This is a genomic window from Bacillus sp. D386, assembly GCF_006346415.1.
In genome coordinates, this window is the sequence record NZ_VEMV01000007.1 from 1 (window position 1) to 57,671 (window position 57,671).

Consider the following 57,671-nt stretch of genomic DNA (forward strand, 5'->3'; position numbering starts at 1 on the left):
AAGAACCCTGAAAGATGATCAGGTTGATAGGTCCGAGGTGGAAGTGTGGTGACACATGGAGCTGACGGATACTAATCGTTCGAGGACTTAACCAAATGAATCAAGCATACTTGCCAAACGTACATTATCCAGTTTTGAGAGAACGAAAAAAAGATAAAATTTCTTTAAAATTTCTCTTGAAAAATGTCAGAAATACGATATAATAATAAATGTCGCTGACAAAATCGTCTGGTGACGATGGCGAAGAGGCCACACCCGTTCCCATTCCGAACACGGAAGTTAAGCTCTTCAGCGCCGATGGTAGTTGGGACGCGAGTCCCTGTGAGAGTAGGACGTCGCCAGGCAATAAAATGGAGGATTAGCTCAGCTGGGAGAGCATCTGCCTTACAAGCAGAGGGTCGGCGGTTCGATCCCGTCATCCTCCACCATTATAAAATTAAAAATTACCAAAAAATACTTGGTGAAATTATAAAAAACATAAGTTATAATAATTAAGTGTCTTAGAAAAGCATTTAAATCTATTAAGCCGGTGTAGCTCAATTGGTAGAGCAACTGACTTGTAATCAGTAGGTTGGGGGTTCAAGTCCTCTTGCCGGCACCATCAGTACGAGCCATTAGCTCAGTCGGTAGAGCATCTGACTTTTAATCAGAGGGTCGAAGGTTCGAGTCCTTCATGGCTCACCATTTACAAAATGCGGGTGTGGCGGAATTGGCAGACGCACCAGACTTAGGATCTGGCGCCTTACGGCGTGGGGGTTCAAGTCCCTTCACCCGCACTTATATGCGGAAGTAGTTCAGTGGTAGAACACCACCTTGCCAAGGTGGGGGTCGCGGGTTCGAATCCCGTCTTCCGCTCCAATGCCAAGTTATATGCCGGGGTGGCGGAATTGGCAGACGCACAGGACTTAAAATCCTGCGGTAGGTGACTACCGTGCCGGTTCGAGACCGGCCCTCGGCACTAGTTTTTTGCAAAAAAAATGCGCCCGTAGCTCAATTGGATAGAGCGTTTGACTACGGATCAAAAGGTTAGGGGTTCGACTCCTCTCGGGCGCGCCATCTTTTTGCGGGAAGTAGCTCAGCTTGGTAGAGCACTTGGTTTGGGACCAAGGGGTCGCAGGTTCGAATCCTGTCTTCCCGACCATCTAAAACTTATGGGGCCTTAGCTCAGCTGGGAGAGCGCCTGCTTTGCACGCAGGAGGTCAGCGGTTCGATCCCGCTAGGCTCCACCATTATAAACTTTAATAGGATTCAATATTTGGCGGTGTAGCTCAGCTGGCTAGAGCGTACGGTTCATACCCGTAAGGTCGGGGGTTCGATCCCCTCCGCCGCTACCAAATAGGACCTTTAGCTCAGCTGGTTAGAGCAGACGGCTCATAACCGTCCGGTCGTAGGTTCGAGTCCTACAAGGTCCACCACTATATATGGAGGAATACCCAAGTCTGGCTGAAGGGACCGGTCTTGAAAACCGGGAGGCGGGTTAAACCGCGCGGGGGTTCGAATCCCTCTTCCTCCGCCATATATACCTTAAATACCTTGTAGTATATGGAAACAAATTATTATTGTCGCGGGGTGGAGCAGTCTGGTAGCTCGTCGGGCTCATAACCCGAAGGTCGCAGGTTCAAATCCTGTCCCCGCAATAAATGGTCCGGTAGTTCAGTTGGTTAGAATGCCTGCCTGTCACGCAGGAGGTCGCGGGTTCGAGTCCCGTCCGGACCGCCATTTATAAAATGTTAGCTCATCAGTAAGACATTGAGCAGCATCAGAGAAATACAAAGATACAAAACGGCTCAGTAGCTCAGTCGGTAGAGCAAAGGACTGAAAATCCTTGTGTCGGCGGTTCGATTCCGTCCTGAGCCACCATAACTTTAAAAAGACAATGCACGGCGGTTGTGGCGAAGTGGTTAACGCATCGGATTGTGGTTCCGACATTCGTGGGTTCGATTCCCATCAGCCGCCCCATAGAGTGCGGGTGTAGTTTAGTGGTAAAACCTCAGCCTTCCAAGCTGATGATGAGGGTTCGATTCCCTTCACCCGCTCCAAATTTTACTTCGGGCCTATAGCTCAGCTGGTTAGAGCGCACGCCTGATAAGCGTGAGGTCGATGGTTCGAGTCCATTTAGGCCCATATACCATTATTCCGTAGTAGCTCAGTGGTAGAGCACTCGGCTGTTAACCGAGCGGTCGTAGGTTCGAATCCTACCTGCGGAGCCATATTTGGGGAAGTACTCAAGAGGCTGAAGAGGCGCCCCTGCTAAGGGTGTAGGTCGGGTAACCGGCGCGAGGGTTCAAATCCCTCCTTCTCCGCCATTTGGCCCCTTGGTCAAGCGGTTAAGACACCGCCCTTTCACGGCGGTAACACGGGTTCGAATCCCGTAGGGGTCATAAAAACCATGTACATGATGTACATGGTTTTTTTATATATTATTTTAATAAATGAAATCTTAATAATTAAAACATAACTGCCAAAAGAGCTCAGTCCGTCAATACATTGTCTCCTAAACGCCTTATAAGAAGGCAAAGGTAAAATTCTAATAACGGTTAAAGTCTAAAATAGAACGAGAATAAAGCCGAACTGATCATCAAGTACTTTTAAGAGGAATACCAAGTAAAATTTTATGATTTCTTTAGTAAGGATTATATCAACCAAATTGAAAATCTACTTCTACCTGTAATTTGAATAGATGTGTGAGTCAATTCTTGAATTGTTTCCCCATTTGGGAATTGGGGAAATATTGCTATAAGCCCTTCTCATTTTGCCCTATACTAATTTTACTGTTCGAACCTCCACTCCACCTAAATTAAGTATTAAATTCTGCTATTAAATATGCCTCACGATAAACCTTCATATGATCCATATATCAACATAAATAAGCAATTGAAGCTCGCATAGACATCTTCTTATAGTTTTCTGAGAGGGTATCATTTATTTAAGTCTTGCTTTAATCAGTAGATCCGTGAGACAATGGAAAGTAATTGTAAAGGTTTGTATTTAAAAAATTTCACGGATAATGTTCTCTTATAGAGAATATACTAATTCTTAAATCCTCAATCGATTATAAAGAAGCCCTCAGAAGAATTAACTCAACACAATCATCCTTTCCTCGATTGTATTTCCTAAAGTTCTATGTTGAAAGATATATTATATGCCAAAGTATCTAAGTTCCCTTTTTGGTCTTGAATTATGAGAATATTTTGTTTACTATAGATAAATACTATAATAAACAAATAATTTAATATTTTCTTACACAACTTTATTAAGTAAACATTTTAATTAATTAACTCGTTTTTGAGTGGTAGACCACTTCATTGATATTTTTCTCAATATAATGAAATATTTAACATAAAAATAATAGTATTTAAGTTTCTATATACTATATTTTGGATATATTATACTGATACCTGTTAATTTATCTTACTAATTCCAAAAAGTAGTGAAAAAAAGCTTTTTAGAGCTAAATTAACAATTTTTGCATTTGATTTAGTTACAGAATAAGTAGTTTAATTAGTATATTGAGAAAATTCGAGAAAGGGTGATAATATGCCTAATGCTATCCCAACAGACTATCAGGTCCATTTGTTTCATGAAGGCTCTCTTTATGATGCATATAAACTGTTCGGTTCCCATTTGATAAAGGTAAATGATGATATACATACAAGGTTTACAGTATATGCACCAAACGCCCGTCAGATACGCTTGGTGGGTTCTTTTAATAATTGGAATGGTAACGGTTATGAATTAAAAAGAGTTTCTGAACAGGGTATTTGGACGCTTCTGGTAGATAAAAACCTGGACGGACATATATACAAATATGAAATTGAAGCAGCATCTGGAGCCATAGCTCTAAAGAGTGATCCGTATGCCTTCTATTCAGAAATAAGGCCTCATACGGCATCTGTCGTATATCCTATAGATGATTCATATAAATGGAATGATGCGTCTTGGCTTAAGAAAAAAACAAAGAAACAACAAGATGAGAACCCCATGTTTATTTATGAAATTCATGCAGGAACATGGAGAAAACATATCCAGGAAGGCCAAGTGTCTATACCGAGCGATGAATGCAAGATTGAGGAATTTTATACATACCGTGACCTGGCTGATGAACTCATCCCCTATGTAGTTGAACAGGGCTTTACACATATTGAGCTAATGCCACTAACTGAACATCCGTTCGACGGATCATGGGGCTATCAGAGTACAGGTTATTATTCACCAACAAGCCGATATGGCAGGCCTGAAGACTTGAAATATTTTATCGATCAATGTCATCAGCATAACATAGGTGTATTGCTTGATTGGGTACCTGGTCACTATTGTAAAGATGCTCATGGTTTATTTATGTTTGATGGATCACCTGTTTATGAATACTCTGATCTCAAACACAGAGAGAATCCAGTATGGGGAACAGCAAATTTTGACTTGGGCAAACCAGAAGTTCATAGTTTTTTAATATCCAACGCAAGATATTGGATGAAGTATTTTCACATAGATGGATTTAGAGTGGATGCTGTCGCAAATATCATTTATTGGCCCAATACATATAGTGGTGACGTTAATCCACATGCTATAGATTTTTTACAGAAACTTAACCAAGTTGTAAAAGAATCCGATCCTACAGTTCTTATGATGGCTGAAGACTCAACTGATTGGCCTAACGTAACTAAGCCAGCTAGTGAGGGAGGTTTAGGATTTACATATAAGTGGAATATGGGTTGGATGAACGATATTTTAGAGTACATGGAATCAGATCCGTGTTCTCGAAAGGATCTTCATAATAAAGTAACATTCTCCTTAATGTATGCTTATACGGAACGGTTTATTTTACCTTTGTCACATGATGAAGTGGTCCACGGTAAAAAATCTCTTCTTGATAAAATGCCAGGAAGCTACGAAGAAAAATTTTCTCAGTTGAAATTACTCATGGGATTTATGACAACCCACCCGGGGAAAAAATTATTATTTATGGGTGGAGAGCTGGGGATGTTCTCAGAATGGAAGGATAAAGAACAGGTTGATTGGCATCTACTAAATTATGATTCTCATCAAACATTAAATCATTTCTTTGCAGACTTACTAAAGTTTTACAAACGGTCAAAGCCGTTATATGAGTTAGATGATTATCCTGAAGGATTTGAGTGGATTGATGTTCATAACACCGATCAGTCCATATTCTCATTTATTCGTCGTGATCGAGAAGGAAATCCATTGATAGTACTGTGTAATTTCAAAAATATATCTTATGAAGAATATAAAGTTGGAGTACCTGATAAACAGGAGTACAAAGAGGTCATAAATAGTGATGCTGTCCAATATGGTGGAAGCGATCATGTTAATAAAAAGAAAATCATCGCAGAAGAAGGTTCTTTTCATGGGAGACCATATCACGTAAAGATTAAGGTACCTCCATTTGGAATTACTGTACTGCGTCCCATTAAAAAACGGAAGGAGTTAAATAAAAATGGCAAAGAAAAAAATAGTCGCAATGCTACTGGCAGGAGGACAAGGAACAAGGCTTGAGGCTTTGACAGCTGATGTTGCAAAACCGGCAGTCCCATTTGGCGGTAAATATAGAATTATAGATTTTACATTAAGTAACTGTACGAACTCTGGAATAGATACGGTAGGGGTATTAACGCAATACCAGCCGTTATTGCTTAATTCCTATCTTTCTAACGGAAGTGCCTGGGATCTCGATTTAAAAGATGGCGGAGTAACTGTATTACCTCCCTATTCTGCTTCAAAGGAAATGAGATGGTATACGGGTACAGCAAGTGCGGTTTACCAAAACTTAAACTATATCGATCAATATGATCCGGATTATGTGATTGTTCTCTCAGGAGATCACATTTACAAAATGGATTATGATAAAATGTTGAGCTTCCATGAGGAAAGAGGAGCAGATGCGACTATCTCTGTTATTCCTGTTCCTTGGGATGAAGCAAGCAGATTTGGAATCATGAACACCAGAGAAGATTATTCTGTAATGGAATTTGAAGAGAAACCGAAAAATCCGAAAAATAATTTAGCCTCTATGGGTATCTATATATTTAATCGTAAAGTTCTAAAAGACTATTTGATAAAAGATGCTAAAAATGAAGATTCAACAAGGGATTTTGGTAAGGATATCATACCTTTATTATTAAATGATGATAAAAAGGTATATGCTTATCCATTTGAAGGATATTGGAAAGATGTTGGTACACTGAAAAGTTATTGGGAAGCTAATATGGATTTACTGGATGAAGAGTGTGAATTAAATCTTTATGACTATTCATGGCGCATTTATTCAGTTAATCCGAACAGACCACCACAATATCTATCTAACAAAGCAGAGGTTAAAGAATCACTGATTAACGAAGGATGTATAGTTGAAGGTAAGGTGGAAAAATCAGTCGTTTTCTATGGAGCACAGATTGGCAAAGACGCACATGTTAAAGATTCTGTAATCATGTCAGATGCAGTTATCGGAAAGAATGTCTATATTGAAAAGGCTATTATTCCTCCAGGTGCTGTTATACCGGATAACCAGGTGATCAGACCTATTGATGATGAAGATGTTATATTGGTTAATCCTGAACTGTTAACAGAAGAAAATGTTATAAAATTATCTTGATATAGTGAAAGGCGTTGAAAATATGAGTAAATCACTATTAGGTATTATAGATGCCACGAATAGTTTTGAATCACTGGATATTTTAACAAAAAGTCGGAATGTTGCAGCATTACCAATAGCTGGTCGTTTCCGTTTAATAGATTTTATTCTTTCAAGCATGGTTAATTCGGGAATATCTAATGTAGCTGTTTATCCACAAGCACATTTCAGATCGTTAATGGACCATTTGGGAACAGGTAAGAACTGGGATTTGAATAGAAAAAGAGATGGACTATTCTTCCTCCCGGTGCCTCATACAGAAGATGTATCTGGTGAGGTTCATGCGTTTGATCACTTTGCTTATCATATGACCTATCTTGAAAGAAGTAAACAGGAGTATGTGATTGTTGCTAACAGTCAAACCGTTTGCAATATCGATTTTAATGCTGTTCTTAAATATCATATACAAAACAAATGTGATATTACGGAAATCAAAAAAGATAAAGAATCACTTGAAATGTTCATCCTTAAAAAAGAACTGCTTGTTAAATTAATTGACGAGCGGAAACAAACTGGGTACAAATGTTTAAAGGATGTTGTGGAAGATCATTATTCCGACTTCGCTATCTGTGTTTATCAGTATGAAGGTTATCTGGCGAATATCAATTCTATTAATGCCTATTTTCAATCAAGTATAGATCTTCTTAAAGAAGAAAATTGGAGTCAGTTATTCATGAAGGAATGTCCTATCTATACAAAAGTTAAGGATGAGCCGCCATCCAAGTATAGTGAGAAGTCTCATGTAAGCCAATCAATGGTTGCCAACGGCTCTATCATAAAAGGTGAAGTAGAGCACAGTATCATCTTTAGGGCCGTTAATATTGATGAAGGTACTTCCATTAAAAATTCCATTATCATGCAAAAAACAAAAATCGGTAAGAATTGCAAACTCGATTATGTAATCCTCGATAAGGATGTAGAAATTGCTGATGGAACAGTTCTGATTGGGTCTCCATTCCAACCAATTGTTATTCAAAAAGGTGTAAAACAAGGAGCGTTGATGAACTCGTGAATGTATTATTTGTAGTATCTGAATGTGTACCCTTTGCTAAATCTGGAGGGCTGGCTGACGTAGCCGGCTCTCTTCCTAAAGAATTAAAAAAGTTAGGTCATGAGGTAAGAGTGTTGCTTCCTAAGTATGGGACGATACCTACTCATTTTTTTAATTCAGCGAAAAAAATTGCTGAATTTGAAGTTCAGTTAAGCTGGAGAAGACAGTATTGCGGTATTTTTGAAGCTGAATATGATGGTGTCATTTATTACTTTATGGATAATGAATATTATTTCCATAGACCAAAACTTTATGAGCAATTTGACGATGGTGAACGTTTTGCTTATTTCTGTAAAGCGGCTGTTGAAGCACTTTATCATATTCCATTTTTACCGGATGTTATTCATACACATGATTGGCATACGGGAATGATTCCATTCTTATTGAAAACTCAGCACCAGAATACGAAATTAGCAAACATCAAAAATATATTTACAATTCATAATTTGCAATTCCAAGGCATTTATGGAAAAAGTTTTCTTGATGATGTACTGGGGATTCATGATGACTACTTTAACCAGTTGGAATTTGACGGGAACGTCAACTTTATGAAATCAGCACTGGTTTATGCAGATGCAATAACTACTGTCAGCCCTACTTATAAAGAGGAGATTAAAACTGACTATTACGGTGAGCGTCTGAATGGATTGCTTCAGGCAAGAGACTCAGATTTATATGGGATTTTAAATGGAATTGACAATGACTTATATAATCCAAAAAAAGATGCTGCGATTGCCAGCGAGTTTTCAGTCAATTCTCTGAAAGGCAAAAAAGCGAATAAACGTTATCTCCAGGAGTATTTCAATTTACCGGTAGATGATAGCAAGCCGCTGATTGCCGTTGTATCGCGTTTAACCTCTCAGAAAGGCTTTGATCTGGTTAGAGCTGTATTCCATGAGATTTTGCAGGAAGATATCCAAATGATCATGCTGGGTACAGGCGATCCGCAATTCGAGCATTTCTTTGGTTATACGTCCCAATGGTATCAGGATAAATTAAGGGTTCATATTGGTTTTAATGAAGATTTAGCCCATCAAATATATGCTGGAGCTGATTTGTTCCTTATGCCTTCTAAATTTGAACCTTGCGGATTAAGCCAATTAATAGCAATGAGATATGGTACATTGCCGATTGTTAGGGAAACAGGGGGTCTGCGAGATACTGTACAGCCATATAATGAATTTACTGGCGAGGGCAATGGTTTTTCATTTACTAACTTTAATGCTCATGACATGCTTTATACAATACGTCGGGCATTATCTTTTTATCATAATCCTTCTGAGTGGAAAAAGATTGTTAAGAACTCGATGAAGAAGGACTATAGCTGGGCACGTTCAGCAGCAGAGTATGAGGTTTTGTATAAAGACTTGACTGAGAGGATCTGATTTAGATGTTTGATAATAAAGAACTGTTTAAGGAAGCCTTTATATCTAAGCTTGAAATGTCTTATGGAAAAACATTTTCAGAATCGACTCCGCAGGAGCAATATCATACTTTAGGAATTATGATTCGTGAATATATAAGTAAGAATTGGATTAAAACCAATCAATTATATAGAGAAACGAAGACAAAGCAGGTCTACTATTTATCAATTGAATTTTTACTTGGTAGAATTATGGGGAGTAATGTCTTAAATCTTGGCATACAAAAAGTAGTGGAAGACGGGCTTGAGGATTTAGGGATTAGCTTTTCGGAGCTGGAAACACTTGAGCCGGATTCTGCGCTCGGTAATGGTGGGTTAGGCCGATTAGCTGCTTGTTTCATGGATTCCATTGCTTCTTTGGAATTGCCTGGTCATGGATGTGGTATTCGCTATAAATATGGTTTATTTGAGCAAAAAATCATTGATGGCGTACAAGTTGAATATCCAGAGCAATGGCTTCAAAATGGACATGTATGGGAGGTTCGAAAAGCCGATCAGGCAGTAATGGTACCTTTTTGGGGAGAAGTACAATCCTATACAGATTCTGATGGCCGTTTAGGTTTCCGTCATATTGATACAGAGCCAATAATGGCTGTACCTTATGACATACCGGTTGTTGGCTATCAGAATGAAACGGTGAATACACTCAGATTGTGGAATGCTGAGCCTGCCCCGGCTCCTTATCATCGCGATATTATGCGTTACAAGCGTGATACAGAATTGGTATCAGAATTTCTTTATCCGGATGATACAGAAGACAGCGGGAAAATTCTGCGTTTAAAACAACAGTATTTCCTTGTCTCAGCCAGTTTGCATACCATATTAAAGACATACCGCAAAAAGAATATTCCTATGAGCAAATTGCATGAATACGTATCAATACATATAAATGATACTCACCCTGTTCTGGCCATCCCGGAATTAATGAGGATCTTATTGGATGAAGAAAAAATGTCATGGGAAGAAGCATGGGAAGTAACCACAAAAACGATATCTTATACGAATCATACGACGCTTTCTGAGGCATTGGAAAAATGGTCAATTCGTTTATTCCAACCATTATTGCCAAGGATCTTTATGATTGTGAATGAGATTAACGAGCGGTTCTGTCAGCAATTATGGGAGCTGTATCCGGGTGAGTGGCAAAGAATAGAGGATATGGCTATCATTGCTCATGATCAGGTTAAAATGGCCCATCTGGCTATTGCAGGCAGCCATAGTATAAACGGAGTAGCCCATCTGCATACTGAGATTCTCAAGAAGAGAGAAATGAACAATTTCTATCAGGTTTTTCCTGAAAAGTTTAATAATAAAACCAATGGTATTACTCATCGCAGATGGTTATTGAAATCCAATCCAGGACTTTCCCGTTTAATTTCGCAAGCAATCGGCGATAAATGGCAAATTGATCCGGTATATATGAAGGAATTGGAGCGGTTTAGTACGGATTCTTCCTTTTTAGAAGAGCTAATGAAAGTGAAAGCAGACAATAAGAAAAAGCTGGCTAAGCGGATTAAAGAACAAAATGGTATAACCGTTAATCCAGATAGTATTTTTGATGTCCAGGTCAAACGTTTGCACGCGTATAAACGCCAATTGCTAAATGTTCTTCACATTATGTATTTATACAATCGAATGAAGGAAGAGCCAAATTTCAAGCCATATCCGCGTACCTTTATATTTGGAGCTAAAGCATCCCCAGGATACTACTATGCCAAAAAAATTATTAAATTGATTAACACCGTGGCGGATAAAGTAAATAATGATCCGGACACAAAAGATTATATAAAGGTCGTATTTCTCGAAAATTATCGGGTATCTCTGGCTGAAGAAATATTCCCTGCAGCTGAATTAAGTGAACAAATTTCGACTGCAAGTAAAGAAGCATCAGGAACAGGTAATATGAAATTTATGATGAATGGTGCTTTGACCATCGGTACAATGGATGGGGCTAATGTAGAAATCTTTGAGAGAGTCGGAGAAGAACATATCTTTACATTCGGATTATCGTCAGAGGAAGTTATGAATTACAACGCACATGGAGGTTATCACTCCTCAGAATATTATATGCTTGATCGAAGAATTCATCAGGCTGTAAACCAATTAATTAATGGATTCTTCCCGAATACATCTGGAATGTTTGATATGATATATGATTCTCTGCTATTAGAAAATGATCAATATTTTGTATTAAGGGATTTTGGTTCCTATGCAAGTACACAGGAAAAGGTAGAGGCATCTTATCAAGACAAAAAGAAATGGAACTCATCAAGTGTAATAAATATTGCTAATTCAGGATTTTTCTCAAGTGACCGAACAATTCAGGAATATGCAACAGACATCTGGAACGTAAACCCTATAAATCAAAGAAACAAATAAATTATGTAAAATAGATAAAGGCAATCTATATTCCATTGATTAAATGAATATAGGTTGCCTTTTTACCATGTGTAATGTTTTGAATATGTAGAAGCTACTTTTTGTCATATGTAACTGTTATGAACTATTAATTAGATAATTATCAAATGAAAAACAGCTCACTGGAACTTCTTGAAAGGTTATAGTTATATATAGCAGCAAAGAAAAAAGGACAGCCAATAGGCTGCCTTATTTGTTCTTGTTGTCCACATAACTATCTCTTTTTCGGTAAGGAATATCTCCTAAATTTGACTCTAGGTTTTCATCTTCCAGGCGTTCTTCATAATCGGTTTTTGCATCGCTTTGATATACTTTACGTTCTCCGTCTGGACCATTACCAACGAATGACTCAACTTCATCTGCAAAACCTTCATCCTCTGTTTGATCTGGATAAAGATCTTCATATCCTTTTGCATCTCTAACCATATCGGATGGAGTTTCCGAGGTTCCGTATTGGGCGGCTTCTTGATAACTGTCTGTGTAGTCTTCTATTCGATGATCATATGTTCTTTGAAGGGAATCTGGCTTTGGTGGCTGAATGACATCTTCCTCAATTGGACGGTGATTGCTTAATTCCTGTTTTTTTGAATGCTCGATACAATAGAGAGTGGATGGAATGGCCTCAAGTCTTTCGTATGGAATATCCTTTCCGCACTCTTTACATACACCGTATGTGCCTTCTTCTATTGCAGACAACGCTGTTTCAATTTCATTCAATTGCTCTTCTTCATGTATTTCCAGAGCCACATCTTTTTCACGCTCAAATAATTCTGTACCGAGATCGCCAGGATGATTATCATAGGATGATAGTTCTCCGGATGCTTCACGCTCACTTAGGTCGAGTCGGCTGTTTCTTTTTGTATTTAATTTGCTTTGAAATTCTTCTTTTTGTTCTTTTAATCTATCTGTTATAGCTTGAAGTTGATTTTTACTTAGCATGCTACCACTTCCTTAACTGTAATAAGTAACTTGTATTGTTACATTTACCCCATCACACAGTAGAAAAACATTTAAGAGAAATAGCAAGATTAGAGCAGAAAAAAATAAGCCTCTACTAAGAGGCTTATTAAAAGATTTAGAAGAAGAATCCAATATACATACCAAATGCAAATAAAAGACCATAGAAAGTGTTCGTTTGGCCTGTTGCTTTCATGGCAGGCATCATTTCCGGTGGAGTATCATTGCCAACAAATCCTTTCACGGCTTGTACCGCTTTTGGAATGCTCAATAGCACAAGTAATGTCCAAGGAGAAGTAATACCTGAGAACACTAGTACGAATGCCCATACATAGGAGAGAGCAAACATGGCTGCCAGTACGATAATGGCATTTTTCTTGCCAATGAGGATTGCCAATGTTTTTCGGCCGCCCTTTTTATCCCCGACTCTGTCGCGAATATTATTTGATAACAAAATAGCACCCACAGTCAAAAAGAATGGGACAGTTACGAGCCATGCATCTAATGTCACATTTCCAGTTTGAATAAAATAAGAAATCAAGATAATTAGGCAGCCCATAAAGAAACCGGATGTAATCTCGCCAAATGGGGTATAGGCTATTGGGAGCGGTCCACCAGTATATAAGTATCCCATTGACATTGATAATAATCCGATGAGTACCAACCACCAGCTGCTATTTGCGCATATATAAACACCTATCAGTGCTGATATACCATACAGAACGAGTGCTAATGTAAGAATCGACTTTGGTGATAAACCCTCATGTACGATTCCGCCACCAATCCCAATGGATTCCTCATTATCGAGTCCCTTTTTGAAATCATAATATTCATTAAATAGGTTCGTGGCAATTTGGATAAGCAGTGCGGCAGCCATCATAGCCACAAATAACCCGATATTCAGCGAAGGTATATGTTCATGAGCCAGCGCTGTTCCAACCAACACAGGTGTAAAACCAGCTGTTAATGTGTGTGGCCTGGTTAATTTCCACCAAACCCGCCAACTTTTTCTGGGTAATCCTGTCTTCGCAGGAGTATGCGAGTGATCTTGCATTTTGTTAATCCCCTTTACGTTATAAGTTACTAGCGAATAGTGGTAAATCAATATGTTAAACTATTAGTATAAAATATAATATTTTAAGAGTTCTACAACTCATATCATTCCCACTATTATTACTATACTAAATCAGTGTAGGTAAATGTTATAGTAAGTGTCAATACATTTATCCTCTATAGTAGACCTGTTAGAAAGTCATAATGGTTCAGGCTTTAAGAAAAAGATATTATAATAGTAAGGATCCGTATTAATAGGGAAAATAAGTATGATGGTTTGTTTATTGGAATAAACTGCATTCTTGTGGATAGAAGATACCATACAGGGAGCAAGCGGAATGGAATCGCTATCAAATGATGATGAGAATATAAGCTTTAAAATGAAAATTAAGAAACTACAAAAATTGACAGCTTAATTTCTACAGGTGTATCTTTAAATAGGTTTATTGGAAATAGGAGCAACGGAGGGATTTGAATGGCAATAAAGCAAATGACAGATATTCAACAGGAATTGACTGAAGCCTTACATACAGTAAAAAGGATTGCTATGCCAATCTTATTCAGTCATGTTGAGGCCGTTACCAATAAGAAACCGATCGATATCTATCAATCAAGTGAGTGTTTATATAAAGGTGAGCGATTTTACTGGAAAGATCCGGATAATGAATTGTATTTAGCCGGGATTGGAACAGCACGTAAGCTACAATCTCTTACTAATGGAGAAAAACGTTTTAAAGATATTAAGGATAAATGGACTGCCCTAATGGAGTCAGCCATTGTGAATGGGGTTAACTCTGGAAAAGGCACAGGACCTTTATGCTTTGGCGGTTTTTCCTTTAACTCTAAAAATACAGAGCCGGGTTCCAATTGGAGCCAATTTGGCAGTTATTTATTTTATATACCTAAGTTTTTAATTACAGAAACAAATCATGGTTCATACTTAACTTCCTCTATATATTTGACTCCTCATATGTCAGATAAAGAGGTACGCCAATTTATCGAAGATAGAGATGCTTTTTTGTCTATGTCTGATTCTGGCCAAAAAGAAATGCCAGCTATCATAGAACGGCAAGAACATATTGTGGAAGAGTGGAAACAGGCTATACTAAAATCTGTCGAGGATATCCGAAACGGACAGATGGAGAAAATCGTCCTGGCCCGTGAATTAAGTTTGCAATTTGAAGATGAAGTTCCATCTTATAAAGTACTTGAGAATTTAATGATTCAGCAAAACGGAAGCTTTATTTTTGGGCTTGAATCAGGGGATGATTGTTTTATAGGTGCTTCTCCGGAAAGGCTGATTAAAAAAGAGGGGCCGGCTGTATTTTCTGCATGTTTGGCAGGGTCAACGCCAAGAAATGAAGATGAAGAAATTGATTCAGCCCTAGGAAATGAATTATTAAATGATGATAAAAATCGATCCGAGCATCAGTTTGTGGTCAATATGATTAAAGAGGCGATGGAAGAGCATTGCATCGAGATTAATATTCCTGATGCTCCCGTATTAATGAAGCTAAAAAATATACAGCATCTTTATACACCGGTAAATTGTGTGAGTCTGCCCGGCACTTCTGTTTTGGACTTTGTGGAATTGCTTCATCCAACACCTGCTTTGGGAGGTTCGCCAAGAAATATTGCTATGGAGAAAATAGAAAAATATGAAGGTATGGATAGAGGATTTTATGCTGCTCCAATAGGGTGGATGGATATATACGGAAATGGTGACTTTTCTGTAGGAATCCGCTCAGGTTTATTAAAGAAGGATAAAGCATCTCTATATGCGGGCTGTGGGATTGTAGAAAAATCAAATCCCGAAAGTGAATATATGGAGACAAAAGTGAAATTTAAACCCATGCTTTCTGCTTTGGAGGGAAGGAATATATGAATCACCAAGAAGAGCTAACTGCTTTTATAGCATCCTTTGTAGATGAACTAGCCCGAGCGGAAGTGAATGATGTTGTCATTAGTCCGGGATCCAGATCTACACCAATCGCCTATTGTATGGCTGAACATCCGGATATGAATGTTCATATTAATATCGATGAAAGATCGGCCGCCTTTTTTGCGCTTGGGATGGCTAAGGAAAAGAGAAAGCCTGTCGCTTTGTTATGTACATCAGGTACAGCGGCTGCAAACTACTTTCCTGCTATCGTAGAGGCCTATTATTCAAGAGTGCCATTAATTGTTCTTACTGCTGACCGTCCGCATGAATTACGAGATGTTGGAGCACCACAGGCCATCGACCAAATAAACCTTTATGGGAAGCATGTGAAATGGTTTGTAGAAATGTCTCTGCCTGATTCCGGAGAAATGATGCTCCAGTATGCACGCACTGTAGCAAGCAGAGCCATCAGTAATACAATTCTGGAGCCTGCCGGACCTGTTCATGTTAATTTCCCTTTACGAGAGCCACTCATTCCAATCTTAAGCGAAATGGAAAAGTGGATTCGTAGAACGGACCATTCAAATGCGTGTATCGATATTGCACATGGACACCGTAAGCTGGCTGATTCTCAGTTGAATACATATCTTCGTTTAATTAAGGAAAGCGAAAAAGGGATTATTATTTGCGGTCCTATTGACCAACCTGATTTTAAGGAAGCTGTTTTGAATTTCGCTGAAGCAACGGGATATCCGATTCTTGCTGATCCTTTATCGCAATTAAGGGCAGGTGGAAATCAGCACGTAATTGAAACCTATGATACTTTTCTGAAGGAAGAAGCAATACACGGGAAAATTACACCAGATTTAATTATTCGGTTTGGTGCAATGCCAGTTTCTAAACCAGTATTGCAATTTGTGAAAAAGTGTAAACAGACAAATCATATTGTAGTAGATGGGGGCAGCGGCTGGAGAGAGCCAGCGGGAGTAAGTACCCATATGGTTTATTGTGATGAGGCCGCTTTCTGTCACTCGGTTAGAGAAAATCTTACTGTACATGCAAATACAGAAAGAAGAGATTGGCTTTCTCTTTGGCAAGGAATGAATGAAGTGGCGAAAGAAGGGCTGCTGACTATACAGGATGAAACAGGGATGCAGGAAGGTAAATTATTTTCTCTATTGGAAAGTTTACTTCCGGAAAAAGCTAACTTAGTAGTTGGCAATAGCATGCCTATTCGAAACGTAGATTCATTTTTCTTTCAAACAACTAAGCAGATTAGGATATTGGCAAACAGGGGAGCTAACGGGATAGATGGCCTTATCTCAACTGCTGCAGGAATCAGCGCTTCCTCTGAAATACCAACTGTACTGGCACTTGGAGACCTCAGCTTATTTCATGATATGAATGGTTTCCTGGCAGCTAAAATGTATCAATTAAAGCTTCTGGTTTTGGTTGTGAATAATGATGGCGGTGGAATCTTTTCTTACCTGCCTCAGTCTGCTGAAGAAAAACATTTTGAAGAGCTTTTTGGTACGCCTCATGGCTTACACTTTAATCATACAGCTGCTTTGTATGGAGCAAACTATAAAAATCCGGAAACTTGGGAAGAAGTGACTGATTCCATTCAGGACTGGGTAGCCAATCCGGATTTCTGTATTGTTGAAGTTTGTACAAGTCGTTCCTATGATGTGAAAAGATACAGGGAAGTCGTTCAGCATGTTTCCCGGGAAATAAGAATGATGAATGATGGCGAATAAACTCATGTTATCCATTAATGGAGTAAAGTATCACGTGCAATTGCAAGGAGTAGGACAGCCTGTACTTCTTTTGCATGGATTTACGGGTTCCATGAATACGTGGAATACATTTATTCAGGATTACAAACATTGTTTTCAGTTTATCAGTCTGGATCTATTAGGGCATGGTCTGACAGAAGCGCCTATTGATCCTGATAGATATGAAATGCAAAAGGCTGCTAAAGATATTAAGGACATTTTAATCGCTTTAAATATCCAAAGTGCACATATTCTTGGTTATTCGATGGGAGGGAGACTGGCATTGGGGTTTGCTGTTTTATATCCTGAATTTGTTCGGACTCTCATTTTAGAAAGCTCATCACCAGGCCTGGAACATGAAGGCGAACGACTGTCGAGGGCACATAGTGATGCACAATTGGCAGAACGTATCAGAGAATATGGGATAGATAGTTTTGTAGATGATTGGGAGAAGATTCCGTTATTTGCTTCACAAGAAAGACTGTCGAATGGCAAGAAAGCAGAAATTAGGCAGGAGAGAGTATCCCATACCAGTATTGGCTTGCAAAATAGTTTAATGGGAATGGGTACAGGCTCACAGCCCTCATTTTGGAGTGAATTAAAGGAGTTGGATTTTCCCGTTTTATTGCTCGCGGGAGCATTGGATAAAAAGTTCGTTCAATTGGCCCTAAAAATGCAGAATTGCCTTAATAGATGCCAATTTGAAACAATAAATGACACTGGCCATGCAATACACGTGGAAGAACCCAAAATATTTGGTAGAATAGTAAGTGAGTTTATTAGAGGGAGGAATTAGAAATGGCTTTTGATTGGGTAACCATTCGTACATATGAAGATATTTTATATGAAAGATATAACGGTATTGCTAAAATTACCATCAACCGTCCAGAGGTACGCAATGCATTTCGTCCAAAAACAGTAATGGAATTGATTGATGCTTTTTCCCGTGCCAGGGATGATAAAGAAATAGGTGCTATTATTTTAACAGGCGCAGGTGACATGGCATTCTGTTCTGGCGGTGACCAAAAGGTTCGCGGTCATGGCGGATATGTGGGTGAAGACGAAATTCCTCGTCTGAATGTTCTTGATCTTCAACGCTTGATCCGTGTTATTCCAAAACCTGTTGTGGCAATGGTAGCAGGCTATGCTATTGGCGGAGGTCACGTACTGCATGTTGTATGTGATTTAACAATTGCTGCTGAAAATGCACGTTTTGGCCAAACCGGTCCTAAGGTTGGAAGCTTTGATGCAGGTTATGGTGCAGGATATTTAGCTCGAATCGTAGGCCATAAGAAAGCAAAAGAAATTTGGTTCTTGTGCCGTCAATATGATGCGCAGGAAGCACTTGATATGGGCTTGGTAAACAAAGTAGTTCCATTGGAGCAACTTGAAAAAGAAACGGTGCAATGGTGCGAGGAAATGCTTGAAAAGAGCCCAACTGCCCTTCGTTTCCTAAAAGCAGCTTTCAATGCGGATACCGATGGACTGGCTGGACTTCAGCAGTTGGCAGGCGATGCAACATTGCTTTATTATACAACAGATGAAGCCAAAGAAGGCCGCGATGCTTTTAAAGAAAAGCGCAATCCAGACTTTGACCAATTCCCACGATTCCCTTAATGGAGAACGAAAAACAGCTTGACGCCTACCGTCAGGCTGTTTTTATGTACATGTAAGTATCAGTTAGAGTGATAGAGGTTAATTTGTATTTGTACTTAAAAACGCTTTGATGGTCAGAGAGATCATGAAGGAGTTCAGAGGGAAGGTTGAAAAGATGTTGATGCATGATACGGTTGTTCCGCAGTTTTTGATTCAACGGGCGTATGTGACTCCGGAGCGTACGGCTCTTTCATTTGAGGGAGAGAAGTGGACGTTTAGAGAGTTATATGAAATGGCCCATTTATACGCTCAAAAATTGACGGAGTTGGGTGTTGCGGAAGGTCATGTAATTGGAATTAACATGAAGAATCGGCCGGAGATGGTCTTTACGATACATGCTCTTCTCCTGATTGGCGCCAAAATTGTCCTATTGAATACTCGTTTAACAGATCGGGAAAAAGAGTGGCAATTAGAAGATGCTCAGGCTGATTTTCTCATATCAGAAAACGAAATGTTACTGGATATTTCCGTGCTAAGGCTGGAACAATTAGAGAAGGCTAAGGCAAAGTCATTTGAAGAAAAGAAGAACTTATCGTTTAATCAAACGGCAACTATTATGTACACATCAGGTACGACTGGTAAGCCTAAGGCCGTTCAGCAAACGATGGGAAACCATTATTGGAGTGCGATTGGGTCTGCTCTAAATTTAGGGTTGCGCGATGATGATAAATGGCTTTGCTTTATGCCGCTATTCCATATAAGTGGTTTATCTATCCTTTTAAGATCAGTCATTTATGGGATAGAGACTGTTTTGCAAAGAGGATTCGACCCTGTACAAGCAAATGAAGCTATTTGGAAAGAGAAGATTACGATTTGCTCGGTTGTGACGAATACTTTGACAAGAATGCTTGAAGATTTAGGAGAAAGGACATACCCTGAGGAATTTCGCTGTATGCTGTTAGGGGGCGGCTCAGCACCTATGGCGTTGTTGAAAAAGGCTACGGATAAAAACACACCTGTCTTTCAAACATATGGTATGACAGAAACATGCTCTCAAATCGTCACGCTGGCTCCTGAAGATGCAACGCGAAAACTGGGCTCTGCCGGTAAGCCATTATTGCCATGTGAGATAAAAATTATTGTGGATGGAAGGATTGCTGCAGTTGGTGTACCGGGAGAGATTGCAGTAAAAGGCCCAAATGTAACTCCGGGGTATCTTCATGGAAGGGCACCGGAATCTTTCCAGGATGGCTGGTTTTATACAGGTGATATCGGTTATATCGACGAGGAAGGGTATTTGTTTGTCATTGATAGACGCTCTGATTTAATTATTTCTGGTGGAGAAAACATTTATCCGGCTGAAATAGAATCCGTTTTGATGGAGCATCCTTTCGTAAAAGAAGCGGGAGTCATTGGTCTTAGCGATGATGAATGGGGAGCCGTTCCAGCAGCCGTAATAGTCCCCCATCCAGCGAGCCATTTACAACAGACAGAGATCATCGAATTTTGTGAATCCAGGCTGGCGCGATATAAAATTCCTAAAAAAGTAGTGATGGGTAAGGAGTTACCCCGTAATGCTTCAAACAAAATAGTGAGAAGAGAGTTAATTAATTTTTTTAGTTAATTCTGAATATTGGGTGTTGGACTTATTCAATTCGGCTATCAAATCCTGTATAATGGAAAAAAAGACATAAGAAGGCGGGGAAGAAATGGCTCGTTCGAAAAAACAATACTTGATTGCTGAGATCTTGTTGCGTCGCGGACTCCCATTATCAGTTATAACCGCAATAACAAATGTGGCAGAAAAAGAAGTTGTCGAATTAGTAAAGAAAAGTTACTAAGGGAAAAGCGCCTGGGTCACAGGGCGCTTTTCTTTATTGATTTATTTCTTCTTCCAGTAAACCTAATTCCAATCCCCGTTTAGCTATAAGCTGGTCTACTTCCTTCGGTAATTCATCAAGGGATCCGAATTCGGTACTCCAATAATTCGTAAAAGAGTCCACGCATATAGGAAATGTTAAGGAATTGGAATTTTGTAAATCCTCGTTAAAATTTCGGAGTATGTGATTGATATCCATTTATGACAGCCTTTCGTTTATAAAAAGTCAGCTGGGCGAAAGGTTTTGCATCCAGTATCGCCACTTTTATAAGCACGTTCCTCTGAATACATATTTACTTGAATTTTTTCTGCTGCACATTTATTCCCTTGTTTCCAAAAGTGGCAGGAATTCACAGAGCATTTAACACCATTTGGCATAAAAATCTCTCCTTTCTTTTGTTAGAATGCTTCTTTTCACCTCTTATATGTAAAGTAAATACAGGAAGAAAAAAGCCCGAATCCAAAAGAATTCGGGCTTTTACGTGATTAATCATTTAAAGCTTTTTGCAGTGAGTCTAAATTATCCTTCGCGATTGAAAAATAATCGCGTTCTGAATCAATATCATCCTGAGTCAGGATAGATAGATTATGAATAGGCAATGCAGTCAAATTAGCCTCTTTTTTAATAATATCCGTTAATTTACTATTTATATTCTGTTCAACTAAAATATATTTAAGTTGATGTTCCTTGGCAGTATCCACTAACTTCTCAAGTGATTTTTGAGTAGGCTCTTCGGATGTAGATATACCGGAGACGCTTATTTGATCTACATCATAACGTTCTTCCCAGTATCCAAACGCAGCATGAGAAACAAGGAATTCATCATGAGGTGCTTCGCTGAATACCTTTGTATATTCTGTATTTAACTCATCGAACTTTTTAGCCAGTGTTTCGTAATTTTCCTCGAAGGCACTTTTTTGTTCAGGCATTTTCTCAATCAGTGTGTCTTTAATATGTTCAGCCATTTCTTTTGCATATAGTGGATCTATCCATAAGTGCGGATCGACTGTACCATGATTATGGCCGTCGTCTTCGTGCTCATGATCTTCATGTTCGTGCTCTTCATGTCCATGAGTATCAAGATTTACTTTTTCACCAATAGCTATCATTTCCACATTTTCGTTTCCCAATGTTTTGGTCACGTTATTTACAAAGCCTTCTAAATTGTATCCAACGTAATAAAATAAATCAGACTCTGCGATATTGATAATATCCTTTTGTGTTGGTTCAAATGTATGTTCATCTACACCTGCCGGATAGATAGAAGATACATTTACATGTTCACCACCTATTTGCTCAGCCATATACTGTAATGGATAAACAGTTGTATAAATAGAAAGCTGGTTTTCATTTTTAGTATCAGTCGTGCTATTATCGCTGTTGCATCCGGAAAGAAAAATAGATGCACCAAGTATGAGTGCGAATATAAATGATATTTTTTTCAATGTAGTATCCTCCTGTTAATCGTATTCATTACGATTTGTTAAGCAAAAATATAAATCGAAAAGATTACGATTTGCATATCTAGTATGATACACGGCTTTTTCTTGTAAATCAAGAGTCTTTTTTTTCTTGTTTTTCAGGTACAGGATCAAACCCGCCGGCATGCAGTGGATGGCATTTAGAGATTCGTTTTATGGTTAGCCAGGTCCCCTTTACTGGTCCGAAACGCTCAATTGCTTCAAGGCCATATTGAGAACATGTTGGATAAAATCTACAACTTGGCGGCTTCATAGGTGAAATGGCCACTTGATAAAAACGGACTAGTTTTAGTAATATTTTTTTCATAATATGAACTTCCTTAATTAGAATGTTTAGATACAACCATATCATAATGCCTGAAAGGGCAAACTTCAAACTTTAGAGATGAAATATTGATGGAGAAAAGGTAAAATTAGTAATAAGTTTAAAAGGAGGTTTTATAATGCCATCTGTTGAAAGTTTTGATTTGGACCATAATGCTGTTAAGGCCCCGTATGTTCGTCATTGTGGTGTTCATAAAGTAGGAAGCGATGGAGTTGTTAACAAATTTGATATTCGTTTCTGCCAGCCAAATAAACAGGCCATGAAGCCAGATGCGATTCACACTTTAGAGCATCTGTTGGCGTTTAATATCAGGAAATATTCTGAGGGTTATTCTCACTTTGATATCATTGATATTTCACCCATGGGATGCCAAACTGGATTTTATTTGGTGGTCAGCGGTGAGCCAACTGTTGAAGAAATCATAGATGTGCTTGATAAAACCATGAAAGAAGCTGTTGAGATAACTGATATTCCTGCGGCTAACGAAAAACAATGCGGTCAAGCCAAGCTTCATGACCTTGAAGGTGCAAAAAAGTTGATGAGATTTTGGCTGACACAAAGCAAAGAAGATTTAAAACAAGTATTTGCATAAACAAAGTCGAATCCCCTTTTTATCTGGGGATTCTTTTTTGCGCTTATTCATGTGGTTCAGATGTGCGAACCTCTTCTTTACCACTCAAATGCGGATTTTGATCTAATGGATCAATAGTGTGCTTGTATTCGTATGCTTTTGTTGTGACAAGTGCAGTAACCCCTATTATTAGGACTATAATAATTGCCCCTATTATAAATATTCCTGTCATCCCCATATGCTTTCCCCCAGTCTTTATGACCTCTATTATATCATTGCTGTTACATAGAAATGACCTATATCTTACCATATCGTTTTTCGGGGTCTCTGTGAATTTATTTAAAAAACTAAAAAAACCTCCTATTTTTAGAAGGTTTCGCTATGTAATCCTATCTTAGTGCAAATATTTTGATACAGGCGGCTGTACATCATCATTTGCAAATCGCTTTTTAAGGCTATCAATTATGTATATCCCCATTAAATTATATAGCTCCCGATCTTCCAGTTCATTAATTAATTGCATAACATCCTTACGATCAAGCTGTTCTAAAACGGCTAAAGCCAAAATATCAATATCTTCATCATCGCCAGTTAGTTTATCTCGATACAATTGGTATAGTTCATCAATGAAATTCACTGCTAAGAACTCCTTTCAATTTTTAGATCACGATTCATATAGTAATTATTTACCCCAACCTTTATAAATGTACTCTACTTATATTGAAAATATTATTGATTCCATCCTTCATGACTATATTTGTTATATTTTTAAGAAAGTGTGTTGTAAAAGTAAGCTTCTAATTGATTTATTCCTTATAAATTATATAAGAGCCAGTTTTGCTATAATTGAAAGAAACAATTAAGAGAGAAGTGTAGAGATAGATGGACATATTTAAGGATATCCATGGAAATAATGTCTATTTTCATGATGAACAAGGTCAATTTGAAAAAGAAGCTCGTCATGTATTCGTCATATGCCGCTATAAAGGGAAATGGGTTCTTACCAACCATTCCAAAAGAGGGCTTGAATTTCCCGGAGGCAAGGTGGAAAACAATGAAACCCCTGTTCAGGCTGCCATACGTGAAGTATATGAGGAAACAGGGGGAGAAGCAAAGCAGTTAATTCCAATTGGCGAGTATAAAGTACTCGACCCAGCGGGTTCCTTTGTTAAAGCAGTATTTTATGCCGAGCTTACTGCCCTTACGAAGAAAGAAGATTATCTGGAAACAGAAGGGCCCGTTTTACTGTCAGAACTGCCACATGATTTTCAAACGAGCACCCAATATAGCTTCATTATGAAGGATCAGGTTGTTTTGAAATGTCTGGATAAAATAAGCCGGTTAAAATTTTTATGATAAGCGGTCGCGGATTAACTTAGCTTCAACAAACTCGACCATTTTATACATAATCGTTGCAAATACAGCTATAACGAGTAATGCCATTAAAACAAGGGTGAAATTAAATACCTGGAATCCATAAATGATTAGATAGCCAAGTCCTTGTGAAGAAACAAGAAATTCTCCAACTATGACACCAACCCAGGCTAAACCAACATTAACCTTTAGTGTCGATATAATGACTGGAAAGGAATACGGCAAGACAGCTTCCTTGAAGATGTGCATGCGGCGAGCATTAAACGTTTCCATTACCTTTATATAATTGGGATCGATTTCCTTGAAGCTCGTGTAGACGACTATAGTCGTAACGATAACTGAGATAATGATTCCATTGGTGATAATGGATATTAATCCAGGGCCCATCGCCACAATAATAATGGGTCCAAGGGCTACCTTAGGCATAGCATTGAAGATGACTAAATAGGGATCCAGGACCTTTGAAAGCATTGGAGACCACCACAAGGCAACAGCTAGCAGTGTCCCTAGTAGAGTGCCTAAAATAAAGCTGATGACTGTTTCGAACAAGGTAAGTCCGAGATGGCTGAGCAAACTGCCATCCTGTATTTTTTCAATCAGCATTTCAACGACATTGGAAGGTGAACTGAACAGGAGGGGATCTATCCAGTAAAAATGGCTGGCTATTTCCCAAAGAGCAAAAAATAAAACAAAGATAACACCCTGATACAGCCATACTTTATGCTGGTTGGTTTTTAATTGTTGGATATAGTTCTTGTGAAGGGTATTAATTTTAAGTTTATTATCCGTCAAGCTGCTCCATCTCCTTCCATATAAGCTGGAACACATCTGAAAAGGCTGGATGATTTCTTGCATTAAATGGGGATAGCCCTTTTAACTCGTTTGGAATATCAAATTCTTTGTGAATTTTTCCTGGTTTTGGAGAGAGGAGGAAGACACGATCACTCATGGCTACTGCTTCTCCTATATCGTGAGTAACTAAAATAGCCGTTTTTTTAAACGATTTTAATGTACTTGATACGATATCTTCAAGCTTTAGTTTGGTTTGTAAATCTAAAGCAGAAAAAGGTTCATCTAAGAGGAGCAGAGTAGGGTTAGTGGCCAAAGTTCTAACTAGGGCAACTCGTTGGCGCATTCCTCCTGATAGCTCCCTTGGAAATTTAGTCAATACATCCTTCAGGCCGATTTCTTCTAATAGTGATATGGTTTGTTCTTCGTGCTTTTGGTCGAGCTGCTTTAATAATTTTAATCCTATCAATATATTTTCTTTAATGGTCTTCCAGGGAAATAAATAATCCTGCTGCAGCATATATCCAATATCCTGGCGATGGATGAGGACATCCTTCCCGTATAGCTTAACACTTCCTTCGGTTGGCTTAAAAAGGCCAGATATAATGGATAGAAGGGTTGTTTTACCGCAGCCGCTTGGGCCAAGGAAGGAGATGAATTCTCCCTCCTCAATACTCATTGATATATTCTCTAAAGCAATTGATGTTTGCGATTTAGATAAATAGAGATGAGATACATTCTCTATCGACAATAAAGGCATAATCCCTGCCTCCTTAGCTCCTATTTTGAAACTTCTTCAGCGATTTCTGTATTTACGAGTGTTTTATGATCGATATAGGAATCGATTTCTCCTGCTTCTTTCATGATATCCTGCAGATTTAACCATTCTTCCTCATCAAGAATTGGATTTAAGGCAAAGGACTCCTGTGACTTGTAACGGTCAATGGCCATTTCAATAATCTCTACGTCTGTATCTTCAAAATATGGGAGAATAGCTTTTGCTACTTCAGCGGAATCTGTTTCTTCAACCCATTTTTGTGCTTTATAAATCGCTTTTGTAAAACGTTTAACGATATCTTCATTTTCCTTCATATAGCTTTCCTTTGCCATGAAGGTGGTGTATGGAACATGGCCGGATTCTTTTCCAAAGGAAGCGACAATATGTCCTTTTCCTTCTTTTTCAAAAACACTTGCCTGAGGTTCGAATAGCTGTACATAATCACCTGTTCCTGATGCAAAGGCATTGGCGACATTGGCAAAATCAATATTTTGAATTAATTTCAAATCCTTTTGAGGATCAATGCTGTGTTTTTTCAGTACAAACTCTCCAACCATTTGTGGCATACCGCCTTTCCTCTGTCCGAGAAATGTACTGCCCTTTAGCATGTTCCAGTTAAATTCCTCTATTTTTTCTCTGGATACAAGAAAAGTTCCATCTGTTTGAGTTAATTGGGCAAAATTAATAACAGGATCTCTTGAATTTTGTCCATGAACATAAATAGAAGTTTCTGAGCCAACAAGCACGATATCAGCTCCGCCTGATAGTAGAGCAGTCATTGTCTTATCACCGCCCCATGCAGTCTGCAGGTCTACATCAAGCCCTTCGTCCTTAAAAAATCCTTTGGCCAGGGCGACATATTCAGGTGCATAAAAAATAGAGCGTGTGACTTCTGCTACTTTGACTTTTGTCAATTCTTCAGTCGACTTATTTTCTTTACAGGCCGATAAACTAAAGATGAGCAGAATGGACAGCATACAGAAGAAGCTGGTTTTAAGATAATATTTCAAGGGAATTTCCTCCTTAGTAGGCAGTATGTATGCCAAAGTGTAGTTAATCGTATTGTATGTGTGGTATATATTTGTGTGAATGCCTATAGAACTTTGTAAAGGAGCCCGGATTATGGATGAAGTAAAATCATCGCTAGGTAGTATCGTAGATAGAAGTCGATATCCATCGCCACATCCGGATATAAATCTATATATTGTCACGTATTTATCGAATGGGTTAAGGGTTAAGGGGCTATTAGCTGAGCCAAAAAAAAATGATGAAATAATGGACGGATTTTTATATTTACGCGGAGGCATTAAAAATGTTGGGAAGGTCCGTCCAGGGCGTATCATTCAATTCGCAAGTCAGGGGTTTGTTGTTTTTGCCCCCTTTTATCGTGGCAACCAGGGTGGAGAAGGAGAGGAAGATTTTGCAGGAGAAGATCGTTGGGATGCTATTGCAGGTTTTGAACTTTTAAAGCAACATCCCAAGGTTAATCCAAAAAAGGTCCATATTTTTGGATTTTCTCGAGGCGGGATTATGGCCTTGTGGACAGCTATATACTGCCAGGACGCTGCTTCACTTGTCACGTGGGGGGGAGTTTCCGATATGGTTCTGACCTACATAGAGAGAATTGATTTAAGAAGAATGCTGAAAAGGGTCATTGGAGGTACGCCAAACAAGGTGCCGGATGAATATAAAGCCCGTACACCCTTGTATGAAATTGAAAAAATACCATGTAATGTTCTAATTATTCATGGCGAGAAGGATAAGAACGTTTCGGTTGAACATGCCAATCTATTAAGAAACAGACTGCAGGATCTCGGCAAGAGCGTCGATGTGTGGTACCTTAAGGACTATACACATTATCTACCTCCTAGAATAAATCGGCAAATCGTCACGGATTTAACGAAATGGATGAAAGAAGCCGCTTCAAATGATACCATTGAAATAAATAAATGAAGCAGGGGAGTGAGAGAATTGGGTATGCCAATGGAATTGAATACTCTTATAGTGACAAAGGCTAATGAAAAAAGGGTTGAGGAAAATCTATTCGTCCTAAAAAAAGAAGGATACCGCCTATATCCAATTGAAATTCCGATTGATATCCGAAAAACTCTGGATGGAGAATCGAGAGGAACGGCACGGATAAAAAAAGTGGAATGGGAAAATAACTGCACAACCATTACATATGAGTTGATTTCTTTAAATTCCAGTAACTAAATTGAATAGAAACTAAAGAAAACAAACCTTCATCCAGAATTACATTGGGCGGTGGGTTTGTTTTTAAATTTAGACAAATAAAATAGTGCCTCAGGAAAGCCATTTCTTTTTGGCTTCCTAAGACACCGCTAGTTCTTTAAAAGGTAATTGGTCCACCTTTAGATTCAATTTCAGAACTGATATTTTTAAATTCCTTGAAATTTTCTCTGAATTTATGTGCAAGCTCATTCGCCTTTTCATAATAGGCTTCTGGATCTTTCCACGTTTTCTGCGGCTGTAAAACTTCATCAGGTACTCCAGGTACGTGTAAAGGAATCGCTAAGCCAAATATTCTGTCTTGTACCGTTTCGATATTGGCTAGTTCTCCTTCCAATGCAGCTTGAATCATCAATCGTGTATAAGAAAGCTTCATGCGGCTACCTGTCCCATACTCTCCTCCAGTCCAACCGGTATTAACCAGATATACCTGAACTTGATGTTCCTCAATATTTTTGCCAAGCATCTCAGCATATTTAGTTGGATGCAATGGTAAGAATGGTGAACCGAAGCAGGTAGAAAACGTAGCCTGTGGTGAAGTGATTCCGAGTTCAGTTCCTGCCAATTTACTCGTATAACCGCTTAGAAAATGATACATTGCCTGTTCTTTGGTTAACTTGCTGATTGGAGGCAGAACACCAAAAGCATCAGCAGTTAAAAAGATGATTGTATTGGGATGGCCCGCTATACTAGGTGTGACGATGTTCTGCATGGCTTCGATAGGGTAAGCTGCCCGGGTATTTTCAGTTAACATTCCATTATCATAGTCAGCAATTCTCGTATCTTCATCTACAACCACATTCTCTAGTACAGAACCAAAGCGTATGGCATTAAAAATTTGAGGCTCTTTTTCCTGTGTGAGATTGATGCATTTTGCGTAACAGCCGCCTTCAATATTAAATACACCATCAGGAGACCAGCCATGTTCGTCATCACCTATAAGGCGGCGATTTGGATCGGCTGATAAAGTAGTCTTTCCAGTGCCGGATAGGCCAAAGAAAAGAGCTACATCTCCCTCGAAACCTACATTTGCTGAACAATGCATAGAGAACACATTTTTCTCAGGCAACAGGTAATTCATGATTGAGAAAATGGATTTTTTCATTTCACCTGCATACTCGGTGCCTCCAATTAAGACGACTTTTTTCTCAAAAGAAATGATGATAAACGTCTCAGATTGTGTACCGTCCACGAGAGGGTTTGCTTTAAAACCTGGTGCTGAGATAATAGTAAACTCAGGAGAATGATTTTCAAGCTCTTCTTTAGTGGGGCGGATAAACAGCTGATGTACAAATAAATTGTGCCAGGCATATTCATTGATTACTTGTATAGGAAGGCGGTAGTCTGTTGCAGCCCCAGCAAACCCATTAAATACAAATAATTCATCTCGTTTTTCGAGGTAATCGATAACTTTATCATATAATTTAGAGAATGCGTCTTCAGATATTGCTTGATTGACGCTTCCCCAGGCTATTTTATCTTTAGTGGCAGCTTCCTCTACAATATATTTATCCTTTGGAGATCTGCCGGTATATTTACCTGTTTCGGCTTTAATCGCTCCAGTAGATGTGAGGATGCCCTCTTTTCTGGTTAATACTTTTTCAACTAATTGTGGCACTGAAAGCTGAATGTGAATATTATCATGAGTAAGTAATTGTTTCAATTCATTGGAAACTCCTACACTGTTCATAAGGTATCATCCTTTTCCAGAATTTTGGTAAGCATATTATATGGAAAATAGTATAACACATTTAATCGATTTATCCATACTAATTGTGTTAATTTTCAAAAATATGGTTTAATATAGTATATAAGAATAATTATTATTGTTTTCATTGGTGAAAGAATAGGAATATTAGTCAATATTGATGGATAAATAATAAAGTATATTTATTTGAATATTCGTAAATTAATTATATCAATATCATAATTGAAATGCGAATTTTAAGTTCTGACTGTACTTCTTTTAGAAAAAGGATGAAGCTAAAGTTTTATCTTAACAATATATTCCTGTTTATTTATTGACAGAAAATGATGGATAAGATATTATATACATTTGATATGGATACTCTTATCAAGACTCGGTGGAGAGACGAGCTCTATGAAGCCGGGGCAACCTGCAGTTTGATTCCTTTTAATGGAAATCACGCAAAGGTGCTAACTTGATGCAAGGTTATAATGCCTTGAACGATGAGAGTGAAAGGCAGATTTCTGAGACTCAGACCTTTCCTCTTTTCTTTATAAAGGGGAAGGGTCTTTTTTCGTATAATCAGGAGATAATTAAAGATAATGAGTAGCCATAAACAGGGAAACTGAAGGAGGAAATATACATGTCTAATAAGAGACATTTGTTTACATCAGAATCTGTAACAGAAGGTCATCCGGATAAAATTTGCGATCAGGTTTCTGATGCCATTTTGGATGAAATATTAGCAAAGGATCCAAATGCAAGGGTAGCCTGCGAAACATCTGTTACCACTGGATTAGTTTTAGTAGCGGGAGAAATCACTACTTCTACGTATGTGGATATTCCAAAAATTGTACGTGACACAATCAAAGGGATTGGTTATACACGTGCAAAATATGGTTTCGATGCAGAAACATGCGCTGTCTTAACCTCTATTGATGAACAATCTGCAGATATCGCCCAAGGTGTAGACCAAGCTTTGGAATCAAGAGAAGGCACGATGTCAGATGAAGAGATTGAAGCAATTGGGGCGGGAGATCAGGGTCTAATGTTCGGTTTTGCCTGCAACGAAACAGAAGAATTAATGCCTCTTCCTATTTCTCTTGCTCACCAATTATCTAGAAAGCTGGCTGAGGTTCGTAAACAAGAAGTTCTTCCATACTTGCGCCCTGATGGAAAAACACAAGTCACAGTGGAATATGATGAAAATAAAAATCCGGTAAGAATTGATACCATCGTAATCTCTACTCAGCATGACGCGGAAACAACACTGGATCAAATTAAGAAAGACTTAAAAGAACAAGTAATTAAACCGGTTGTTCCTGCTCACCTTATTGATGAACAAACTAAATATTTTATTAACCCAACGGGCCGTTTTGTTATTGGAGGTCCACAAGGGGATGCAGGCTTGACTGGCCGTAAAATCATTGTTGACACGTATGGTGGATACGCACGTCACGGTGGTGGAGCATTCTCTGGTAAAGATGCTACAAAAGTAGACCGTTCTGCTGCCTATGCAGCCAGATATGTAGCTAAAAATATTGTAGCAGCAGGTCTTGCAGATAAAGCAGAAGTTCAGCTGGCTTACGCGATTGGTGTAGCTCAGCCAGTATCTATATCCATTGATACGTTCGGTACAGGTAAAATTGAAGAGGAAAAATTAATTGAATTAGTACGTGCTAACTTTGATCTGCGCCCTGCAGGAATCATAAAAATGCTTGATTTAAGACGTCCGATTTATAAACAAACAGCAGCTTACGGACATTTTGGACGTAATGATTTAGATCTTCCTTGGGAGAAAACTGATAAAGTAGAAGTACTGCGTACGGAAGCTAACATCTAAGATAAACAGCATAAACATTTCAAGAAAGAGGGATAAACCCTCTTTCTTTTTTTGTCTAAATATGATAATATTAGGAAACTATGAAATCGGGTATAATGGATCGTATTTTGTCGGGACCCTAGCTCATATCTAAAATCTAATTCTTTGATATTTTTAAATGAAAAACAGTCGAAAGTAAAGGTAGTGAGTGAATAATAATGTGTGGATTTGTAGGATGTATGCATGATCACCAACAAGCGAATCAGGATTCAGAACTAATTAAAAGTATGAATGACTTGATTACGCATAGAGGGCCGGATGACGAGGGGTATTATATAGATGAACATATCCAGCTTGGTTTCAGAAGACTAAGCATCATTGATATTGAATGTGGACATCAGCCCTTAACGTATGAAAATGAACGCTATTGGATTGTTTTTAACGGAGAAATATACAACTACTTGGAATTGAAAGTAGTGCTGGAAAAGGAAGGCATGGCGTTTTCTACAAATTCAGATACTGAAGTAATCCTGGCGGCATTTGTTCAATATGGGGAAAAGGCAGTTGAAATGCTTCGTGGGATGTTTGGGTTCGTGATTTGGGATAAACAGGAGAAATCTATTTTTGGTGCCCGTGATCCATTTGGGATTAAACCATTTTTTTATAAGGAAGATGGGGATAAGACCTATTTTGCTTCTGAAAAGAAAAGTATTATACACGCTATAGAAAAACAAGAATTGGATCATGTGTCTCTGCAGCATTATCTTACCTTTCAATTTACTCCAGAACCAGCAACGATGACAAAGTATGTGAAAAAATTATTGCCTGGACATTGCTTTACAAAGAAAATTGGAGAACCTATGGAAATCCGCCAATATTGGAAAGCGGAATTTAAACCTATTCTGCGCAGTGAACCAGATTGGATTAAAGAAATTCAAGATGTGATGTATGACAGTATCAGCATGCATATGCGCAGTGATGTACCCGTTGGTTCATTTCTTTCAGGTGGAATTGATTCTACAATCATCGCATCCATAGCTAAAGAATTTCATCCTGGAATTAAAACATTCTCAGTTGGATTTGAACAGAATGGTTTCAGTGAAATTGATGTAGCTAAAGAAACAGCTGACAAGCTTGGGGTAGAGAATATCAGCTATATTATATCGCCGCAGGAATATATGAGGGAACTGCCGAAAATTATGTGGCATATGGATGACCCGTTGGCAGACCCCGCTTGTGTTCCTTTATATTTCGTGGCAAGGGAAGCGCAAAAGCATGTAACGGTTGTTCTGTCAGGTGAAGGAGCGGATGAATTATTCGGAGGATACAATATTTACCGTGAGCCTCAATCCTTAGCCATGTTTAATAAAATTCCTGTACTTATGAAAAGAGCGCTAAAAAGAATTGCTGCCATGATGCCTGAAGGGGTAAAAGGCAAAAGTTTTATAGAGCGCGGCTGTACGCCGATTGAAGAACGCTATCTTGGAAATGCCAAGATGTTTATGGAGGAAGAGAAGGGGCAATTATTCAAATTATATAAATCAAAGCTGGATTATACTACGATAACACATCCGTTCTACGCAGAAACACCCGAATATGATGATGTGAGCAGAATGCAGTATATTGATATTCATACATGGCTGCGCGGAGATATATTAGTAAAAGCTGATAAGATGACGATGGCACATTCTCTTGAGCTTCGAGTGCCATTCCTTGATAAAAAAGTATTTGAGGTGGCATCCGGAATTCCAACTGATTTAAAAACTGCTCATGGAACGACCAAATATATACTTAGAAAAGCTGCAGAGGGAATCATTCCTGACCATGTATTAAATCGTAAGAAACTTGGTTTTCCAGTCCCTATCCGTCATTGGTTAAAAAATGAAATGTATGAATGGGCGATTACAATAATAAAAGAAAGCCAAACAGATCATTTGCTGGATAAGCAAGTCATTATGAATCTGTTCAATAATCATGTTACAGGTAAAGCGGATAATAGCCGTAAACTATGGACTGTATTGGTATTTATGATATGGTACTCTGTATATGTCGAAGAAAAATATCCTTTCCAGGCATTAGCTGAAAAGGATATGATAAGTGACCCAATCCATTAATCTTTATAGGTTATAGCCTGTTTTCCCATTTGCACCCACGCTTTTTCAAAATCAGCGGAGGGTGCTTTTTTATTTTTAATTCCTGTTAAGGGATCGTTAAAATAAATATAATGCTGATCATATCCCGTTACTACGACAGAATGCTCCTTATAAGTAATCGATATTTTCCCATTTGGTGTTTTCCAAGTATGGAAATAGGATGGATCCAGTTTTTCATAGGCTGTATTTATGATAACCCAGACGGGCCGATTGGTTGAGAGATACTTTTTGATTTGGTTGAAATCTCCATTGGTAAAATCGATTATTTTGCCAGGCATATAATGCTCAGCAAGTTTTTTTATAGGCTTATGATACACTCCGAGGCCAGGTTTATTAGTTGAATACATATCTCCAATAAATCCATCATTAGGATCACCGTAATGGATTTCACCATTTATTTTTTTTATTTTAGCTGGATTTTTTTTTATTTGCTGGGCAAGTTTTAATTTATCAGCATCCAATCCGGAATATTGAAGAAGCATAGCCAGGCTGGTTACTTCACATCCTCTTGGGAGCTCGGGCAGCTGTTTAACGATCGGCACATCAAGAAGTACTTTATCTTTGGCAGGAGGTTTTGCAGGTCGATTATCTTTGGTAATAGAAGTTGTTAAGCTTACTGACTTATCAATCATATTATTAATTTGATGAGCAAAGGAGTAATTTGAGTTATAGACCTTCCAGCCTGTATACAGGAAAGTGCCTATCAAAGAGATAACAATCAAAATAGATAGTGGCTGATATTGACTCCATAGGACCAAAATGATTGAAATGATACTAAATAACATGAAAATCAAAATGAAAGTATTCATAATCCTACTCCTGAAATTGATTTTAAAAAGGTGTATCATTTATAGCTAAATAATAAAGGGAATGGGTATACAATAAAGAGTATACCCTAATGAGGAATGATAATTAGTTATTCTCTTTTAAAGGTTGTATACTTGAATAATAGCGTGCTTTTTCTGCGTATTCCTTATTTATTCTTGCCATGTCTTTACGATCATCATCTGTTAATTCACGAATTACTTTAGCAGGTCTGCCGAAAGCGAGTGTGTTTGGTGGGATTTTTTTACCTTGAGATACTAAACTGCCTGCACCGATGAAGGCACCTTCTCCTATTTCAGCTCCGTCAAGAATAATGGAGCCCATCCCAATCAAAGCATTTTTCTCCACATGGCAACTATGGAGAATGACTTGATGGCCTATCGTTACATTATCTTCCAGTACTAATGGGTTGTTGGGACTTTGATGGAGGACTGAGTTATCTTGAATATTAACATTTTTACCGATAATCACAGGAGCGACATCACCTCTAATGACTGTGTTAAACCAAACACTTGAATTTTCACCGATTGTGACATCACCACTGATAACTACATGATCCGCTAAATAAGCAGTTTGATCGATGGAAGGAATTTTATCTATATATTGATATAATTTCATTACAAAACCTCCGTTTTCTACTGTAAAATAGATAGTTAATAAAAGTGTACATATAAAGCGGTACAGTGTAAATAAAATAAAGCTAAACATCATACAGGAGGAGTTCATCTATGAAAAAGTGGGAAGCTGAGGGGAAAGCCTATGGTGTAATCGTGATTGTTCACGGCGCCATGGAGCATTCAGGCAGATATAAATGGTTAATTGAAAGATGGCTATCAGAAGGGTATCACGTAATTATTGGAGATTTGCCAGGTCAGGGAATGACTTCACGTGCAAATCGAGGGCATATTGATTCATTTGAGGATTATATTGATGAGGTTGATTCATGGGTGAACGAGGCTTATACATTTGGTTTGCCTGTATTCATGCTGGGTCATAGCATGGGAGGACTCATCATCATTAACATGCTTCAACTTAAAGAATATAATTTAGCGGGTATTATCCTATCTTCACCATGCTTTGGAACATTAATTCATCCTCCAAAATTACTTGAATCCATGTCAAAGGTTTTAAATCTTGTTTATCCTACATATAAAAAACCTTCAGGATTAACGGTTGAAATGGCAACGAGAAATCCAGAAGTTATTGAATTTGATTTGAACGATTCACTCTACATCACAAGTGTATCAGTCAGATGGTATCGTGAATTAATTTCAGCTATGAAGGATGCCTTTGATTTTGATGAGGATTTCCCGGATATTCCTGTTCTTGTTATGCAGGCAGGGGACGACAAAATAGTGGACAAGGCTATGGTTAGAGAATGGTTTAACTACTTTCCGGCATCCGAAAAGCATTATAAAGAATGGCCTAAGCTGTATCATGAAATATTTAATGAGCCAGAGAGAGAAGATGTATTTCTATATGCAAAGAGCTTTATTGAAGCGAGATTGCGCAATATAGGGTATATCGTTTAAGGGGTTAGGAGATGGGACACAAATGAAATTACCCACTAGTGATATCAGCTTAGTAAAGAATGTATACAGAAATGTATTTCCAGTTGTTCATCGGGAACTCGCGAGTTGGCAGGCAAAGGCAGAAAAAATCCCTAATGAAGAGCTGCGTACACAGGCCTTATCCAGTATTGCCCACAAAACTTTTCATTGCGAGGGTGGTTCTATATTAGCTCTCGCAGCAGGTGAAAAAAAAGATGATGTCATTCGATTTATTGTTGCGTATCAAACAATCAGTGATTATCTTGATAATCTATGTGACCGCAGTACCTCACTTGATCCTAATGATTTTACGCTATTGCATCAATCTATGAAGGATGCTCTTAATCCGGAGGCCCTGACGAGAAATTATTATGAACTCAGAGAGGAGCAGGAAGATGGCGGGTATTTAGTCGAGTTAGTAAAAACCTGTCAATCTGTTCTTTCAAATATGATGCATTATCAACATATCGAGCCTTTTTTGAAAAAGCTTTGCACCTTTTATTGTGATTTACAAATACATAAGCATGTTACGTGGGAAGAACGGGTACATAGATTAGAAACCTGGTTCAATGAAAATAAACAGCAGCTTCCAGAAGGTTTGTCATGGTATGAATTCAGTGCTTGTGCAGGATCTACTCTGGGCATCTTTTGTTTAGTTTCATATGCAGTGCGTGATAATTTTACTGAACATTTGGGGAAAGACATATATGAATCTTATTTTCCTTATGTGCAAGGATTGCATATTATGTTGGACTATTTTATTGATCAGGAGGAGGATCGCCAAGGCGACGATTTAAATTTCTGTTTTTATTACGAAACGGAAGAGCAACTGATTGATAGACTTTGTTATTTTGTTGAAAAAGCCAATTTAGATGTCACAAAAATACCGGACAGCAAGTTCCACAGCATGATTAACCAGGGATTATTGGGTATTTATCTAGCCGATTCCAAGGTGAAAGACCAGTTGTCGGTTAAGCAATATACTAAAAAAATGTTAAGCCTGGGTGGCCGTTCAGCGTATTTCTTTTATTGGAATAGTAAGCTGTATCATGCGTTTAAGAGAATGAAAAAGAATAGGCGAGTCTAGCATTCAATACTAAGGGGATGGAGCAGAATGGTGAAATTAAGTATTCTAGACCAGTCACCGCGCTCTGTTGGAGAGCCTTCAGAGCAGGCACTTGCTAATACGGTCAAACTGGCAAAATTGGCTGAGGAGTGGGGATACTCAAGATTTTGGGTCAGCGAGCATCATGATAGTCAAGGCTTGGCAGGATCTTCGCCTGAGATATTGGCAACATGGATTGCTGCTCAAACAGATAAAATAAGAGTTGGAACAGGCGGTGTTATGCTGCCTCACTACAGTGCTTATAAAGTAGCTGAAAACTTCAGAGTATTATCTGGTTTAGCTCCAGGAAGAATAGATTTGGGAATCGGCAGGGCTCCTGGAGGGATGCCAAGAGCAACGCGAGCGTTGCAGGAGGGGAGAGTACAGGAACTGCATCGTTTTCCTGACCAGGTAGATGAGTTATCCTGGTATCTCTATGATCAAATACCGGAATTGCATCCTCTATATGGGTTATCGGCGACACCTACCATTACATCTCCGCCGGAATTGTGGATGCTTGGATCTAGTTCATCTAGCGCAGCTCTTGCAGCTCATAAGGGTATACCCTATAATTTTGCTTTGTTTATTAACAGTGAATATGCTGAAGAAAATATGAAGCATTACCATGAAGCATTTCGACCTACAGAGTTAGTACAGAATCCATCAGGTATGGTTACTGTATTTACAGTTTGTGCGGAATCGGACGAAGAGGCAGAATATCTGGCTGGTTCATTGGATTTATCGATGCTGTTTCTTTCACAGGGAATTATAAGAGAGGGAACACCTCACCCAAAAGAAATTCATGAAATGTCATTATCGCAGTTTGAGAAAGCTCGGATTGATTACAACAGAAGCAAGATGATTATCGGTTCTCCTAAAATGATTGGAGAAAAAATTAGAGAGCTGAGTGAACGCTTCTTTACAGATGAAATTATGCTTGTGACAATCACCCATTCATACGAGGCTAAAGAAAACTCCTTCAGATTAATTGCCAAAGAACTGTTGAAATAATAGTGGATTTGCCATTAGTCAATCAATCTATTAGAATAAGAATAAAATCTAATAAATCACTTTAAAGTGCCTCGGTACACGAGGGTAAAAGGGAAAACGGTTCAAATCCGTTGCAGCCCCCGCTACTGTACTTACTAAATCACAAGTCTGATTTAGTAAAAGCCAGGAAACCTGCTTTTAGAGTTTTAGTACTTATTTTTCGGAGGGAAAAGTAGGCTTATTGTATTCACAGGCGTGAAAAAGTGAATCCTTAGCTCAATACCATCCTGAGCTAAGGATTTTTTATGTGTTGTAGCTTATAATCTTGTTTTAAAGTGCATGAATAATCCGAGGTTCGCCGCCAGGAGTAAAGAGGAATTGAAGTATAAGTTATGAATAATAAAAATAGAACAACCGGTATTTATTTTGGGAGTATCCTGTTTTTGCTGCTCGCTGCGTTGCTCGGCCTGTTTATAGGCAGCGTGGACATGTCATTTAAAGATATTCTTGGGATTCTCTTGAAGAACGTGACCGGCCAGGAATCCTTCTATACCGGTCCAAAAAATATAGAAATGATTATTTGGAATATACGATTACCCCGGGTATTAATCGCTTTATTTGTGGGTGCCTCACTGGCACTTGCCGGTGCTGCCTTTCAGGGGCTTTTGCAAAATCCACTCGCTGATCCATATACTATTGGAATTTCTTCCGGTGCATCGGTTGGGGCAGTGATTGTTCTATTCTTTAATATCGAATTTGCTCTTTTTGGTCAGTTCACATTGCCGCTTGTTGCAATCGTGTTTAGTTTTATAACCTTGTTTATTGTATTTGGTATTACAAAGGCAGCTAGTGTTACCTATGCAAATGAGACCATTATTTTAGCCGGTATAATTATGAATTCATTCATTGGCGCTGTGGTCTCACTTATCATTGCGCTATCCTCAGGAGATCAAATGAGGGAAGTATTAAACTGGCTGATGGGCAGTGTGGCTATGAAAAATTGGGGACACGTCAGTATATTGATTCCCTTTTTTATTATAGGAGCTTCCATAATTTTATATCATTATCGTGAACTAAATGGGATGGCTCTTGGAGATCAATCCGCTCAATATAATGGTATCGATGTGAAACGAAAGAAAATAATCATTATTATCGGGGCTGGACTATTAACGGGTGCAGCAGTTGCCGTATCAGGAGCTATTGGCTTTGTTGGACTGGTTATTCCACATCTTGTTCGCCTTCTTGCTGGTGCTGATCATCGCCACTTACTGCCATTATCCATGATTATTGGAGGTGGATATCTCGTATTGGCTGACTTGATTGCACGTACGATTATCAACCCGCAGGAATTACCAATCGGTGTCATTACTGCCTTAATCGGTGCACCTGTATTTACAATCTTACTGATTAAAGAACGCATAAAAAGAAGGAATTTGACATGTTAACCGTAGAGAGCCTCAGTGCAGGCTATCATAAAAATAAGCAAGTGCTTCAGGACTTATCTATTAAGGTTGAGAGCGGAGAATTTTTTGCTCTTCTTGGTCCAAATGGAAGCGGTAAGACGACATTGATTAAAAGTATATTGGGAAAAATGGAATATAAAGAAGGGACTTCAATCATTAATGGGAAAAGGACCTCATCCTATAAAACCGGAGAATTGGCTAAAATTGCAGCCGTGTTAAGTCAGGAACATATGGTGGGTATAGATTTTACGGTGGAAGAAATCGTACTATTAGGCAGGTATCCTTATCAGGAGAAGGGATTTTTTAATCATTACCGTAGTGAGGATTACGCAATTGTTGATGAGTGTCTTGCTCAGACAAACACGCTGAAATTTAAGTATACATACTTTTCGTCATTAAGCGGAGGGGAAAAGCAACGTGTCCTTTTAGCAAAGGCTTTGGCCCAGCAGCCAAAGCTCCTGTTTCTCGATGAACCTACAAATCATCTGGATGTAAAGCATACAATCGAATTGTTAAATTTATTAAAGAGGCTCCAGCTTCAAAATGGGCTGACGATTGTCGCCATCCTCCATGATTTAAACATGGCAGCTTTATATGCAGATAGATGTGCTTTGCTTAAGGATGGAAGGAAGGTGGCGGAGGGTGGAATAGATTTACTTTATGATGAAACATTGCTTTCATCTGTATACGAGGTAGATTTGGTAAGTCGCCCTCATCCTATTACGGGAACACCGCAGATCTTTTTTACCCCTGAGAACTTTAAATGATTATATATAAAAAGTGTGAGCATCCATAAGCTCACACTTTTTTAACGTTTTTCGATAGCGATAATAAATGGCGGATTGTTTTTTTGATTCATAAATCGGTATTCCAGCACATGGGCCGTATCCTGTGGAAGCTCTGTAACGAATTTGATTAATTCGTCACGTTCAATGTCTCCGCCGGGATGACCGTGATAGATGACAAGAACTATGATGCCTTCAGGCTCCATAATTTTGAGTAATGACGTTACAGCCTGAATCGTAGTAGGAGCGGTTGTAATAATTTCTTTATCGCCGCCAGGCAAATAGCCTAAATTAAAGATTGCGCCTGTAACAGATTTGCCAGTTGGGATAAATTCCTGTAAACGCTCATGACCTGCATGAATTAGTGTTACCCGCTCCTGAAGCTCATTTGTCATCAGTCTCTCTTCCGTTTTTTGCAAGGCAGATTCCTGAATGTCGAAGCTGTATACATGTCCATCCGGACCAGTTAAATTTGCTAAAAATACGGTGTCATGCCCATTGCCCATCGTACAATCAATGGCTATATCACCAGGTTTAACTGCTTTTTCAAGCAATAGTCTTGCGAAGGGAAGGATACGATCAAGCTTCATTTATGACAGCATCCTTACTTGGCACATAAAATTTACCTTGATAACTATTGCGACGCTTTAATTCAGCATCGATAGCATTTAATACTTCCCATTTATTAACGCTCCACATTGGTCCAACCATCAAATCAATCGGACCGTCACCGGTAATACGATGGACAATCATTTCAGGCGGAAGGATCTCCAACTGATCACAGACAAGATTGACATATTCATCTAACGAAAGGAATTCCAGCATTCCTTTTTCGTATTGTTTTACCATTGGAGTGCCCTTTAAGAGATGCAATAGGTGAATTTTAATTCCCTGTACATCCAGTTTAGCAACTTCTTTAGCTGTCTCCATCATCATTTCTGGAGTTTCAAGCGGCAATCCATTAATAATATGGCTGCAAATGCGTATACCGTGTTTCCGAAGTTTGTTTACTCCCTCTACATAGGTTGGATAATCATGTGCACGGTTTATGATATTAGCTGTTTTCTCGTGAACAGTTTGCAGACCAAGCTCAACCCACAGGTAAGTACGTTCATTTAATTCAGCTAAATATTCTACAACATCATCAGGCAGACAGTCTGGACGAGTGGCAATGGATAATCCGACTACACCTTCCTCGTTCATGACGGTTTCGAATTTTTCCCGTAACACCTCGACTGGTGCATGGGTATTTGTATAAGCCTGGAAATAGGCCATATACTTGCCGTCCTTCCATTTTTGGTGCATTTTTGCTTTTATATCGGCAAATTGTTTTTGCAGATCTTCAGCACGATTGCCGGCAAAATCACCGGATCCAGCGGCACTGCAAAATGTACAGCCACCAAAAGCTACCGTGCCATCACGATTTGGACAATCAAATCCACCATCAAGAGCTACTTTAAATACCTTGTGACCAAATTGATTGCGGAGATGATAATTCCATGTATGATAACGTTTGTCGTCACTAGCATATTGAAAAGGGTTAACCTGTTTCATTACAAAAACCCCCTGTTTAGATTTCAAGAACATAAACTCCATTTTACCATGCTGATGTATACTTTCCAATTGACTATTATTAGCAGCTATTTAAAAATCATTAATCTTTTCAATTTCAAAGGGGCATAATGGATAATGGATGAGCTTTTGTAAACCAATCCAATGAAAAAAGGAGAGGGTATCTTTGGCTACACGAAAATCCATGGGTGAGTGTATGGAGCGATGTACTAATGCAATTGAATTCGCAGAAGAGCAATATAAGGAGTCTGCAAAACAGGAGCATTACAATGAAGCAGGATATACTGAGGCATTGGTCAGATTGGAAAATTCATTTAATGAGTTAGAAGCAATGGATCATAGTGCAAATGATCAACAGCGTGATATGTTGAACCGTATGAAAATACAGGTTCAGGATATTCAGCATGCAATGGTTGTTCGCAGACGCTAAGGGGTATTCACTATGCGGAGACGTTTTAACATAACAATCCTGAACAAAAGACTCGAATGGCATTAATAATCAAGATATCGAGGCCGGTGAAGATTAAGATATTATAAAGAGGGCTAAAAAGATGAACGAAGCATCTGGAGGCTAACAAACTAAAGCAACAGTTCATCCAAAGCAATGCAAATAAACCAGCAGGCACAGTTTATATGGCTGTGCTTGTTGGTTTATTTGTATAGAGAGGTGAGTGATGGTGAAATGCGGCGGAATCCAGCCAAACGGGTGTGTATTCCAGCCGATTGACAAGGAAATAAAGCCGAATCTGCTCATAATCCAGCCGGATGAAGGATTAATTCAGCCCGATGAGTGATAGATCAGTAAAATGAGAGGAATCCGGCCGAATCAGTGTGTAATCCAGCCAATTGACAAGGAAATAGAGCCGAATCTGCCCATAATCAAGCCCCCAGTTCCCCCCGCCAATCACACATAAATTTTTATCAAACCTGTATAATCGATGCTATATTTGTCAATGATTGAAAAAACAGTCTAAATTGACTTGAACTTTTTAGCGGATTTACATACAATGAATGTATATATTTTTTGAATCATATGAATAACTTTGAGAGGGATTAGTAGTAATTGTTGTTCTTTTTAGAGAGTTGACGGTCGCTGCAAGTCAACAGGACACATTATGAACTCACCCTGGAGTTGCAAGCCTGAACTAAGAGTAAGGTTTGCCGTACATCTGCGTTAAAGAGTCGAGCCGGATGCATATTTACTGCATCAATCAGGGTGGTACCGCGGGAAGTTAATAACAAGCCTCTCGTCCCTACTTATTAGGGATGAGTGGCTTTTTTTATTGTTAAGCACAGCAATTTTGAACCATGTAGGAGGAATTAGGATGAGTTTCAATCATGTAGAGATTGAAAAGAAATGGCAATCTTATTGGGAAGAACACAAAACATTCAAAACGACTGATCATGTAGGGAAGCGTAAATTTTACGCTTTGGATATGTTTCCTTATCCATCAGGAGCCGGCCTTCATGTAGGGCATCCTGAAGGATATACAGCAACAGATATTCTATCTCGCATGAAACGTATGCAGGGATATAATGTCCTTCATCCAATTGGCTGGGATGCATTTGGATTGCCTGCCGAGCAATATGCTCTTGATACAGGAAATGATCCGGAAGAGTTTACAGCTAAAAATATCGGTACATTCACACGTCAGATTAAATCACTTGGGTTCTCCTATGACTGGGACAGGGAAATCAATACAACCGACCCAGAGTACTATAAATGGACGCAGTGGATTTTCTTAAAGCTATATGAAAAAGGACTTGCCTATATGGCTGAAATACCGGTTAACTGGTGTCCGGCACTCGGAACAGTTTTGGCTAACGAAGAAGTTATTGATGGGAAAAGTGAGCGGGGCGGACATCCGGTTATCCGTAAGCCTATGCGCCAATGGATTTTGAAAATTACGGCTTATGCAGATCGTTTGATTGAGGATTTGGATGAATTGGATTGGCCTGAAAGCATTAAGGATATGCAGCGTAACTGGATCGGACGCTCTGAGGGAGCATCTGTAACTTTTAAGATTAAAGGTACGAACGAATCCTACACGGTATTCACGACACGTCCTGACACCTTGTTCGGGGCAACATATTCTGTCCTGTCACCAGAGCATCCGCTTGTGGATAAAATTACAACAGCAGAGCAAAAAGAAGCAGTTGAAGCGTATAAAAAGGAAATTCAATCTAAGAGCGATCTTGAGAGAACAGAGCTTTCTAAAGAGAAAACAGGTGTATTCACAGGAGCATATGCAATCAACCCGGCAAATGGGGAAGAGATTCCGATCTGGATTGCTGATTATGTATTGATGAGCTATGGTACAGGTGCAATTATGGCAGTTCCGGCTCATGATGAACGTGACTATGAATTCGCTAAGAAATTTGATTTGCCAATCCGTGAGGTTGTAGCGGGCGGAAATATTGAAAAAGAAGCTTATGCAGGAGAAGGAGAACATGTAAACTCTGAATTCTTGAATGGCTTGAATAAAGAAGAAGCAATTGGCAAAATGATCGAATGGCTTGAAGAACAAGGAATTGGTGAGAAGAAAGTAACCTATCGCTTGCGTGACTGGAACTTCTCTCGTCAGCGTTACTGGGGAGAGCCTATCCCAATTATTCATTGGGAAGATGGTACTATGTCAGCTGTACCTGAATCTGAGCTCCCGCTTATGCTTCCGAAAACAACCGAAATTAAACCATCAGGTACAGGTGAATCTCCTCTTGCCAACATTGAAGAGTGGGTAAATGTAGTAGATGAGAACGGCCGTAAAGGAAGACGCGAGACAAACACAATGCCTCAATGGGCGGGCAGCTGCTGGTACTTCCTGCGCTATATCGATCCGAAAAATCCAAACGCGATTGCTGATCCTGAAAAGCTTAAGCATTGGATGCCAGTAGATACGTATATTGGCGGAGCAGAACATGCTGTACTTCACTTGCTTTATGCAAGATTCTGGTACAAATTCTTGTATGATATTGGTGTTGTTCCTACAAAGGAACCTTTCCAAAAGCTATTTAACCAAGGAATGATACTTGGAGAAAATAACGAAAAAATGAGTAAATCCAAAGGAAATGTAGTAAATCCGGATGATATCGTAGAAAGCCATGGTGCGGATACACTTCGTCTCTATGAAATGTTCATGGGACCGCTTGATGCATCCATTGCTTGGTCTGCAAACGGACTTGATGGTTCCAGACGTTTCCTTGACCGTGTTTGGAGATTGTTTATTACCGATGACGGTACAGTAAATGATAAGATCACTGAATCCAATGATACTCACCTTGAGAAAATCTATCATCAAACGGTTAAAAAGGTAACAGAAGATTTGGAAGCACTTCACTTTAATACAGCTATTTCTCAAATGATGGTGTTTATTAATGAAGCGTATAAAGCGGAAATCCTTCCAATTCAATATATGGAAGGATTCGTGAAGCTCTTGTCACCTATTTGCCCTCATATCAGTGAAGAACTTTGGAGCAGACTGGGCAACAATGAAACACTTGCCTATACTTCATGGCCTGCATATGATGAGTCCAAATTGGTTGATGATGAAATTGAAATTGTTATTCAAATAAACGGTAAAATGAGAGCAAAACTTCAGGTACCAGCCGGCATTACGAAAGAAGAAATGGAAAAAATCGTAATGGAGAACGGAAAGGTCCAAGAGCAAATTGACGGTAAAACAATCCGTAAGGTTATTGCTGTTCCAGGAAAATTAGTAAATATCGTTGCAAACTAACAAGTGTGGCCGTCTTACGTTTAATAAAACGTAAGACGGCTTTTTTATAAAGGGGGAAAATGGAGATGGAAGAAATAAAAATTATCCAACCGGAAGAGCTGCAGATCAGAATTGAAAATGGAGAGGAATTATCCATCATTGATGTACGGGAGGATTATGAAGTTATAAATGGCATGGTACCAGGTGCTATTCATATGAGAATGGGAGAAATACCCGATCGGCTTGATGAGCTTGATAAAGAAAAGGAGTATATTCTAATCTGTCATGCAGGAGTAAGAAGTGAAAATGTGGCTTATTTTCTGCAGGAGAAGGGATATAAGACAGCCTCAATGGAGGGCGGTATGATGCATTGGCAAGGGGAAATGGTATTCTGAATAGTATAAAAATATAAAAGTCTGGCAAAGATATATAAAAACAGGAGGAGTCTTTGCCGTGATCCAAGTAAAAATGTTTGATTATGAACATGAAAAAGACCTGGAAAAAGGGATGAATCATTTTCTCGGAAAAATAGATGAGGACAGCATTGTAGATATAAAATATAATATAGCAGCTTTCGGTGAAGAGGATGAGGAAGACCAAATCTATTGTTTTAGCGCAATGGTTATCTATAAAAAATGAGTAGTTATCATTTTTGGTAAAATTAATTCTTGGTTCATATTTACCCGTAGGAACAAGTCTATTCCCAGATGAAGCGGAACATCTAAGAAATAATCCATAGGTTGATGAATTTAATTTTTGCTAACTCAATCGTTACAGCTAAAATTACAATTGAATATAGTAAAAATAAGTGGAGAAAACAAACTTGTTTCTCCACTTATTTTTAGGTTTGAACTTATTAGGTTACGGGTTTTTTGAAAAGCTTATACATGAGCTTGAAAACCATGTAGCCAAAGAAACCTCCGATTGTATTTAATAGAATATCATCTACATCAAATCCACCGACATGGAAGGTAAGCTGCATCGTCTCCACAAATAAAGAAAACAAGAAGGACAGAAATGTGATAATCAGTAAATTTCTCAGCTTTTTAAAGGCGATTGGCAGAAAAAATCCAAATGGCATAAAAGCGATAATATTACCGAATAGATTCGAAAACCATATTTTAAATTTGAAGTAATCAGCAAACGTAATATACATATTGATTGTTTTAAAGGGAACAAGATTATAAGATTCTATCCTGTCTTCTTGTCTGTAGTATCCAAAAAACAAAAGATAGGAAAGGATGGCTAAATAGATGAAAAACAACATGTAAATAAGCGGCGAAAACAGCTTATTGTTTTTTATCGTTTGGGCTATATCCTGCACTTATACCATCCTTTCTTATGCCAGGAAATTATTCTTTGCTGCAGCATTTAATCCTGCTAAACGGCCGGTTACCAAAGCTGAAGTGATATTATAGCCGCCCGTATATCCGTGAATGTCCAAAATTTCTCCGCAGAAATATAAGCCATTCATGAATTTACTGGCCATTGTTTTTGGTTCAACTTCTTTAACCGATACTCCTCCGCCAGTCACAAATGCTTTCTCTAAAGAAAGTGTTCCATTAACACGGACAGGGAATTTTTTAATATCTTTGCTTAAAGAACGCCATTTCTCATGGGCGATGACTGCCCCCTGGGAAGAAGGGTCAATCTGGTTACGCTCCAGTAAAAATAATAAATATCTTTCAGGCACTAAACCTTTTAAGCTGTTTTTGACAGCTTTTTTGTCATCCGATTTAATAATTTTAATAATCTGTTGGAATACCTGTTCTTCATTTAAATCAGGGAGCGCGTCAATTTGGACAACGACCTCTTTAAGATTCCATTTTTTGAGGGCCTTTACAACAAATTGGCTGCATCGCAGGACACCTGGACCTGATAGACCAAAATGTGTGAAAATCATATCCATACGATGGGTAATTAATGGTTTTCCTTTAGGATTCATTACGCTGATTGCGACATCGCGAAGTGAAAGACCCTGTAATGTTTTCTGTTTGATAAAATTTTCAGCTGACGTGAGCGGAACCTCAGTTGGGAATAGCTCTGTAACAGTATGTCCAGCTTTTTCCGCCCAAGCATAGCCATCACCGGTTGACCCGGTGTGAGGAACGGATTTACCGCCAACAGCAATGACAACGGAGTCAGCTTCGATCGTTTCGCCTGTTTGTGTCCGAACGCCAATTACTTTCCCTGAATCATACAAAACATCAGCTATAGGTGAGTTTGTGCGTATATCGGTACCCAATTGCTTCAAACGATTCATCATTGCATCCACAACGGATTGAGCTTTGTCATTAACTGGAAACATTCTTCCGTGATCTTCCTCTTTTAATTCAACTCCCAGTTTCTTAAAGAAAGAAATAATTCCCTCATTATCAAATTCAGAGAATGCACCGTACAGGAACTTGCCATTACCGGGAATATGCTTGATAATCTCATCAATCGGCAGACGGTTTGTGACATTGCATCGGCCTCCGCCTGAAATGGCCAGCTTTCGGCCAAGCTTGGATCCTTTATCTATTAATAAGGTGGAAGCGCCGTTTTCTGCAGCTGCTATGGCAGCCATTAAACCGGAGGGGCCTCCGCCTATAATTATTACATCGTATTTCATTATTCCATCTCTTTTCTAAAACATGCTAATATGTTCTATTATAAGTGATTTTATGAATAAGGCAAAAGTCGTAAACAAATTGAAGTTCAATTGTCAAAAAGGATAGAAAAGAGTAAACTACAGAATAGTGAACAAATAAACAAAAAGACTCATGAAAATATATTTCTTACAGGTTAAGGGAAAGAGTGAAAGGGATTGTTACATGTCATCGAAACTTATTAGAGGCACTTTTATTCTAACAGTTGGTATGGTTTTATCGAAAATACTCGGATTGTTTTATGTTATTCCTTTTAATCAAATTGTCGGCAAAGAAGGAATGGCGTTATACGGCTTTGCGTATATCCCCTATACGATTTTCATCAGTATATCAACGGGAGGGATTCCCCTCGCGGTGGCCAAATTTGTGGCCAAATATAATGCAATGGGTGAATATGCAGTTGGGCGTAAGCTATTTGAATCAAGCCGAAAAATAATGATGTTAACGGGGATTTCGGCTTTTCTCATTATGTATGTTAGCGCCCCTGGATTGGCTGCCATGATGGATACGCAAAAATTTTCCGTTGAGGATGTTACATCGGTTATACGGGCTGTTAGCTTTGCTCTGATCCTTGTACCTTCGCAAAGTATATTGCGTGGGTTCTTTCAAGGAAATGAGTCAATGGGGCCGACAGCTGTTTCCCAGGTTATCGAGCAGATAGCACGAATTATATTCCTGCTGGGCGGTGCATATATTGTCCTGAATTTAATGGGCGGAGATGTCGTACAGGCTATGAGTGTGGCAACATTTTCAGCCTTTATTGGAGCGGTTTTCGGATTTCTTGTTCTCTTATGGTATTGGAAAAAGCGGAAACGTCATCTCGATAAACTTTTGAGCGAAAGTAAAAATGAAATAGATATATCTCTTAAAGAGATCTATAAAGAAATCATTGTTTCCTCAATACCATTTATTTTTGTTGGTTTGGCTATGCCTCTATTCCAGTTAGTTGATACGGTTACTTTTAACAGAGCGATGGTATCAATTGGAGAAAAGGCAACAACAGATGTGGCTTTTGGTGTTTTAAATGTATCGACTCAAAAGCTTGTCCTTATTCCAATGACACTTGCTACGGCCTTTTCGTTGTCCATTGTTCCTAGTGTAACGAAATCGTTTGTTGAAAAGAATTGGAAGCTATACAAACAACAATTAACAGAAACGTTCCAAACTTTGCTGTTTATTTTGATACCGGCAGTTGTAGGAATCAGTGTTTTATCTGAGAGCGTATATGGATCGTTTTATGGATTTCTTGATTTAGGGTCAGAAGTATTGAAAGTTTATGCACCGGTTGCTATTCTATTTGCTTTATTTTCTGTTACAGCTGCAATCATGCAGGGAATAAGCCAGCAGCGTTTTACAGTCCTTAGTTTATTGACTGGGATATTAATAAAACTGAGCCTTAATATTCCGTTTATAAAAATGTTTGAAACGAATGGGGCAGTTTATGCGACTGCAATTGGATATACGGTCAGTACACTTATTAATTTATATGTAATTTATTACTTTACTGGTTATCGAATAAAATCTGTGCTGAGAAGGGGATTATTATCACTCATATTTGCTGGGGTTATGGCCTTGGTTGTATGGAGTCTGGATCAGGTCCTGTCTTCCTGGATAGGTTCAAAAGGTCAGATGGATGCGGTTTTCAGGGTGGCGATTACTGTTCCAGTCGGGGTCCTAATCTACTTTTTCTTATCCATTAAAAGTGGTCTATTACATGTCATTTTTGGAGAGCGAACGGATGGACTATTGCGCAAGCTAAAATTGAGCCGTTTCACGAGAGGGAATTAATCAAATTAAAATGTGAAAGTTTAACTTTAAGGCCTGCTTATTATTTAAAGCAGGCCATTCTCATAATTAGTATCGCATTCCAAGTGCTCGTTCAATCCGGGATACACGTCGATCAAGGCGTTCAAATTGGCGCTCCAGACGTTCAAAGCGGTTTTCAAGCCGATCTATACGGGCATTAACTCCACCTAAGCCAGGAAATAGGCCTCCTGGTCCAGGAAAACCGGCTGGCTGTGGCAATTGTCTATCATCTTGTTCGTTAGAGGGTTGTTGTTGATAATCCATAAATTTAGAACACTCCTTCAATTTATATTCAGCATTAGTCTATTCAAAAAAGGAAAATGGGTGATTTTAGGATGAGAATTGATAAATTATTGGCTAACTCCGGTTATGGAAGCCGGAAAGAGGTTAAACAATTACTTAAATCAGGGGCAGTTCTTTGTAATGATGTAAAAATAAGCGATGCTAAAAAGCATGTCAATCCGGATGAGGATGTAATTACCGTTTATGGAGAGCAAGTCAACTATAAGGAATACATTTATTTGTTAATGAATAAACCGGCCGGATACATATCTGCCACAGAAGATGACAGGCTGAAAACGGTGCTTGATTTATTGGAACCTGAAGATGCAAGTAAAAAACCATTCCCTGTTGGAAGGCTGGATCGGGATACTGAAGGGCTGTTGGTTCTTACAAATGATGGGCAGCTTGCTCATGAGGTGCTTGCTCCCAAAAAACATGTTCCTAAAACCTATTACGCAGTTATTCAGGGGATTGTAACCGAGGAAGATATTGAACAGTTTGCTAAGGGAGTTACATTGGATGATGGATATGTAACGAAACCGGGAAAATTAAGGATTCTTACAAGTGGTCCAAGATCTGAAATAGAAGTCATCATAACAGAAGGAAAATATCATCAGGTTAAACGGATGTTTGAAGCTGTAGGAAAAAAAGTAGTGTATTTGAAAAGAATTAAGATGGGCGAGCTTGAGTTGGATGAGAGCTTGAAAACAGGAGAGTACAGAGAAATGACTGAAGAAGAGATCAACCTATTGAATACACGTACTCCGGAAAAAGAAGACCGTTAAAAAGCGGTCTTCTTTTTGTAGGAAAAACTGTTTAAATCATTACGAGGTTAATTTAACTTTCTTTTGAGTGGTGGTCCACTTTCCACGACTGGGGCTGACAACAAGTTCGTTATAAGCCAACACATTTAAGTCCCTCTGAATGGTGCGTGGAGTAATTCCAAATTCATCCACTAATTCTTGGGTTGTTACCGTGCCGTTGCGGACGATGAACATATAAATGGACTTAATTCTGGTAAGCATACGGTTTGTTGAAGGTTTCAAAAAACCACTCCTTATGGATAGTTTCCAATGGCAACATTCCAACCTGCAAGGTATAAAGGCTGTTAACCATCCCACTTAACTAAGTTATCACCTATACAGCACTCCTTTTTTAGGACTTCAAAATACAAGTCCTTCTAGTACTATAATACCCCTCTCTAAATTTTAAATCCATATTTTCCAATAAAATAAAATGAAAATTCACTTAACTATATCTATTTTTGCGATACAGGCACTATGACAACAATACGATATATTTTATTTATTACACTATAAAATATGAACGGCACAGTCATGTGGTTCAACAAAAAATGCTAATCATGCTGAAATTCGATATAATAACGATAAATGATATGACAAAGAAATGAGGGTCACTTTTATGGATCTTAATTGGCAAAAAGAAGTGGAAATGAGAAAAAATGATTTGATTGCCGACACCCAGAAATTACTTCGAATTAAAAGTACACTGGATGAATCTGCATCAACTACTGATATTCCTTTTGGTCCTGGAATAAAGGAAGCGCTTGATTTTATGCTTCAGCTTGGAGAAAAAGACGGTTTTACCACTAAAAATGTTGATAACTATGGAGCTCATTTGGAAATGGGAAACGGAGATGAGCTCCTCGGTATACTTGGACATTTGGATGTAGTGCCTGAGGGAGAGGGCTGGACCAGCGACCCTTATTCAGCAGATATTCGGGATGGAAAAATATTTGCACGTGGCGCGATCGACGATAAAGGACCAACGATGGCTGCCTATTATGCGATGAAGATCATTAAAGAAATGGGCATCGATTTAAATAAAAGAGTTCGATTGATTTTGGGTACGGATGAAGAAAGTGACTGGCGCTGTATGGATTATTATTTTGAAAAAGAAGAAATGCCAACGGTAGGGTTCGTGCCTGATGCTGATTTTCCAATTATCTATGCAGAAAAGGGGATAGCAGATTTCACAATGGATATGAAATCAAAAAGTATACCGGCTGAATCCTTTGTTGTGAAAAGCTTTGAAGCGGGCCAGCGTTTTAATATGGTACCAGAGGCAGCTAAAGCAACTATTTCTCTTAATTTCGATGAGGCGAAAGAGTGGAAAGAAAAATTTGCAATGTACTTGAAAGATCATAATTTAAAAGGTACATATTCCATGTTAGATAATGAGGTCATCTTAACGATGGAAGGGATATCTGTCCATGGTATGGAGCCTGATCTTGGACTTAATGCAGGTCTTAAGCTGGCGGATTTTCTATTCACCATGCCTTTACGTGGGGATGACCGTGCATTTTTTGAATTCATCCATCAGTATTTGAGCAGTGAATCCAGAGGAAGAAAACTTGGTGTAGCTTATTCGGATGATATTACCGGTGATTTAACCATTAATTATGGAATTATTACATATAGAAATGGCGAATTAGGTAAGATTGCCTTCAATATGCGTTATCCTGTGACATATGATTTTGAGAATGGATGGAAAACGATTGAGCAAATCGCTGATAAGCATCAATTTACTGCGACTATAAAAACCCATTTGGGACCTCACCATGTGGATGCAAATAGCCAATTGGTTAAAACTTTGCAAAAAATTTATCACGAGCACACAGGGGAAGAACCTGAGCTATTGGCAATTGGCGGCGGGACGTATGCGCGTGCGCTGAAAAATGCGGTTGCCTTTGGCCCTTTATTTCCGGGGAGGGAAGATGTAGCTCATCAAAAAGACGAATACATCATGATTGACGATTTATTAAAAGCAACAGCTATGTATGCACAAGCTATCTATGAATTAACAAGATAATCTATCACAAGGGGAGTTGGGGGAAATGGATTATATTGTTCACAATGGCGTCCTTTCGAAAAGAGAAACAATTGCCATCGATATAGAAGATCGTGGGTATCAATTTGGGGATGGTATCTACGAGGTTATACGGATTTATAATGGAAAGCTATTTGCGTGGGAAGGGCATAGCAGGCGTCTGTTTGCAAGCGCACAAAAGATCGGCATAGAGATACCCTACAGTCCGAAACGCCTTAAGGAGATTATTGAGGAATTGGTTCTTAAAAATGAGCTGACTACCGGTACTGTTTATCTGCAATTTACACGGGGGGTTTCACCGCGGAATCATGCTTTTCCAGGTAAAGAGGTGGTACCGACCTTTATCGCTTATACAAGAGAATCTGAACGTCCTGTTGTACTGATGGAGTCAGGTGCTGAAGTCTGTATTATTGAAGATAAACGGTGGCTTAATTGCGATATTAAAAGCTTGAACCTTCTCGGTAATATCCTAGCCTTTGAAGAGGCGGTTAAACAGGGATGTAAGGAAGCGATTTTAAACAGAGATGGCATGATAACAGAAGGCAGTCATACGAATGTATCGATTATAAAGGATGGTATTCTGATTACTCATCCTGCAAACAATCTAATTTTAAATGGGATTACCAGGCAGTTGGTTTTAATGCTTTGTGAGGAGCTTTCAATTCCTTACGAAGAAAGACCATTTACACCTGGGGAATTAATGTCGGCTGATGAGGTATTTCTGTCTGGTACCACATTAGAAATTATACCCGTTGTAAAAACCAACGGACAAGCGGTTGGAAAAGCCCCATATACTACAACAAGAAAGCTTCAGAAAGCCTTCCTTGCTAAAATTGAAAATGAATGCGGAAGATTAAAGTAAATGGAAAAGAGTTCAGGGAATACTAACCCTGAACTCTTTTTTGAATAAACATTTTTATTCAAAATCGTCTAAATAGTTAAAATAGAAGGATGGACATTATGTTAAAATATGAAGGAGATAGGCCGATGAATAGACAGAATCATTATTTTTTTGCAATTGAATTACCTAAGGAGATTAAAGAATCATTGCACCAATGGGCTGCTGAATTAGAACGTATGTATGCATTTAAAAGCTGGGTTCATCCAAGCGATTATCATATTACTTTAGCATTCCTTGGCAGTGCCTCTCATAGTATGTTGGATGGTGCTGTGAATTTATTGAAGTCAAGAGCAGAGCAACTTGTTTCATTTCCATTAACGATTAAAGGATTGGGTACATTTGGTATGGTGAATCAGCCAAGAATTCTATGGGCAGATGTGAGGAAACAGCCGATCTTATATGAAGTGCAGAAGAACGTATGGAATGCTTGTACAAGTATCGGCTTTAAGTTGGATACAAAGCCGTTTACACCGCATGCTACGATAGCAAGAAGATGTATGGAGGCAATGGAAAAAGACAGTCTAAGACAACTAGAAGACTCTCTCCCATCTATACCAGAATTTCAGGTACAGCATCTCGTTCTATATCAAACCAATAGCCAATCTATTCCTAAATATGAACCGATCATTAAATTTCCATTGGTGTAAGATATTCATAAACGTAATGGTAGGTTGAATTGATTAAAACATGAAGGCTTTATTGGTCATGATTATGCACATTAAAATGACCATATAGATTTTAAAGAGACTAGAAAAGGGCAGGGGAAACGGGATGGGACAATTAATTAAACTGCAGGATTATGTATCCCGTTATGAACAGGATATTTATCATTATTCCTCTCAGTTTGTCCGCTTAAAAAAACAGCAGTGGACTAAACTAAAGCAGGCTTATGAAGAAGGAGATATCAATGACTGGCTGATTGGCGGAGAAAACAATGAGATATATCAAAATCAGGATGATCCCATTAAAAAGAGAACTCTCTCGGAGACGTTTAAGAAGATATTTACTAAAAGAGAACAAAGCGAACCTTTTCACGTTCATGAAGGGCAAACTGTTTCAAACAGAGAACAGGAATTGGGACGGTTTTTGAAATTCCCCCCACGAATAGAGAGCGATTTAAAACAGCAATTTTTAGATCGGATTTTTAATTTTCAGCTTAAATGGGCGAGTTCAACCTTAAGAGAAAAATCTGTAGTAAATGCCAATTATGTATATGACCAGAAACTGCGTTATTTTTTGCAACGCTTTCCTGATAACTGCTTAATTCTTTACAAGCCTGTCTTTCAGTTTAAAAATGCACCGGTAGAATTGGATATTCTGCTTATGACGCCTACGGAAATATGGTGCTTAACTTTTCTTGAAGCAGAAGAGGATGCCGTATTTTTGGCGGACAGGGGAAGGTTTTGGACAAGAAAACATCATAATCGGGCAGACAAAAAAGTGTTAAACCCGTATATATCCATAAATCGTATGGAAAGAATCATTAAGAGGATCTTAGAAAGCAAGGAGATTGATATGCCAATCAGGAAAGGAATCATTTGTCGTAATGGATATATCGATGATGTAAATGCCATCCATACAGAGATAATCATCGACAAGCGTTCTTATGCAAGATGGTTTGAGGGCATACGTAATAATCAGTCTCCTATAAAAAACCAACAGCTTAAGTCAGGTCAGGCTCTATTGGACTACTGCAGTACAGCCTACACTATTAGAATGGATTTGGAAGAGGAGTTGGAGGAGCTTGATAGAGAGAGCGGTTTATAGGGAAGCTTTAATGAGCAAGGAGAAGTTCAATTTCATTATAAATCCTGCCGCGAAGAATAGGGGAAGCTTAAAAATTTGGAAAAAGGTAAAAAAATACCTAGAACGTGAAAATATCCATTACCAATATAGGTATACAGAATATGAAGGACATGCCTGTAAAATTACTAGGGAAATTTTGGAAAAGGAGAGTGATTCGTTAATTATTGCTGTAGGTGGAGACGGGACGATTCATGAAGTCATTAATGGTGCTGTCGGATATAAAGAAGCCAGGATATCTTATATTCCTGCAGGATCCGGAAATGATTTTTCAAGAGGATACCAGATTGATAAAAATCCGACTAAAGCATTTAAAAAATTGTGTCTAAATAGTGAAAAAATGACACCAATCGATCTAGGATCCTATAAAACTGACAAACAAGGGTATTTTATGAACAGTTTGGGTATGGGATTGGATGCAGCAGTTACAAAAGCTGTAAATGAGTCGAAATCAAAATATTACTTTAATAAAATAGGCGCTGGAAAGCTTGTTTATTTATATTTCTTTTTTATTAAATGGTTAACATATAGACCAATTGATGTTTCTCTTTCGATAGATGGCCGGGACCTCAACTATAAAAATGTTTGGCTTGTTACGACATCCAATCAGCCCTATTTTGGTGGTGGAATAAAGATTTCACCAAACTCGAAACCAGATGACGGGCTTTTTCATATCATAATCGTACATAATATTTCCAAATGGAAACTGATACTTATGTTCGTCACAGTAGTTTGGGGCGGCCATCTCAAAATAAGGGGAGTACAGGAATTACAAGGGAAGAATATAAAACTTTCTTCTGAGCAACCAGCATTTATTCATGCAGATGGCGATTATATTGGCAATGATAAGGTAGTCGTTAATATGCATCATCATAAAGTAAATATTGCAGCTTTAGGAGAGTGAGTATTGTGTATTCAGATAGGTTTTCAGCTTTTTTGGACGCATTAAACAAAATTACCATCTTAATTCCACTTAATTATCGTGATAACGAAACCCCGACCTTTACGATTTATTTCGAAGGTCAAAAAATTGGCGTATTAAAGGTTGAAGAGGTCGTTCGAATAGAGCATTACATTAAATATATATGTACGGCTCCATTTGAAATACCGCTCGGTGAAGAGTATCAAATAGAGGATGATAAAGGAATAGCCTTTGGACTTCGGACAGGTGCAGTAATCCGGACTCCTGAATTTGATGAACATTATCATTATGATGGAAATGATTTAGGCGCTGTCTATACAAAAGAAAAGACAGTGTTTAAGCTATGGGCACCAACTGCTACCAGTGTAAAGGTTAAGCTAATCAATGATTTTGGGGCCGAAAAAGGAACTGTGGCGATGCAGCGGGGGGAAAGAGGAGTATGGTCATTAACGATTCATAATGATTTAAAGGGTTATTTTTATTCTTATTTGGTTCGTGTCAATTATATTTGGAGAGAAGCAACCGACCCATATTCG

The 57,671-nt window shown here is 38.6% G+C and carries 54 protein-coding genes, 21 tRNA genes, 2 rRNA genes, 2 riboswitches and 1 other annotated feature (1 of these 80 running past the window's edge); of the genes, 57 read left to right on the plus strand and 20 right to left on the minus strand.

All coding sequences use genetic code 11. From position 1 onward, the window contains the following. From FHY45_RS18665 to FHY45_RS18800, 28 genes are all read left to right on the plus strand, one after another. Window positions 1-95 (plus strand): 23S ribosomal RNA (locus FHY45_RS18665); the annotation flags it as partial. A 132-nt stretch (window positions 96-227) separates the two neighbouring features. After that, window positions 228-344 (plus strand): 5S ribosomal RNA (gene rrf / locus FHY45_RS18670). Between the two features lie 8 nt (window positions 345-352). Beyond that, window positions 353-428: transfer RNA gene (locus FHY45_RS18675), tRNA-Val, on the plus strand. A 97-nt stretch (window positions 429-525) separates the two neighbouring features. Beyond that, window positions 526-601, plus strand: a tRNA-Thr gene (locus FHY45_RS18680). Between the two features lie 7 nt (window positions 602-608). Next, window positions 609-684: transfer RNA gene (locus tag FHY45_RS18685), tRNA-Lys, on the plus strand. Window positions 685-694: 10 nt separating this feature from the next. Continuing rightward, window positions 695-776 (plus strand) — tRNA-Leu (locus tag FHY45_RS18690). Between the two features lie 7 nt (window positions 777-783). Then, window positions 784-858, plus strand: a tRNA-Gly gene (locus FHY45_RS18695). Window positions 859-872: 14 nt separating this feature from the next. Next, window positions 873-958 (plus strand) — tRNA-Leu (locus tag FHY45_RS18700). A gap of 21 nt (window positions 959-979) precedes the next feature. Continuing rightward, window positions 980-1,056 (plus strand) — tRNA-Arg (locus FHY45_RS18705). Window positions 1,057-1,064: 8 nt separating this feature from the next. Then, a tRNA-Pro gene (locus FHY45_RS18710) sits at window positions 1,065-1,141 on the plus strand. Window positions 1,142-1,153: 12 nt separating this feature from the next. Further along, window positions 1,154-1,229: transfer RNA gene (locus FHY45_RS18715), tRNA-Ala, on the plus strand. Between the two features lie 28 nt (window positions 1,230-1,257). Next, a tRNA-Met gene (locus tag FHY45_RS18720) sits at window positions 1,258-1,334 on the plus strand. A 4-nt stretch (window positions 1,335-1,338) separates the two neighbouring features. Next, window positions 1,339-1,415: transfer RNA gene (locus FHY45_RS18725), tRNA-Ile, on the plus strand. An 8-nt stretch (window positions 1,416-1,423) separates the two neighbouring features. After that, window positions 1,424-1,516: transfer RNA gene (locus FHY45_RS18730), tRNA-Ser, on the plus strand. Between the two features lie 47 nt (window positions 1,517-1,563). Further along, a tRNA-Met gene (locus tag FHY45_RS18735) sits at window positions 1,564-1,637 on the plus strand. A 5-nt stretch (window positions 1,638-1,642) separates the two neighbouring features. Then, window positions 1,643-1,719, plus strand: a tRNA-Asp gene (locus tag FHY45_RS18740). Window positions 1,720-1,784: 65 nt separating this feature from the next. Then, window positions 1,785-1,860, plus strand: a tRNA-Phe gene (locus FHY45_RS18745). A gap of 23 nt (window positions 1,861-1,883) precedes the next feature. Beyond that, a tRNA-His gene (locus FHY45_RS18750) sits at window positions 1,884-1,959 on the plus strand. Between the two features lie 6 nt (window positions 1,960-1,965). Further along, window positions 1,966-2,039 (plus strand) — tRNA-Gly (locus FHY45_RS18755). An 11-nt stretch (window positions 2,040-2,050) separates the two neighbouring features. Next, window positions 2,051-2,124, plus strand: a tRNA-Ile gene (locus tag FHY45_RS18760). Window positions 2,125-2,135: 11 nt separating this feature from the next. Further along, window positions 2,136-2,210: transfer RNA gene (locus FHY45_RS18765), tRNA-Asn, on the plus strand. Window positions 2,211-2,215: 5 nt separating this feature from the next. Then, window positions 2,216-2,306: transfer RNA gene (locus FHY45_RS18770), tRNA-Ser, on the plus strand. Window positions 2,307-2,309: 3 nt separating this feature from the next. Then, window positions 2,310-2,381, plus strand: a tRNA-Glu gene (locus FHY45_RS18775). A gap of 1,156 nt (window positions 2,382-3,537) precedes the next feature. Continuing rightward, the gene (glgB, locus tag FHY45_RS18780) at window positions 3,538-5,517 is read left to right on the plus strand and encodes a 1,4-alpha-glucan branching protein GlgB (protein ID WP_066109235.1); all 1,980 of its coding nucleotides are present in this window, start codon (window positions 3,538-3,540) and stop codon (window positions 5,515-5,517) included. Next, a complete protein-coding gene (locus tag FHY45_RS18785) occupies window positions 5,459-6,613 on the plus strand; it encodes a glucose-1-phosphate adenylyltransferase (protein ID WP_066109232.1) in 1,155 nt (384 codons plus the stop codon). The genes glgB and FHY45_RS18785 overlap by 59 nt, the downstream gene beginning before the upstream one ends. Before the next feature lie 22 nt (window positions 6,614-6,635). Beyond that, window positions 6,636-7,664: a GlgC family sugar phosphate nucleotidyltransferase gene (locus FHY45_RS18790; protein ID WP_066109229.1), complete on the plus strand. Its 1,029-nt coding sequence runs from the start codon at window positions 6,636-6,638 to the stop codon at window positions 7,662-7,664. Then, window positions 7,661-9,088: a glycogen synthase GlgA gene (gene glgA, locus FHY45_RS18795; RefSeq protein ID WP_066109225.1), complete on the plus strand. Its 1,428-nt coding sequence runs from the start codon at window positions 7,661-7,663 to the stop codon at window positions 9,086-9,088. The genes FHY45_RS18790 and glgA overlap by 4 nt, the downstream gene beginning before the upstream one ends. A gap of 5 nt (window positions 9,089-9,093) precedes the next feature. Continuing rightward, entirely contained in the window at window positions 9,094-11,505 is a 2,412-nt protein-coding gene (locus FHY45_RS18800) for a glycogen/starch/alpha-glucan phosphorylase (RefSeq protein WP_066109224.1), read from the plus strand. Window positions 11,506-11,733: 228 nt separating this feature from the next. Here the strand turns inward: FHY45_RS18800 and FHY45_RS18805 are convergent, their stop codons facing one another. Both FHY45_RS18805 and FHY45_RS18810 read right to left on the minus strand, forming a co-directional pair. Continuing rightward, on the minus strand, window positions 11,734-12,483 hold the full coding sequence (locus FHY45_RS18805) for a TraR/DksA C4-type zinc finger protein (protein ID WP_066109223.1): 750 nt from the start codon (window positions 12,481-12,483) through the stop codon (window positions 11,734-11,736). Between the two features lie 136 nt (window positions 12,484-12,619). Beyond that, entirely contained in the window at window positions 12,620-13,555 is a 936-nt protein-coding gene (locus tag FHY45_RS18810; RefSeq protein WP_066109220.1) for a 1,4-dihydroxy-2-naphthoate polyprenyltransferase, read from the minus strand. A 474-nt stretch (window positions 13,556-14,029) separates the two neighbouring features. Between FHY45_RS18810 and FHY45_RS18815 the strand changes: the two genes are divergently transcribed. The 6 genes from FHY45_RS18815 (at window position 14,030) to FHY45_RS21040 (ending at window position 20,648) form a co-directional block, all read left to right on the plus strand. Next, window positions 14,030-15,439, plus strand: a complete 1,410-nt coding sequence (locus FHY45_RS18815) for an isochorismate synthase (protein ID WP_066109218.1) — start codon at window positions 14,030-14,032, stop codon at window positions 15,437-15,439. Continuing rightward, window positions 15,436-17,193 carry a 2-succinyl-5-enolpyruvyl-6-hydroxy-3-cyclohexene-1-carboxylic-acid synthase gene (gene menD, locus FHY45_RS18820; RefSeq protein ID WP_066109215.1) on the plus strand — a complete coding sequence of 586 codons (1,758 nt, stop codon included), beginning with the start codon at window positions 15,436-15,438 and terminating at the stop codon, window positions 17,191-17,193. The genes FHY45_RS18815 and menD overlap by 4 nt, the downstream gene beginning before the upstream one ends. After that, window positions 17,183-18,007, plus strand: a complete 825-nt coding sequence (gene menH / locus FHY45_RS18825; protein WP_257469185.1) for a 2-succinyl-6-hydroxy-2,4-cyclohexadiene-1-carboxylate synthase — start codon at window positions 17,183-17,185, stop codon at window positions 18,005-18,007. Before menD ends, menH begins: the two co-directional genes overlap by 11 nt. Before the next feature lie 2 nt (window positions 18,008-18,009). Then, on the plus strand, window positions 18,010-18,828 hold the full coding sequence (menB, locus tag FHY45_RS18830) for a 1,4-dihydroxy-2-naphthoyl-CoA synthase (RefSeq protein WP_066109208.1): 819 nt from the start codon (window positions 18,010-18,012) through the stop codon (window positions 18,826-18,828). Window positions 18,829-18,988: 160 nt separating this feature from the next. Then, on the plus strand, window positions 18,989-20,431 hold the full coding sequence (locus FHY45_RS18835) for an o-succinylbenzoate--CoA ligase (RefSeq protein ID WP_066109274.1): 1,443 nt from the start codon (window positions 18,989-18,991) through the stop codon (window positions 20,429-20,431). 85 nt (window positions 20,432-20,516) lie between these two features. Continuing rightward, window positions 20,517-20,648: a hypothetical protein gene (locus FHY45_RS21040; protein WP_257469186.1), complete on the plus strand. Its 132-nt coding sequence runs from the start codon at window positions 20,517-20,519 to the stop codon at window positions 20,646-20,648. A gap of 33 nt (window positions 20,649-20,681) precedes the next feature. Here FHY45_RS21040 and FHY45_RS18840 read toward each other — a convergent pair whose 3' ends face one another. The 4 genes from FHY45_RS18840 to yidD all read right to left on the minus strand — a co-directional run bounded on the left by FHY45_RS18840 (window position 20,682) and on the right by yidD (window position 22,475). After that, window positions 20,682-20,885 carry a hypothetical protein gene (locus FHY45_RS18840; protein WP_066109205.1) on the minus strand — a complete coding sequence of 68 codons (204 nt, stop codon included), beginning with the start codon at window positions 20,883-20,885 and terminating at the stop codon, window positions 20,682-20,684. Between the two features lie 17 nt (window positions 20,886-20,902). Continuing rightward, window positions 20,903-21,064: a DUF1540 domain-containing protein gene (locus FHY45_RS18845; protein ID WP_077248189.1), complete on the minus strand. Its 162-nt coding sequence runs from the start codon at window positions 21,062-21,064 to the stop codon at window positions 20,903-20,905. A gap of 108 nt (window positions 21,065-21,172) precedes the next feature. Then, the gene (locus FHY45_RS18850) at window positions 21,173-22,132 is read right to left on the minus strand and encodes a metal ABC transporter solute-binding protein, Zn/Mn family (protein WP_139892773.1); all 960 of its coding nucleotides are present in this window, start codon (window positions 22,130-22,132) and stop codon (window positions 21,173-21,175) included. Window positions 22,133-22,241: 109 nt separating this feature from the next. Further along, the gene (yidD, locus tag FHY45_RS18855; protein ID WP_066109201.1) at window positions 22,242-22,475 is read right to left on the minus strand and encodes a membrane protein insertion efficiency factor YidD; all 234 of its coding nucleotides are present in this window, start codon (window positions 22,473-22,475) and stop codon (window positions 22,242-22,244) included. Window positions 22,476-22,611: 136 nt separating this feature from the next. On the opposite strand from yidD, the gene FHY45_RS18860 reads away from it, so the two are divergent. After that, window positions 22,612-23,085, plus strand: coding sequence for an S-ribosylhomocysteine lyase (locus FHY45_RS18860; RefSeq protein WP_066109199.1), 474 nt, complete (start codon window positions 22,612-22,614; stop codon window positions 23,083-23,085). Between the two features lie 43 nt (window positions 23,086-23,128). Here FHY45_RS18860 and ytzI read toward each other — a convergent pair whose 3' ends face one another. After that, window positions 23,129-23,302 (minus strand): YtzI protein, encoded by a 174-nt coding sequence (ytzI, locus tag FHY45_RS18865; RefSeq protein ID WP_139063879.1) that lies wholly within the window; start codon window positions 23,300-23,302, stop codon window positions 23,129-23,131. 156 nt (window positions 23,303-23,458) lie between these two features. Further along, a complete protein-coding gene (locus FHY45_RS18870; protein WP_066109196.1) occupies window positions 23,459-23,701 on the minus strand; it encodes a DUF6154 family protein in 243 nt (80 codons plus the stop codon). Window positions 23,702-23,946: 245 nt separating this feature from the next. On the opposite strand from FHY45_RS18870, the gene ytkD reads away from it, so the two are divergent. Further along, entirely contained in the window at window positions 23,947-24,420 is a 474-nt protein-coding gene (ytkD, locus tag FHY45_RS18875) for an RNA deprotection pyrophosphohydrolase (RefSeq protein ID WP_066109192.1), read from the plus strand. Here ytkD and FHY45_RS18880 read toward each other — a convergent pair. The 3 genes from FHY45_RS18880 to FHY45_RS18890 are packed head-to-tail and all read right to left on the minus strand — an operon-like array spanning window position 24,415 to window position 27,015. Further along, on the minus strand, window positions 24,415-25,230 hold the full coding sequence (locus FHY45_RS18880; RefSeq protein WP_066109189.1) for an ABC transporter permease: 816 nt from the start codon (window positions 25,228-25,230) through the stop codon (window positions 24,415-24,417). The two genes, ytkD and FHY45_RS18880, sit on opposite strands and share 6 nt — an antisense overlap. Then, entirely contained in the window at window positions 25,220-25,987 is a 768-nt protein-coding gene (locus tag FHY45_RS18885; protein ID WP_066109186.1) for an ABC transporter ATP-binding protein, read from the minus strand. The genes FHY45_RS18880 and FHY45_RS18885 overlap by 11 nt, the downstream gene beginning before the upstream one ends. A 20-nt stretch (window positions 25,988-26,007) precedes the next feature. Continuing rightward, window positions 26,008-27,015 (minus strand): ABC transporter substrate-binding protein, encoded by a 1,008-nt coding sequence (locus FHY45_RS18890; RefSeq protein ID WP_373925505.1) that lies wholly within the window; start codon window positions 27,013-27,015, stop codon window positions 26,008-26,010. A 112-nt stretch (window positions 27,016-27,127) separates the two neighbouring features. On the opposite strand from FHY45_RS18890, the gene FHY45_RS18895 reads away from it, so the two are divergent. Together FHY45_RS18895 and FHY45_RS18900 are read left to right on the plus strand one after the other, a co-directional pair. Further along, entirely contained in the window at window positions 27,128-27,958 is an 831-nt protein-coding gene (locus FHY45_RS18895; RefSeq protein WP_066109183.1) for an alpha/beta hydrolase family protein, read from the plus strand. 18 nt (window positions 27,959-27,976) lie between these two features. Beyond that, window positions 27,977-28,219: a DUF2584 domain-containing protein gene (locus tag FHY45_RS18900; RefSeq protein ID WP_066109181.1), complete on the plus strand. Its 243-nt coding sequence runs from the start codon at window positions 27,977-27,979 to the stop codon at window positions 28,217-28,219. A gap of 136 nt (window positions 28,220-28,355) precedes the next feature. Here FHY45_RS18900 and pckA read toward each other — a convergent pair whose 3' ends face one another. Next, complete coding sequence (gene pckA / locus FHY45_RS18905; RefSeq protein ID WP_139892774.1) at window positions 28,356-29,945, minus strand: phosphoenolpyruvate carboxykinase (ATP); 1,590 nt, start codon at window positions 29,943-29,945, stop codon at window positions 28,356-28,358. 378 nt (window positions 29,946-30,323) lie between these two features. Beyond that, a riboswitch (SAM riboswitch) is annotated at window positions 30,324-30,452 on the plus strand. 133 nt (window positions 30,453-30,585) lie between these two features. On the opposite strand from pckA, the gene metK reads away from it, so the two are divergent. Beyond that, entirely contained in the window at window positions 30,586-31,785 is a 1,200-nt protein-coding gene (metK, locus tag FHY45_RS18910; protein ID WP_139892775.1) for a methionine adenosyltransferase, read from the plus strand. 197 nt (window positions 31,786-31,982) lie between these two features. Next, entirely contained in the window at window positions 31,983-33,878 is a 1,896-nt protein-coding gene (gene asnB / locus FHY45_RS18915; RefSeq protein ID WP_139892776.1) for an asparagine synthase (glutamine-hydrolyzing), read from the plus strand. Here the strand turns inward: asnB and FHY45_RS18920 are convergent. After that, the gene (locus FHY45_RS18920) at window positions 33,875-34,726 is read right to left on the minus strand and encodes a C39 family peptidase (RefSeq protein WP_180350021.1); all 852 of its coding nucleotides are present in this window, start codon (window positions 34,724-34,726) and stop codon (window positions 33,875-33,877) included. The two genes, asnB and FHY45_RS18920, sit on opposite strands and share 4 nt — an antisense overlap. Window positions 34,727-34,829: 103 nt before the next feature. Continuing rightward, window positions 34,830-35,360 carry a gamma carbonic anhydrase gene (locus FHY45_RS18925; protein ID WP_139892777.1) on the minus strand — a complete coding sequence of 177 codons (531 nt, stop codon included), beginning with the start codon at window positions 35,358-35,360 and terminating at the stop codon, window positions 34,830-34,832. A gap of 110 nt (window positions 35,361-35,470) precedes the next feature. On the opposite strand from FHY45_RS18925, the gene FHY45_RS18930 reads away from it, so the two are divergent. The 5 genes from FHY45_RS18930 (at window position 35,471) to FHY45_RS18950 (ending at window position 40,617) form a co-directional block, all read left to right on the plus strand. Next, window positions 35,471-36,274: an alpha/beta hydrolase gene (locus tag FHY45_RS18930; protein ID WP_066109165.1), complete on the plus strand. Its 804-nt coding sequence runs from the start codon at window positions 35,471-35,473 to the stop codon at window positions 36,272-36,274. 22 nt (window positions 36,275-36,296) lie between these two features. After that, window positions 36,297-37,379 (plus strand): tetraprenyl-beta-curcumene synthase family protein, encoded by a 1,083-nt coding sequence (locus FHY45_RS18935; RefSeq protein WP_139892778.1) that lies wholly within the window; start codon window positions 36,297-36,299, stop codon window positions 37,377-37,379. Between the two features lie 27 nt (window positions 37,380-37,406). After that, window positions 37,407-38,408, plus strand: a complete 1,002-nt coding sequence (locus FHY45_RS18940; protein ID WP_066109159.1) for an LLM class flavin-dependent oxidoreductase — start codon at window positions 37,407-37,409, stop codon at window positions 38,406-38,408. Between the two features lie 47 nt (window positions 38,409-38,455). Continuing rightward, window positions 38,456-38,601, plus strand: a riboswitch (cobalamin riboswitch). A 178-nt stretch (window positions 38,602-38,779) separates the two neighbouring features. Next, complete coding sequence (locus FHY45_RS18945; protein ID WP_066109155.1) at window positions 38,780-39,832, plus strand: FecCD family ABC transporter permease; 1,053 nt, start codon at window positions 38,780-38,782, stop codon at window positions 39,830-39,832. Continuing rightward, window positions 39,826-40,617: an ABC transporter ATP-binding protein gene (locus tag FHY45_RS18950; protein ID WP_139892779.1), complete on the plus strand. Its 792-nt coding sequence runs from the start codon at window positions 39,826-39,828 to the stop codon at window positions 40,615-40,617. The genes FHY45_RS18945 and FHY45_RS18950 overlap by 7 nt, the downstream gene beginning before the upstream one ends. A gap of 41 nt (window positions 40,618-40,658) precedes the next feature. On the opposite strand, the gene mnmM is transcribed toward FHY45_RS18950, so the two are convergent. Together mnmM and mnmL are read right to left on the minus strand one after the other, a co-directional pair. Further along, window positions 40,659-41,225 carry a tRNA 5-(aminomethyl)-2-thiouridylate-methyltransferase MnmM gene (mnmM, locus tag FHY45_RS18955; RefSeq protein ID WP_066109149.1) on the minus strand — a complete coding sequence of 189 codons (567 nt, stop codon included), beginning with the start codon at window positions 41,223-41,225 and terminating at the stop codon, window positions 40,659-40,661. After that, window positions 41,215-42,189 (minus strand): tRNA modification radical SAM protein MnmL/YtqA, encoded by a 975-nt coding sequence (mnmL, locus tag FHY45_RS18960; protein WP_066109146.1) that lies wholly within the window; start codon window positions 42,187-42,189, stop codon window positions 41,215-41,217. Before mnmL ends, mnmM begins: the two co-directional genes overlap by 11 nt. A gap of 184 nt (window positions 42,190-42,373) precedes the next feature. Here mnmL and FHY45_RS18965 point away from each other — a divergent pair, with 184 nt between their 5' ends. From FHY45_RS18965 to FHY45_RS18980, 4 genes are all read left to right on the plus strand, one after another. Beyond that, window positions 42,374-42,637, plus strand: coding sequence for a YtzC family protein (locus tag FHY45_RS18965; protein WP_066109143.1), 264 nt, complete (start codon window positions 42,374-42,376; stop codon window positions 42,635-42,637). Window positions 42,638-43,241: 604 nt separating this feature from the next. Then, window positions 43,242-43,465 (plus strand) — a binding site (T-box leader). Window positions 43,466-43,532: 67 nt separating this feature from the next. Further along, window positions 43,533-45,944, plus strand: a complete 2,412-nt coding sequence (gene leuS, locus FHY45_RS18970) for a leucine--tRNA ligase (RefSeq protein ID WP_066109137.1) — start codon at window positions 43,533-43,535, stop codon at window positions 45,942-45,944. A 65-nt stretch (window positions 45,945-46,009) separates the two neighbouring features. Next, on the plus strand, window positions 46,010-46,318 hold the full coding sequence (locus tag FHY45_RS18975; RefSeq protein WP_066109134.1) for a rhodanese-like domain-containing protein: 309 nt from the start codon (window positions 46,010-46,012) through the stop codon (window positions 46,316-46,318). A gap of 58 nt (window positions 46,319-46,376) precedes the next feature. After that, window positions 46,377-46,562 (plus strand): sporulation protein Cse60, encoded by a 186-nt coding sequence (locus FHY45_RS18980; RefSeq protein ID WP_066109131.1) that lies wholly within the window; start codon window positions 46,377-46,379, stop codon window positions 46,560-46,562. Window positions 46,563-46,779: 217 nt separating this feature from the next. Here FHY45_RS18980 and FHY45_RS18985 read toward each other — a convergent pair whose 3' ends face one another. Both FHY45_RS18985 and FHY45_RS18990 read right to left on the minus strand, forming a co-directional pair. After that, a complete protein-coding gene (locus FHY45_RS18985; RefSeq protein WP_225983619.1) occupies window positions 46,780-47,247 on the minus strand; it encodes a VanZ family protein in 468 nt (155 codons plus the stop codon). Window positions 47,248-47,262: 15 nt separating this feature from the next. Then, entirely contained in the window at window positions 47,263-48,534 is a 1,272-nt protein-coding gene (locus FHY45_RS18990) for a BaiN/RdsA family NAD(P)/FAD-dependent oxidoreductase (protein WP_139892780.1), read from the minus strand. Window positions 48,535-48,736: 202 nt separating this feature from the next. Here FHY45_RS18990 and FHY45_RS18995 point away from each other — a divergent pair, with 202 nt between their 5' ends. Continuing rightward, entirely contained in the window at window positions 48,737-50,359 is a 1,623-nt protein-coding gene (locus FHY45_RS18995; protein WP_066109124.1) for a putative polysaccharide biosynthesis protein, read from the plus strand. Between the two features lie 66 nt (window positions 50,360-50,425). Here the strand turns inward: FHY45_RS18995 and FHY45_RS19000 are convergent, their stop codons facing one another. Beyond that, a complete protein-coding gene (locus tag FHY45_RS19000; RefSeq protein ID WP_066109121.1) occupies window positions 50,426-50,641 on the minus strand; it encodes a hypothetical protein in 216 nt (71 codons plus the stop codon). A gap of 71 nt (window positions 50,642-50,712) precedes the next feature. Here FHY45_RS19000 and FHY45_RS19005 point away from each other — a divergent pair, with 71 nt between their 5' ends. After that, window positions 50,713-51,444 carry a pseudouridine synthase gene (locus tag FHY45_RS19005; protein ID WP_066109117.1) on the plus strand — a complete coding sequence of 244 codons (732 nt, stop codon included), beginning with the start codon at window positions 50,713-50,715 and terminating at the stop codon, window positions 51,442-51,444. A 39-nt stretch (window positions 51,445-51,483) separates the two neighbouring features. On the opposite strand, the gene FHY45_RS19010 is transcribed toward FHY45_RS19005, so the two are convergent. Beyond that, window positions 51,484-51,705 (minus strand): DeoR family transcriptional regulator, encoded by a 222-nt coding sequence (locus FHY45_RS19010; RefSeq protein ID WP_049669825.1) that lies wholly within the window; start codon window positions 51,703-51,705, stop codon window positions 51,484-51,486. Between the two features lie 376 nt (window positions 51,706-52,081). Here FHY45_RS19010 and pepV point away from each other — a divergent pair, with 376 nt between their 5' ends. From pepV to pulA, 6 genes are all read left to right on the plus strand, one after another. Further along, the gene (gene pepV, locus FHY45_RS19015; protein ID WP_066109114.1) at window positions 52,082-53,491 is read left to right on the plus strand and encodes a dipeptidase PepV; all 1,410 of its coding nucleotides are present in this window, start codon (window positions 52,082-52,084) and stop codon (window positions 53,489-53,491) included. A 25-nt stretch (window positions 53,492-53,516) separates the two neighbouring features. After that, window positions 53,517-54,371 (plus strand): D-amino-acid transaminase, encoded by an 855-nt coding sequence (dat, locus tag FHY45_RS19020; protein ID WP_066109109.1) that lies wholly within the window; start codon window positions 53,517-53,519, stop codon window positions 54,369-54,371. A gap of 125 nt (window positions 54,372-54,496) precedes the next feature. Next, window positions 54,497-55,057, plus strand: a complete 561-nt coding sequence (gene thpR, locus FHY45_RS19025; protein WP_066109270.1) for an RNA 2',3'-cyclic phosphodiesterase — start codon at window positions 54,497-54,499, stop codon at window positions 55,055-55,057. A gap of 124 nt (window positions 55,058-55,181) precedes the next feature. Next, window positions 55,182-56,177 (plus strand): NERD domain-containing protein, encoded by a 996-nt coding sequence (locus tag FHY45_RS19030; RefSeq protein WP_066109106.1) that lies wholly within the window; start codon window positions 55,182-55,184, stop codon window positions 56,175-56,177. Beyond that, window positions 56,155-57,117, plus strand: a complete 963-nt coding sequence (locus tag FHY45_RS19035; RefSeq protein WP_139892781.1) for a diacylglycerol/lipid kinase family protein — start codon at window positions 56,155-56,157, stop codon at window positions 57,115-57,117. The genes FHY45_RS19030 and FHY45_RS19035 overlap by 23 nt, the downstream gene beginning before the upstream one ends. A 5-nt stretch (window positions 57,118-57,122) precedes the next feature. Then, window positions 57,123-57,671, plus strand: partial view of a type I pullulanase gene (gene pulA / locus FHY45_RS19040; protein ID WP_180350022.1) — the 5' end (the start) only. 1,587 nt of this gene lie beyond the right edge of the window; 549 of the gene's 2,136 nt are visible here — the first part of the coding sequence; its start codon is at window positions 57,123-57,125; its stop codon lies off the right edge, out of view.

Bases quoted from the DNA above. Each gene is read 5' to 3' on its own strand.
- glgB (WP_066109235.1), top strand. From the start codon at position 3,538: ATGCCTAATGCTATCCCAACAGACTATCAGGTCCATTTGTTTCATGAA.
- FHY45_RS18785 (WP_066109232.1), top strand. From the start codon at position 5,459: ATGGCAAAGAAAAAAATAGTCGCAATGCTACTGGCAGGAGGACAAGGA.
- FHY45_RS18790 (WP_066109229.1), top strand. From the start codon at position 6,636: ATGAGTAAATCACTATTAGGTATTATAGATGCCACGAATAGTTTTGAA.
- FHY45_RS18800 (WP_066109224.1), top strand. From the start codon at position 9,094: ATGTTTGATAATAAAGAACTGTTTAAGGAAGCCTTTATATCTAAGCTT.
- FHY45_RS18805 (WP_066109223.1), bottom strand. From the start codon at position 12,483: ATGCTAAGTAAAAATCAACTTCAAGCTATAACAGATAGATTAAAAGAA.
- FHY45_RS18810 (WP_066109220.1), bottom strand. From the start codon at position 13,555: ATGCAAGATCACTCGCATACTCCTGCGAAGACAGGATTACCCAGAAAA.
- FHY45_RS18815 (WP_066109218.1), top strand. From the start codon at position 14,030: ATGGCAATAAAGCAAATGACAGATATTCAACAGGAATTGACTGAAGCC.
- menD (WP_066109215.1), top strand. From the start codon at position 15,436: ATGAATCACCAAGAAGAGCTAACTGCTTTTATAGCATCCTTTGTAGAT.
- menH (WP_257469185.1), top strand. From the start codon at position 17,183: ATGGCGAATAAACTCATGTTATCCATTAATGGAGTAAAGTATCACGTG.
- menB (WP_066109208.1), top strand. From the start codon at position 18,010: ATGGCTTTTGATTGGGTAACCATTCGTACATATGAAGATATTTTATAT.
- FHY45_RS18835 (WP_066109274.1), top strand. From the start codon at position 18,989: ATGCATGATACGGTTGTTCCGCAGTTTTTGATTCAACGGGCGTATGTG.
- FHY45_RS21040 (WP_257469186.1), top strand. From the start codon at position 20,517: ATGGCTCGTTCGAAAAAACAATACTTGATTGCTGAGATCTTGTTGCGT.
- FHY45_RS18840 (WP_066109205.1), bottom strand. From the start codon at position 20,885: ATGGATATCAATCACATACTCCGAAATTTTAACGAGGATTTACAAAAT.
- FHY45_RS18845 (WP_077248189.1), bottom strand. From the start codon at position 21,064: ATGCCAAATGGTGTTAAATGCTCTGTGAATTCCTGCCACTTTTGGAAA.
- yidD (WP_066109201.1), bottom strand. From the start codon at position 22,475: ATGAAAAAAATATTACTAAAACTAGTCCGTTTTTATCAAGTGGCCATT.
- FHY45_RS18860 (WP_066109199.1), top strand. From the start codon at position 22,612: ATGCCATCTGTTGAAAGTTTTGATTTGGACCATAATGCTGTTAAGGCC.
- ytzI (WP_139063879.1), bottom strand. From the start codon at position 23,302: ATGGGGATGACAGGAATATTTATAATAGGGGCAATTATTATAGTCCTA.
- ytkD (WP_066109192.1), top strand. From the start codon at position 23,947: ATGGACATATTTAAGGATATCCATGGAAATAATGTCTATTTTCATGAT.
- FHY45_RS18885 (WP_066109186.1), bottom strand. From the start codon at position 25,987: ATGCCTTTATTGTCGATAGAGAATGTATCTCATCTCTATTTATCTAAA.
- FHY45_RS18895 (WP_066109183.1), top strand. From the start codon at position 27,128: ATGGATGAAGTAAAATCATCGCTAGGTAGTATCGTAGATAGAAGTCGA.
- pckA (WP_139892774.1), bottom strand. From the start codon at position 29,945: ATGAACAGTGTAGGAGTTTCCAATGAATTGAAACAATTACTTACTCAT.
- metK (WP_139892775.1), top strand. From the start codon at position 30,586: ATGTCTAATAAGAGACATTTGTTTACATCAGAATCTGTAACAGAAGGT.
- asnB (WP_139892776.1), top strand. From the start codon at position 31,983: ATGTGTGGATTTGTAGGATGTATGCATGATCACCAACAAGCGAATCAG.
- FHY45_RS18920 (WP_180350021.1), bottom strand. From the start codon at position 34,726: ATGAATACTTTCATTTTGATTTTCATGTTATTTAGTATCATTTCAATC.
- FHY45_RS18925 (WP_139892777.1), bottom strand. From the start codon at position 35,360: ATGAAATTATATCAATATATAGATAAAATTCCTTCCATCGATCAAACT.
- FHY45_RS18930 (WP_066109165.1), top strand. From the start codon at position 35,471: ATGAAAAAGTGGGAAGCTGAGGGGAAAGCCTATGGTGTAATCGTGATT.
- FHY45_RS18935 (WP_139892778.1), top strand. From the start codon at position 36,297: ATGAAATTACCCACTAGTGATATCAGCTTAGTAAAGAATGTATACAGA.
- FHY45_RS18940 (WP_066109159.1), top strand. From the start codon at position 37,407: ATGGTGAAATTAAGTATTCTAGACCAGTCACCGCGCTCTGTTGGAGAG.
- FHY45_RS18945 (WP_066109155.1), top strand. From the start codon at position 38,780: ATGAATAATAAAAATAGAACAACCGGTATTTATTTTGGGAGTATCCTG.
- FHY45_RS18950 (WP_139892779.1), top strand. From the start codon at position 39,826: ATGTTAACCGTAGAGAGCCTCAGTGCAGGCTATCATAAAAATAAGCAA.
- mnmM (WP_066109149.1), bottom strand. From the start codon at position 41,225: ATGAAGCTTGATCGTATCCTTCCCTTCGCAAGACTATTGCTTGAAAAA.
- mnmL (WP_066109146.1), bottom strand. From the start codon at position 42,189: ATGAAACAGGTTAACCCTTTTCAATATGCTAGTGACGACAAACGTTAT.
- leuS (WP_066109137.1), top strand. From the start codon at position 43,533: ATGAGTTTCAATCATGTAGAGATTGAAAAGAAATGGCAATCTTATTGG.
- FHY45_RS18975 (WP_066109134.1), top strand. From the start codon at position 46,010: ATGGAAGAAATAAAAATTATCCAACCGGAAGAGCTGCAGATCAGAATT.
- FHY45_RS18990 (WP_139892780.1), bottom strand. From the start codon at position 48,534: ATGAAATACGATGTAATAATTATAGGCGGAGGCCCCTCCGGTTTAATG.
- FHY45_RS18995 (WP_066109124.1), top strand. From the start codon at position 48,737: ATGTCATCGAAACTTATTAGAGGCACTTTTATTCTAACAGTTGGTATG.
- FHY45_RS19000 (WP_066109121.1), bottom strand. From the start codon at position 50,641: ATGGATTATCAACAACAACCCTCTAACGAACAAGATGATAGACAATTG.
- FHY45_RS19005 (WP_066109117.1), top strand. From the start codon at position 50,713: ATGAGAATTGATAAATTATTGGCTAACTCCGGTTATGGAAGCCGGAAA.
- pepV (WP_066109114.1), top strand. From the start codon at position 52,082: ATGGATCTTAATTGGCAAAAAGAAGTGGAAATGAGAAAAAATGATTTG.
- dat (WP_066109109.1), top strand. From the start codon at position 53,517: ATGGATTATATTGTTCACAATGGCGTCCTTTCGAAAAGAGAAACAATT.
- thpR (WP_066109270.1), top strand. From the start codon at position 54,497: ATGAATAGACAGAATCATTATTTTTTTGCAATTGAATTACCTAAGGAG.
- FHY45_RS19030 (WP_066109106.1), top strand. From the start codon at position 55,182: ATGGGACAATTAATTAAACTGCAGGATTATGTATCCCGTTATGAACAG.